We start from the raw sequence: 57,671 nt of genomic DNA, 5'->3' as shown, positions 1-57,671 counted from the left end.
TACTGCAGCCGGAATGATTTTACTGATAGCCCGTGTTTTTGATGCGTTTGTCGATCCGATCGTGGGCATTTTGTCCGATCGCACCAACACCCGATGGGGCAAGTATCGCCCGTGGATATTATGGACAGCGTTGCCATTTGCCATCTTTTTTGTTCTGGCTTTTACCACTCCCGATCTTTCGGAACGCGGAAAAATTTTATATGCAGGAATCACGTATGTTCTGTTGATGTCGATTTATTCGTTCAATAATACACCGTATTCTTCGTTAGGCGGTGTAATGACCGGCGATATCAAAGAACGCACGAGCATTTCCACTTATCGTTTTGTTACTGCTACTATAGCTACTTTTATTGTTCAGGGATTGACTTTGCCTCTTGTGACAAAATTCGGTCAGGGCGATCCCCAAAAAGGCTGGCTATTAACCGTTTCTCTTTTTGCAGTCATTGTGGTTGTTCTGTTTGTAATCACGTTTTTTACCACAAAAGAACGGATTGAGCCGCCGGTAAATCAGAAAACTTCCATCAAGCAGGATTTAAAAGATATTCTTCGTAACAGGCCGTGGAAAGCCATGTTTGTGCTTACCCTCTTTTTATTTATCACCTTAGCCATGTGGGGAAGCAGCATGTCCTATTATTTTAATTATGTGGTGGATAAAGATGCTCTTTTTGTGTTCCTTAGCAAGGTGGGTTTAATCAGTGAAGCAGGAGAAAGCTATGGTGCAGGACATCAGTTTTTGGATGCTTTCGGATTGATAGCACATGATAACAGCGATGTTTTTGCAGTAGGTTTCAGTTTATTCAATATGATCGGACAAATCATAACGTTACTGGGTGTGATCTTGTTATCCCGTTTTCTTTCCAATATCTTTGGTAAGCGCAACGTGTTTATTGTCTGTTTGGCATTGACGGCATTATTCACCTCTCTTTTCTATGTGGTCTCACCTAAAAATATTGAGTCCATTTTTGTCATCAATATCTTAAAAAGCCTTGCTTACGCACCAACCATTCCGTTGCTTTGGGCGATGATGGGGGATGTGGCCGATCATTCCGAATGGGTGAATCACCGTCGTGCAACGGGTTTTGTTTTTGCGGGTATCGTATTTGCCTTGAAAGCAGGTCTTGGTGTTGGAGGCGCCATTTGCGGTTCCATTATTGATGCATTTGGATTTGTACCCAATCAAATTCAAACTGATTCTGCTGTTTTTGGGATTAAACTTTCAGCTAGTCTTATTCCTGCATTTACGTTTTTTATAGGGGTTTGTGCGCTTTTTTTCTATCCGATTTCAAAAAAATTGAATGAACGTATTCAGGCAGAATTGGAAGAAAGAAGAAAAAATAAATCGTAATCATTTTATATATATTAATAAATTCTAAAGCATATTTTTATGAGGATCAAATCATTTTATTTAGGAGTTGTGTTTTTTTCCTTTGTTTTGTTTTCTAATTGCCAAACAAAAGAGAGTAAACCCAATATGTCTCTTAAAGAGGCTTTGAAAGATAAGTTTTTAATAGGTGTCGCTCTTAATGCCGATCAAATAACAGGAAGGGATACTGCCGGAATCAGGGTTGTCGAGCAGCACTTTAATTCGATTACACCTGAAAATTGTATGAAAAGCGAATCTCTTCAGCCGCAGGAAGGAAAATTTGATTTTGCCTTAGCCGATCAATTTGTCGATTTTGGTGAAAAGAACAACATGTTTATCGTTGGACATACGCTTATTTGGCATTCTCAGGCCCCGGCGTGGTTTTTTGTGGATGAAAACGGTAAGGATGTTTCACGGGAAGTGTTGATTGAACGAATGAAAAACCATATTACTACCGTTGTTGGTCGATACAAGGGTCGAGTACACGGTTGGGATGTGGTAAACGAAGCTATAGAGGATGACGGCTCTTTCAGAAAAAGTAAATTCTATCAGATTATCGGGGAAGATTTTATCCGGTTGGCTTTTGAGTTTGCTCATGAAGCCGATCCCGATGCCGAATTGTATTACAACGATTATTCGATGGCTAAAAAAGAAAAACGCGAAGGCGTTATAAAAATGGTAAGGAATCTTCAGTCACAGGGAGTTAAAATTGATGGTATCGGTATGCAGGGACACATGACCATGGATTTTCCGGCGATTGAGGATTTTGAAGAAAGTTTGTTGGCTTTTGCCGATTTGGGGGTCAAAGTGATGATTACCGAATTCGATCTTTCGGCATTGCCTTCACCAAAAAGAGATGCCGGAGCCGATCTTTCCTTGGATTATACGTACAATAAAAGTTTGAATCCTTATCCGGACGGTTTACCGGCTGATGTGTATGAGAAGTGGCATAACCGTTGTCTCGATTTTTTCCGTCTTTTTCTCAACCATCACGATAAAATAGACAGGGTAACGGTTTGGGGGGTTAACGATGGACAATCGTGGAGAAATTATTGGCCGGTCAGAGGCAGAACCGATTATCCCTTATTGTTTGACCGGAATCATCAACCTAAACCTATTGTTGAAGCAATTATAAAAGAAGCTATGACAATCAATTGATTATAGCGATAAATAAACCAACATAAAAAGAACAAAAATGGCAAAAATGAGATATTTGGTAAACGATTTATATACGGCTGACCCTTCGGCACACGTATTCAACGGTAAGATTTATATTTACCCTTCACACGATATTGACGCAGGAATTCCGGAAAATGATAATGGTGATCATTTCGCTATGCGCGACTATCATGTTTTTTCCATGGATGATATTGACGGAGAGGTTATTGATCATGGAGTAGTACTCGATATTAAGGATATTCCATGGGCGGGTCGACAATTATGGGCGCCTGATGTTGCGTATAAAAACGGAAAATACTACCTTTACTTCCCGCTGAAAGACAAAACGGATATTTTCAGGATTGGGGTGGCGGTAAGCGATAAACCTGAAGGTCCGTTTGTTCCTCAAAGCGATCCCATAAAAGGAAGTTACAGCATCGATCCTGCCGTTTTGGATGACGGTGACGGCAACTTTTACATGTATTTCGGCGGATTGTGGGGTGGACAACTCCAGCGTTATCGCAACAACAAAGCCATTGAATGCGGCCATGAACCTGCCGATGATGAACCTGCTTTGTGTGCCCGAGTGGTAAAACTCACCGACGATATGCCGGAATTTGCCGAAGAACCTCGTGATGTTCTTATACTTGATGAGAAGGGCGAACCGTTGAAAGCTGGCGATCATAAGCGCCGATTTTTCGAAGCATCCTGGATGCATAAATACAACGGGAAGTATTATTTTTCGTATTCCACAGGCAACACGCATTTGCTATGTTATGCCATAGGTGATAATCCGTACGGACCGTTTACTTATCAAGGTGTGATTTTGACGCCTGTGGTGGGATGGACTACCCATCATTCTATAGTAGAATTTCGGGGGAAATGGTACCTTTTCCATCACGACAGTGTGCCTTCCGGAGGGAAAACATGGCTTAGGAGTATGAAAGTGGTAGAATTGGAATACAATGAAGACGGCACCATTAAAACCATTAATGGGGGAAGGGATGATTTTTAGTCCCCGGTTGATTGTGTTACAATGCGTTATTTTAGAGTGCTCCAAACAAATTCCTGATTTTAATGCATAATTTTAAATATTTTGGTTGTGAAAAGGACGAATTATAGGACATATTTTATTATTATTATTTTTTCGCTTGCTTTTTTTCGATGCAGCAAGCCTGTAGAGCCTTATTTGAACACGAAGTTGTCGTTTGAAGAACGAGCAGCGGATCTGTTGTCGCGACTCACCCTGGAAGAAAAAGTGAGTTTGATGCGCTACGATTCGCCGGCCATAGAGCGGCTGGGGATACCGGCCTACAACTGGTGGAATGAGTGCCTGCACGGCGTTGCCCGTTCGGGTTTGGCCACCGTTTTTCCTCAGGCGATAGGGATGGCGGCCATGTGGGATACGGACGAGATGTTCGCTATTGCCACAGCCATCTCCGACGAAGCACGTGCCAAACATCACGATTACGCGTCGAAAGGCAAGCGGGGAATTTATCAGGGGTTGACGTTCTGGACACCCAACATCAACATTTTTCGCGATCCGCGCTGGGGAAGGGGAATGGAGACCTACGGGGAAGATCCGTTTTTAACGGCCGAGATGGCTATTCCTTTTATTAAAGGGGTGCAGGGTGACGATCCGAAATACCTGAAGCTGGTGGCTACGGCGAAACATTTTGCCGTTCACAGCGGGCCTGAAGCCGTGAGGCATTCGTTCGATGTTTATCCGAACGATTACGATCTGGCCGAGACTTATTTCCCTCATTTCAAGCGCAGTATTCGTGAAGCGGATGTCTATTCCGTGATGTGTGCCTATCAGCGTTTCAGGGGGGAGCCCTGTTGCGGAGACAAGTATTTGGAAGATCTGTTGCGCAATAAATGGGGACTGAAGGGTTACATCGTTTCGGACTGTGGTGCCATCAGCGATTTTTACCGCGAAAATGCCCATCATATAGTGGATACGCCCGAAGAGGCGGCAGCCAAAGCAGTGAAGGCCGGGACGGATTTGAATTGCGGCGATACCTATTATCCGCATCTGATTGAAGCCGTTAATAAAGGACTGATCACCGAAGAAGAGATCGACACGTCGGTAAAGCGGTTGTTGTTGGCAAGAATGAAACTGGGCATGTTCGATCCCGAAAAAGAAGTGAAGTATGCACAAATCCCCATTGACGTGGTGGATTGCGAAAAACACCGGCTATTGGCTTTGGAATCCGCCCGTAAATCGATGGTGTTGCTCAAGAACGAAAACGATGTTTTGCCGTTTTCAAAAGACGTTAAGAAGATTGCCGTCATCGGGCCCAATGCCGATAACGATGAAATATTGCTGGGAAATTACAACGGATATCCTTCTGTCCGCATTACGCCGTTAAAAGGGATAAGGGAAAAATTGCCCGATGCCGAAGTGAAATATGCTCAAGGGTGCCGGTTAGCCGAAGGGCTGCCTTATTTGGAGGTGATTCCGGCAGACTGTTTTTATACCGACGAGACACGGAAAACGAAAGGATTGACGGCCGAATATTTCGACAATGCCAACTTGGAGGGAACGCCCAAACATACCCGCATCGACGATCGTATCGATTTCGAATGGTGGACTACCCCTCCTTTTTCCGATATGTCATACGAACGGTTTTCCGTACGTTGGAAAGGTGTTCTTGTGCCATCGGTAAGTGGGGAATATGCCTTGGGTGGAGAAGCTTTCAGCGGTTTTAAACTCACGCTGGACGGAAAAATAGTAGCTTCCGGGGAAAGCGGGCATCACGCCAAAAAAGGATACGAACGGGTCACCCTCGATAAAGGCAAGTCTTATACGATCGAAGTGGAATATATTCAAAACGATACCGAATATCCGCATGTGCGTATTTTGTGGGAAGTACCCGGCAAGAATCTCAAACAGGAAGCCGTCGATCTGGCAAAGGCTTCCGATGTGGTTGTGCTGTGTATGGGATTAAGTCCGTCGCTCGAAGGAGAGGAAATGAACATTGCAATCGACGGTTTTTACAAGGGCGACCGCACCGACATCAAATTACCGCCGGTTCAAACCGAATTGATGCAGGAAATCGTGAAACTCGGTAAGCCGACCGTTTTGGTTTTGCTCAACGGCAGTGCGTTGGCAGTGAATTGGGAGAGCAAAAATATTCCCGCCATTCTTGAGGCTTGGTATCCCGGACAGGCGGGTGGAACAGCCATAGCCGACGTGATTTTCGGCGATTACAATCCGGCAGGGCGATTGCCCGTGACGTTTTACAAAAGCATCGATCAACTTCCGCCTTTCGAGGATTATGACATGAAAGGCAAAACGTATCGTTATTTTGAAGGCGATCCGTTGTATGAATTTGGTTACGGATTGAGTTATACCACTTTCAAGTACAATTTCGAGCGTATTCCGTCCTCTGTTGAAGCAGGTGAAAATATTCCCCTGACAGTAACTGTGACCAATACGGGAGACAAAGATGGAGACGAGGTCGTTCAGCTGTATGTTTCCTTGCCCGACAGTAAATTGAAAAAGCCCATTCGCTCGTTGGAGGGTTTTAAGCGTATTCATTTAAAGGCAGGCGAAACGCGGAAGGTTGAATTTGTGTTGCAACCCCATCAGTTTGCAGCACGCAACGAGGAAAACATTCCGCTGGTGGAGGCCGGAAGGGTTTCTATTTCGGTCGGAGGTAAACAGCCTGACGAAAAATCGCTTGCTTCGGGTGCGGTCGTTCAAACAAGTGTGGAGGTTAATGGCGAAAGATTTTACATAAACGATTGATATTTTCATTCTTCTTGATAATGAAAAAGTGTTGGAGATGGTTTGGCAAGAAAGATCCGATTACGTTGGACATGCTCAGGCAGATTGGTGTGGAAGGTATCGTTACTGCGCTGCATGATGTACCCAATGGGCAAGTATGGCCGACGGACATAATTCGGGAGGTTAAACGATATATCGCATCTTATGGATTGCATTGGTCTGTTGTTGAAAGTTTGCCAGTAGTGGAATCCATTAAATACAGAGGAAAAGATCGGGATAGGTGGATCGACAATTACAATGCGAGTTTGAAACATCTCGGACAGGCAGGTATAACCACGGTTTGCTACAATTTTATGCCCGTGATCGACTGGGTACGTACCGATTTGCATAAAATATTGCCTGATGGCACCCAAACGCTCTATTTCGATAAAATCAAGTTTGCCTATTTCGATTGTAAGATTTTAAAGAGAAAAGATGCGGAAAAGGAGTATACTCCGGAAGAGATGGATAAGGTGAACGCATTGGACAGGGTGATTACCGAAAAAGAGAAAAACGAACTTATCGATACCATTATCGTAAAAACCCAGGGATTTATCAACCGAAGTATCGTTAACGGCGATGAGGATCCGGTTGAAGCTTTCAGGAAACTGCTGGATTTGTATGAAAACGTTGACGAAACAAAGCTTCGCGAAAATTTGAAGTATTTCCTGCAAGCGGTGATTCCCGTGGCAGAAAAATACGGGGTACGAATGTGCATTCATCCCGATGATCCGCCATTTCCCGTATTCGGTTTGCCGAGAATCGTTAGCGACAAGGATGATATTCGGTGGATTTTGGATGCCGTGGAAAGTCCGTCCAACGGTTTTACGTTTTGTGCCGGATCGTTGAGTGCCGGTATTCAGAATGATGTGGCAGACTTGGCAAGAAATTTTGCGAAGCAGTCTTTTTTTGTACATTTGCGAAGTACGGAAATTGCGGGAAATGGCGATTTTATCGAAGCATCCCATCTTGGAGGAAGGGCCAATTTGATTGAAGTGATCCGGATTTTCGAAAAAGAGAACCCCGCTGTTCCCATGCGGGTTGATCATGGAAAACTCATGCTCAACGATATTGAAAAAGCATATAATCCCGGGTATTCTTTTCTGGGAAGAATGGTCGCTTTGGCGCAGATTGAGGGGATGATGGCCGTTGTACGCAACGAAATCGAGACAGGGATATATTGAAAATAAAATTCATAAATTCATAAATTCATAAAATCATAAGTATGTATTTATTGGGATACGACATAGGGAGCTCTTCGGTGAAGGCTTGTTTGGTGGAAGCCGAAAGCGGAAAGATTGCGGCATCGGATTATTCGCCCAAGACGGAGATGCCGATTTATGCTGAACGGCCGGGGTGGGCAGAGCAGGATCCGGAGATGTGGTGGGAACACCTCAAGCAAGCCCATCATGCGGTGATGAGGAAATCGGGGGTTAGGGCCGAAGAGATCAAGGCCATCGGCATCTCGTGGCAGATGCACGGGTTGGTGTTGGTTGACAAGAACCGGAAGGTGCTTCGTCCGTCCATTATTTGGTGCGACAGTCGGGCGGTTCCTTATGGCGAAAAGGCATTCGAGGCAATAGGCCGCGAGAGGGCATTGTCGCATCTGCTGAATTCGCCGGGCAACTTCACGGCATCTAAACTTGCCTGGGTAAAGGAGAACGAGCCGGAGATCTACCGTCGGATCTACAAAATCATGCTTCCCGGAGATTATATCGCGATGAAGCTTACCGGCACCATCGGCATGACGATTGAAGGCTTGTCGGAAGGGATCTTCTGGGATTTCAAGGAAAACCGGATCTCGGAAGATGTGATGAACTATTTCGGTTTCGATTACGCGCTGCTGCCCGATATCGTTCCGATATTCGGAACGCAAGGCACCGTTTCTGCCGTGGCTGCGGCGGAGCTGGGACTGAAAGCGGGTACGCCCGTAAGTTACCGTGCCGGTGATCAGCCCAACAACGCCGTTTCGCTCAATGTATTTAATCCGGGAGAAATTGCCTCAACGGCAGGAACTTCCGGGGTAGTTTATGGCGTGTTGGGAGAAGTTAATTACGACCCGCTTTCGCGCGTAAACACGTTTGCGCATGTGAACCATACCCCCGAAGAGCCGCGACTCGGCGTCTTGTTGTGCATCAACGGTACGGGGATTCTCAATTCGTGGCTCAAACGGAACATGATGCGCGAGGGTTTTTCTTACAACGACATGAACGCCTTGGCTGCGCAATCCGCCATCGGGGCAAAAGGACTTACGGTGATTCCTTTCGGAAACGGAGCGGAACGCATTCTGCAAAACAAAGATATCGGCTGCTCTTTTCACGGTATCAATTTCAATATCCATTCCGTTGCCGACCTTTTGAGAGCTTCGCAGGAAGGTATCGTTTTTTCGTTCAAGTACGGCACGGAAATCATGGAATCCATGGGCATGGACATCACGATGATACGGGCAGGCAACGCCAACATGTTCCTCAGTCCGGTTTTCCGGGAGACGCTGGCAGGTGTCACCGAGGCTGTCATCGAGCTGTACGATACCGACGGTGCGGCAGGTGCGGCCAAAGCGGCAGGCATAGGTGCGGGGATATATGCATCGCACGAAGAGGCGTTTGCATCGTTGCAGAAAATCATGACGGTAGAGCCCAACACAAAAAACCGGTTGCAATACCAATCGGCCTATGAACAGTGGAAGAGCCGTCTGACTTCGGAAATCGGATAAAAACAACATAATATACACCATACATTCACTTACTTAAAACAATAAAAACATGGAAGAAAAAAAAGAATTTTTTCCCGGTATAGGGAAAATCAAGTTTGAAGGAAAAGAAAGCAAAAACCCTTTCTCTTTTCGTTATTATGATGCGGAAAAAGAAGTTTACGGTCGCAAGATGAAAGATTGGTTCAAATTTTCGATGGCCTACTGGCATACATTGTGTGCCGAAGGTACCGATCCGTTTGGTGGACCGACAAAAAATTTTCCGTGGAACGAAGGGGCAGATCCGATAGAGCGGGCAAAAAACAAAATGGATGCTGCTTTCGAGTTCATGCAAAAAATCGGGATCGAATATTTTTGCTTTCACGATATCGACCTGGTAGACGAAGGGGATTCGCTCGGGGAATACGAATCGAACCTAAAACAAATGGTATCCTACGCCAAGGAGAAGATGGCTCAAACAGGAATCAAGTTGTTGTGGGGAACGGCCAACGTTTTCGGCCACAAACGTTACATGAACGGCGCCGCCACCAATCCCAATTTTGAGAGTGTGGCTTATGCCGCCACGCAAATCAAAAATGCGTTGGATGCCACCATCGCGCTGGGAGGCGAAAATTACGTGTTCTGGGGAGGCAGAGAAGGCTACATGAGTCTGCTGAATACCGACATGAAACGCGAAAAGGAACATCTGGCCATGATGTTGACCCTGGCGCGCGATTATGCCCGCTCGAAGGGTTTCAAAGGAACTTTCCTCATCGAGCCGAAACCCATGGAGCCGACCAAACACCAGTACGATGTGGATGCCGAAACGGTCATCGGTTTTCTTCGTGCACATAATCTCGATAAGGATTTCAAACTGAACATCGAGGTCAATCACGCCACGTTGGCCGGCCATACGTTTGAACATGAATTGCAGTGTGCTGCGGATGCCGGTATGTTGGGTTCGATAGATGCCAACCGGGGCGATTATCAGAACGGATGGGATACCGACCAGTTCCCGATAGACGTGTACGAGTTGACGCAGGCGATGCTGGTCATCTTGCGTAATGGCGGTTTGCAGGGCGGCGGTACGAATTTCGACGCCAAAACCCGGCGCAATTCCACCGATTTGGATGACATCTTCATTGCGCACATAGCGGGGATGGATGTTTTCGCACGGGCGTTGGAAGCTGCCGCCGCCATACTCGAAAAGTCGCCTTATCTCGAGATGCTCAAGGATCGGTATGCTTCTTTCGACAGCGGAAAAGGGAAAGCGTTCGAAGAAGGGAAACTTTCGTTGGAAGATTTGCGCGCTTATGCACTTTCGATGGGCAGGGAGCCGGCACAGATCAGCGGAAAACAGGAGCTTTACGAAGCCATTGTAAACATGTACATATAAAAGGGTGAAACATAACGGATGCTCGGTCGGTTGCTTGAAAAACCGGCCGGGTTTCCTTTATTTATTACGGGTAAAAAATGACAAAACAATACAACGCATCATACATTTTCGCGATAACGCTGGTAGCCACGTTGGGCGGATTGCTTTTCGGATATGACACAGCCGTTATTTCGGGAGCCGAAAAATCGCTTCAGGCCTATCTTGTCGAGCCGTTGGGATTAAGCGCACTGGTACATGGGGCGACAGTGTCGAGCGCCTTGATCGGATGTATCATTGGAGGGATATTGTCCGGTTTTTTTTCCAACCGATTGGGACGTCGCAAGACCCTACTTCTGGCATCCGCCCTGTTTTTTATATCGGCTTTGGGATCGGGATATCCCGAAACCCTGTTTTTTCCCAAAGGCGAACCTTCGGTCGGTTTGCTGATCACTTTCAATATCTACCGCATTTTGGGCGGTATCGGCGTAGGGTTGGCATCGGCCGTTTCGCCCATGTATATCAGCGAGATTTCTCCTGCTGCAATTCGCGGTCGGTTGGTATCGTTCAACCAGTTTGCCATCATTTTCGGCATGCTGGTTGTCTATTTCGTAAACTGGGAAATAGCCCGAGGTCAGTCGATAGAGTGGATCAATGCCATTGGTTGGCGCAGGATGTTTGCCTCTGAGGCCATTCCTGCATCACTGTTCGGAATATTGTTGTTGTTTGTTCCTGAAACACCTCGCTATCTGGCGCTGATGCATCAGGACGAAAAAGCCCTGTCGGTACTTACGAAAATCAACAGGAGTGAAGAAACCGCCCGTCGTATACTGAACGAGATTAAACAGACGGTCGACCATTCGATCAAGTCAAGTGTATTCTCTTACGGCAAGAAGATCATTATCATCGGAATCCTGCTGTCGGTATTCCAGCAGTTTGTCGGCATCAACGTGGCCTTGTATTACGCCCCGCGTATTTTCGAGAGCATGGGAGCGGCCAAGGACGCATCGATGCTTCAAACGGTTATTATGGGTTTCGTGAATGTCGTTTTCACTGTAGTAGCTATCCTCACGGTGGATAAATGGGGTAGAAAGCCCCTTCTGATAACCGGATCGATAGGGATGGCCGTAGGTATGTTTGCAATCTCTGCCTTGGCGTTCAACAACATCATCGGCATCAGCACGCTGGTCTTCATCATCATCTATACGGCATCGTTCATGATGTCGTGGGGACCGATCTGTTGGGTGTTGATTTCCGAAATCTTTCCCAATAAAATAAGGGGACAAGCGGTAGCCATTGCCGTCGCCTTTCAATGGTTTGCCAACTACCTGATTTCATCGACCTATCCGGCCATGATGGAATTCAGTCCGGGCTTTACGTATGCCTTCTACGGCGTGATGTCCGTTTTGTCGGCCCTGTTTGTTTGGAAAATGGTGCCCGAAACGAAAGGGAAATCGCTGGAAGAGATGGAGCTTTTGTGGGTTAAGGACAAGAAAGTACAATGAAAGTCGCAAACCCGCTAAAAAAAGTAATAACGAATTGCAACTGTCGCATCTCGAAACCGGGAAGTTCGCGAATTCGCTAAAAAAGAAAAGGAATCGAATTATTCATTTGAACATCCTTTTTTTGATCCAATCGAATATACCGGATAGGTAAAATTTGGGTGATACCCTATGAATGATAAAGGCAAATAGTTTATTTTTAACTATTTGCCTTTATAGATTGTTGTCCTACCAGGATTCGAACCTGGACTGGCTGAACCAAAATCAGATGTGCTACCGTTACACCATAGGACAATCCTTATGTGCTTCGTGAAAAGCAGTGCAAAAGTAGGATAACCTTTGCTAATTTGCAAATTTCTTTGCCATTTTTTTATTTTGTAGAATCAACCTGCAAGTGCAAAACAAACACCTTCTCCGTACCAAGGCTGCACCAACTCCGCACCAAGGCTGCACCTTCCTCGCTCCATGCTTGCATCAGGCTTGCGTCATCCTCGCACAAAGTCCGTTCCGCCTCCGCATGAGAATCCCGCTCTACATGCGGCATACGCGCAGGTTTGCTTTACACAAATACCACGAAATCCGATGTTGTCTTCCCTGCCTTGAAGCGAAGAAAGAGCGAACAAGGAGCGAAGGAAGAGCGAAGAAACTGCAATAAGCAGCATGCAGTATAATACCATAGGGAAGTGGATATTTAAGGCCATTCAGCTTCGCTTTATCGGGTTTAACTCCTTTACTTCGATATCGAAATAGTAGCGTTTGATTTTAGCATGAAATTCACGTATCAGTTTCAGTCCGAAATGCGCAGTCAAGAAGAAGAGTTATTCGGTTTTCTTGCTCAACAGGTAACGAATGAGGACTTCGCTTTTTTCTTTTTCGAGCTTCAGGCGTTCGATTTCGAGCAGAAGAGATGAGAGTTCGTACGATTGAGCGATGGCTTCTTTTTCGTTGGTCGACATGCGTTTCGATAGCGTTCGTTTGCCAATGAAATGCACCGTAATGGGGTGGTCTTTGAAGGTATAAACAAATTGGGCCACGCCGTTTTCATTCTTTCCGCTGTAGCGCACAATCTCGTAACTTGCGGTAAGGGTGCTGAAACGGTAATTCAGTCCTTCAGCCGTGACGGGAAGGGTTTCGGCATATTCGCCTTCGGGGAGGCTGACTCTGATGTGGTTGTGATGGATATTGCCGCCAACAACAACACTTTCGAGGTAAAGGTTGCCTTTTTCCTGCACACCCGATCGTACGGTGTTTTGCCGCAGGGTTTGGCTTAGCGGATAGATTTTGGGAATGTAATCGCCAAACTCCTGATATTCTTTATCGCGAACGTAATCGAATTTCAGCAGCAAGACTTTCAACGAATCGTAGTTGACCTGAAGCATGGAATCGCAGAAGGCAATGTTGCGCCGGTTTTCGGCCAACCGCACATCCTGCATCAACGCCAAGCCGGCTTTGATCTCTTTAAAAGCTTTCGGATATTTTATTTTTATGCTGTCAATCTGTATTTTAGCCAAATCATAATTGCCTTCTTCATAAGCCTGTTGAGCGGCAGTAAGATAGTCTTTGGCCGTTTTTTCTTTATGTTGCGAACAGGAAACGATCAAAAAAAATCCGAGAAAGACGGGACAAAAAACGGCTGCAATTCGAAATTTGATGCTCGGATTGGACGATGTTCTCTTTTTCTCTGTCATATTTCGTATCGTATAGTGAACAAATTTACGAATATATCGGCATTGAAAAAGGGTATTTAAGTTGCATTTATCTAATTTCACAAATAACAACAAAGAAATCGGCGAAGCACAGTATTTCTTAAAAACCCAAAAAATGAGAGGCAAGCGAAAAATAGATCACGATGCCGAGGATATCGGCAATGGAGGTAATCAGCGGAGCGCTGGCCGTTGCAGGGTCGAGTTTCAGTTTTGTGAAAATAAACGGCAACAGCAAGCCGATCAAACTGCCAATCATCACAACCGAAACCATGGTAAGGGCAACGATATAAATAATTTCGGGTGATCGGAATTTAGCTATCGCCGCGACACCGATGGCCATTGTGATTCCCAGTAGAAAGGAAACGATAAATTCTTTTCCTACCAACTTGTACCCATCTTTCAAGTGGACATCGCCTGTGGCAAGCGAACGAATCATGAGCGATGCCGTTTGCGATCCAGCATTTCCTGCACTGTCGATGATGAGGGGAAGAAAAAATACGAGCGAAACCACCGATTGAATCACACTCTCGAAACTCGAAAGAACTGCTCCGGAAAAGAGGTTTACGAAAAGGAGCGCCGCCAGCCAAAAAATGCGTTCACGGAACAAATGAAAGGTTGAAGCTTTGAGTGGATTGATGATGGGCTCTTGCAACGAACCGAATTTGTGGAAATCTTCGGTAGATTCTTCTTCAACAACGTCCATAATGTCGTCAAACGTAACAATGCCAAGCAGAATTCCATCGGCGTTTACGACAGGCAACGAGACCCGGTCGTAATCTTTGAAAACACGTATGGCCATTTCCTGATCGTCCATCGCGTTGAGTGCCACAAAACGATGATCCATGAGTTCGGAAACGGTTTGCTCGGGCGAAGCCAGAATGATATCTTTGATGTGAATGTCGTCCAGCAATTTCCAGTTTTTGTCTACAACATAAATGCTGTCGATGGTTTCGCAATCCTTGCCATATTGCCGGATGTGTGCAAAAACTTGTTCGATGGTGAAATCGGGTTTAACCGCAACGTATTCGGGCGTCATCAATCGTCCGATGCTGTTCTCGGGATAACCAAGCAGCTGCATGGCAATTTTTCTTTCCTCGTCAGACAAGAGTTGGATGAGGTGCTGCGTAACTTTACCCGGCAATTCTTCAAAGAAGGCTGTCCTGTCGTCCGGTTCGAGATCGTTAAGCAAATCGGAGAGTTTATGGATATGTTGGGCCAACCCTTCAATGATGTGTTCTTGGTTTTCGTGCGACAGGTGCCGAAAGGTTTCTTTGGCCTGTTCTCTGTTGAGAAGACGAAACAAAATAACATCTTCGCCTTCGGGAAGGTCGTTGATGAATTGGGCTATTTCGTGCGGATTGAATTGATTTAACGATTGTTTCAGAGCCTTCCAATCTTTGTTTTTTATTAAATCGCGGAAGGAGCGTTTGAAGTTCACCATAATGTATGCCTCCTTACTTTTTTTGCTGTAAAGAGGCATTGATACCCTCCTTACAGAAGTGTGAATACGTAAAAACTGCCGGGATGAGGGTCGTCGTCCATTGTATATTTGTTTTTTCTATATTTTTTCCTGTGCAAATATAGCCATTATTTTTACGGAAATAAAATTGCCGCAATTATGGCACCTCTAAGATTTATTGTAATTTTGCAAGCGGTTACAAATTACAATCCGTCATTTTTATGGATATCCCTTACGAAGAAATCGAGAGACATCTGAACCGGCCTGTTTTCAAACTTGTTTCGCAAGCTGCCGACGAAATCAATATGGAGTGTTATGTGATAGGAGGATATGTTCGCGATATTTTTCTTCACAGACCGTCGAAAGATATCGATTTTGTGGCTGTCGGGAACGGAATAGCGTTGGCTAAAGCCGTAGCAAAAAAAATGGGTAGACAATCGAAAGTGAATATTTACCGAAATTTTGGCACGGCACAAGTGAAATACAAGGGATATGATCTGGAGTTTGTGGGAGCGCGAAAAGAATCGTACAACCACGATTCGCGCAAGCCCATTGTGGAAGACGGCACCCTGGAAGATGACCTGAAACGGCGGGATTTTACGATTAATGCGTTGGCTTTGTGTCTCAACAGCAACCGATATGGAGAATTGGTAGATTATTTCGACGGGTTGCAAGACTTGGAAAACGGCATTATCCGTTCGCCTCTCGATCCGAATATCACGTTTAGCGACGATCCGTTGCGTATGATGCGTGCCATCAGGTTTGCTTCGCAGTTGGGTTTCGATATCTACCCCGAAACATTCGATGCCATTACGGCCAATAAAGAGCGCATTACCATTGTTTCTGCCGAACGTATTACCGATGAGCTGAACAAGATTCTTCTTTCGCCGAAGCCGTCGGTAGGATTTGTGTTGCAGGAAAAGACAGGTTTGTTGGATCTTATTTTTCCCGAGCTGGCAGCCTTGAAAGGGGTGGAAAATCGCGACGGCATACAGCATAAAGATAATTTTTATCACACGCTTGCCGTGTTGGATAATATTGCGCGCAAAAGCGATAATTTATGGTTGCGGTGGGCTGCTTTGCTGCATGATATCGGCAAACCGGCTACCAAACGGTGGGATTATCATGTGGGGTGGACATTTCATAACCACAATCATGTGGGCGGAAAAATGGTGCCAAAAATTTTTCGGCGCATGCGTTTGCCGTTGAACGAAAAAATGAAATATGTGCAAAAGATGGTGATTTTGCACATGCGGCCGATGCAGTTGGTAGACGATCAGGTAACCGATTCGGCATTGCGCCGACTGCTTTTTGATGCCGGTGACGATATCGACGATCTGATGATGCTGTGCGAGGCTGATGTCACCACGAAAAATCCCGAAAAGGCGCGTCTTTACCTTCGGAATTTTGCAATGGTAAGAAATAAGCTCAAAGAGATTGAAGAAAAGGACCGGATACGGAATTTTCAACCTCCTGTGAATGGAAACGAAATCATGGAGACGTTCGGATTGAGTCCCGGAAAAGAGGTGGGAATATTGAAGTCGGCCATCAAGGAAGCCATCCTTGACGGAAAAATACCTAACGAACACGATGCGGCTTATCGCTTTATGCTGGAGAAAGCAAAAGAAATGGGATTGAAACCTCGTCAATAAGCAAGCATATTCAGATTATTTAGGGAATACATTCGTTTTATTGCCAATATTTTTTTGTTACTTTGCAAAATATTCGGGTAAATGGCTAATTTGCCCTGTATACACTTATCAACCCGTTTTTTGCCGCCGGATAATTATGACGAAAAAATACCGAGTAAACAAAGCAAGATTTTTTAATGCAAAGCTCACCTCCATCATCAGCATTACGTTGGTTTTGGTGTTGTTGGGGCTTACCATACTTACGTTGTTTGCCGGAAAACGGTTATCGGAATTCGTGAAAGAAAATGTGAGTTTCAGCGTTATGCTGGATTACGATGTCACGGATGCACAAATAGCGGAAACCAAAAAACGATTGGATAACATGCCTTTTGTGAAATCGTCACGCTTTATCAGTAAAGAAGAAGCAAAAGAGCTGTTGATTAAAGATTTGGGTGAAGATCCCGAAGAGTTGCTGGGCTATAACCCGGCGCAGGATTGTATCGAGATTTTTTTGAAATCGGAATATGCCAACACGGATAGTCTGGCCAAGGTGAGCAAAATCATCAAGGCGGAAAGCACCATCGACGATTTGTTGTATCAGCAGGAAGCCATTGATTTGATAAATAATAATTTATCTAAAGTCACGGCATTGTTGCTGATTTTGTCGGCTGTGTTGCTTTTTATCTCTTTTACGCTGATTCGCAACACCATACGTTTAAGTATTTATGCCAAACGGTTTCTGATTCACACCATGAAACTGGTGGGAGCAGTGGACGGGTTCATCCGAAAACCGTTTATTAAAGATCATATGATAATGGGTTTTTTTGCCGGCTTGTTGGCCGACGGTATCATTTTTGGAATTTTGTCTTATTTTGGCACGGAATATGCTGATTTGAAAACAATCATAACAACAAACGATATGATGCTGCTCTTTGGAGCCGTCCTCGTGTTGGGATTAGTTATCACAGGGTTGGCAGCCTTTTTTTCGGTAAACCATTATTTGAAAATGGATACCGACAGTTTGTATTACGTTTAAACGATATATAGCAATATCTTGCTCTGATTAAAAAAATATGGCACAAAAAAATTTTGCATTAAGTAAAACCAATCTCCTCATCTGCGGAATAGCCGTAGCAATCATTGTTCTTGGATTTTTGTTGATGGTGGGGCCGGGAACGACGGCAGAAACCGGTTTCAATCCGGATATTTTCAGTGCGCGACGCATTAAAATAGCGCCGATGGTTTGCCTGGCCGGTTTCCTTTTGATGATTGTGGGGATTCTCTATCCTTCCAAAACAAAAAAAGAGGAAGAAAAAAAAGTAAAATAATTTATCCCTTTTATCGGTTATAATGAGTGTTATAGAGGCAATTATTATCGCTGTGGTGGAAGGTCTCACCGAGTTTCTTCCGGTTTCGTCCACAGGACATATGATTATCACCCAGGCATTGCTGGGTATAGAAAGCACCCCTTTCGTGAAGGCTTTCACGGTCGTGATTCAATTTGGCGCCATTTTGTCGGTAGTGGTTCTTTACCGGCAACGTTTTTTCAGGCTGAACCCTGTTCCGTCGGAAATCATCGATGTAAAAGAGGACCACAGGGTTGCGGAAAAGGCAGAAAAGCAAAAGGTAAGTTCTACCGCAATCGCAGGTGTGCAACGGTTGTTTTATAAATTCGATTTTTACCTGAAACTGCTCATAGCACTTGTTCCCGCCGGGATATTGGGGCTGTTGTTGGGCGATCAGATCGATTTGTTGCTGGAAAATGTGCTGGTGGTTGCGACGATGCTCGTTGCGGGAGGTATTGTGATGCTTTTCGTCGATAAATGGTTTAACAGACCCTCTCCCGATCAGACGATGACGTGGCAGCGGGCACTGAAAATCGGGTGTTTTCAGTGTATTGCCATGATACCGGGGGTTTCCCGTTCGTTTGCTACTATCGTGGGCGGGATGAGTGTGAAATTGGACCGAAAAAATGCAGCCGAATTTTCTTTTTTCCTTGCGGTTCCAACAATGGCTGCAGCAGCCGGTTACAAGCTTTATCGATTGATGAAAGATCCGGCGAGTATGGCCATGCTGCACGATCATTTGATATTGTTGTTGATCGGAAATGTGGTTGCTTTTCTTGTTGCCTTGATTGCCATTAAATTTTTTATCGATTTCATTACCCGACATGGATTTAAAGCATTCGGGTATTATAGGATCATCATTGGAGGATTAATGCTGATTCTGTTGGGTACAGGTACAATTTCAAATGTGATTTGATGGATTTTATTGAGGGAGAAATTTTATACATCGATAAACCGTTGCATTGGACATCGTTTAAAGTAGTGAGCGTTGTTCGTGCCAAAATTTGCAGCAGGTTAAAAATCAAAAAGTTGAAAGTCGGGCATACCGGCACGTTGGATCCGTTGGCAAGTGGGGTGATAGTGGTTTGCACAGGAAAAAAAACGAAGGAAATAGAACGGCTTCAGGCGCAAACAAAAGAATATGTGGCCACCATTCGATTGGGTGCCACAACGCCATCGTTCGATTTGGAAACGCCGGTCGATACAATGTATCCTACTCACCATATCACAGAGGAGATGGTGAACGATGTGCTGAAAAAATTTGTCGGCCAAATCGAACAGGTTCCGCCTGCCTATTCGGCATGTAAAATCGAAGGGGAAAGGGCATATAAATTGGCCCGAAAAAACGAAGATATTGAACTAAAACCCAAGTTATTGGTTATAGATAAAGTGGAATTGCTGGCTTGCGAATTACCGACAATAACCATACGAGTGGTTTGCAGCAAAGGCACCTATATAAGGGCACTGGCCAGAGATATCGGTAGAGAATTGGGTTCGGGCGCACACCTTACCGCGTTGGTTCGCACAAGGGTGGGGGGGGCGACGCTTGACGAATGTTTGCAGGTTAGCGAGCTGGATCGCTTTTTTGATGAACACATACGTGATAAATTTTGTTAATTATAATTGTTAGTGTAATATGAAACTTTCTCAATTCAAATTTAATCTTCCTGAGGAGCTTATAGCTAAATATCCTGTTGCTCATCGCGATGAATCGCGGCTGATGGTTGTGCACCGAAAATCGGATGAAATCGAACATACGACTTTCAAAAACATATTGGATTATTTTGGAGAGAAGGATTTTTTTATTTTTAACGATACAAAAGTTTTCCCGGCAAGATTGTTCGGGAACAAGGAAAAAACAGGAGCGCAGATCGAGGTGTTTCTGTTGAGAGAACTTAACCCCGAACAACACTTGTGGGATGTGTTGGTAAATCCGGCACGAAAAATACGCATCGGAAACAAATTATATTTTGGCGAAAATGAAGAACTCGTTGCAGAAGTAATCGATAATACGACGTCACGTGGACGTACCCTTCGGTTTTTGTATGACGGGCCGCATGACGAATTCAAGAAATTGCTTTATTCTGTTGGGGAGATGCCGATTCCCGAATACATGGGGCGGCGTGCGGAACCGGAAGATGAAGAGCGTTTTCAGACCGTCTTTGCCGAAAAAGAAGGGGCCGTTGTGGCTCCTGCTGCCGGACTGCATTTCAGTCGCGAATTGCTGAAACGGATGGAGATCAAAGGGATCGATTACGGATTCCTTACCCTGCATTGCGGATTGGGTATTTATCGGGATATTGAAGTGGAAGATCTTACCAAGCATAAAATCGATTCCGAATTCATGATCATTCCCGAAGAATTGTGCGAAAGGGTAAATGAAGCATACGACGAAGGTCATCGGATATGTGCGGTAGGTACTTCTGTGATGAGGGCTATTGAAACGGGTGTGAGCACCGACGGACACTTGAAGCCGAGAGAGGGATGGACCAATAAATTTATTTTTCCTCCATATGAATTTACCTTTCCTTCGGCATTTATTACGAATTTTCATTTGCCTTATTCTACGTTATTGATGACAGCTTGTGCTTTTGGTGGTTACGAAAAGGTGATGGATGCATATGATGTGGCTGTTAAAGAAAAATATCGTTTTGGCGCTTACGGCGATGCCATGTTGATTATCGACTAATGACAAGGGTGAAAAAATGGCGTATCGTATTTTTTTGGGTTTAGGATCGAATTTGGGCGATAAAGAAAAAAATATAGAAGAGGCGTATAGAAGGATAGAAGAGCGGATTGGGAAAATCGTTTCCAAATCCGCTTTTTATGTAACCCGGCCTGAAGGGTTTCTATCGGAAAATTGGTTTGTGAATACTGTATGCGAAGTGGTATCGGATATGCCGGTTGATGAGGTATTCGCAATAACGCAAACCATTGAGAAACAGTTGGGTAGAACAAAAAAAAGCGAGAACGGTAATTATGCCGACAGGGTGATCGATATCGATATGCTGATGGTGGATGACAGTATAATAGATACACCGGAATTAACAGTACCGCATCCGCGGATGCATTTGCGCAGGTTCGTTCTTGTTCCTTTTGCCGAAATTGCTCCCGATGTTGTTCATCCGGTCTTTAAGCAATCCATTCGTGATTTGCTTGAGCAATTGCCTCAATAAAATCATTCATGCTTTGTCGATAAATTCAGGCCTTAAATCATGGGTATAAGGAAAAAAATCACCACTTTTGTAATGAAGAATTCCATTTTTTGTGTGTGCTATTAAAAACTTTTTTTTAAATCTTTTATATAATGACACTTTTTGGACCCCGTTACCCCTATAATTTAGGATATGCATTAAGCGGAGGTGGCGCTAAGGGATTTGCCCATCTCGGAGCGCTGAAAATGTTGGATGAATCCGGACTTAAGCCCGATGTGATTGTAGGAACCAGTGCCGGTTCGTTGGCGGGCGTTCTCTATGCCGACGGCTACACCCCGGATGAAATATGCGAACTTTTTAAGGGTAAAGAATTCCGACAGTTTATTGAATTTACTAAACCTACAGCAGGTTTTTTCAAGACAACAGGGCTGCAATCGTTTTTAAAAAATAATTTGCGCGCAAAATCGTTCGAAGAACTCAAAATTCCGTTTATTGCTGTGGCTACCGACTGGAATCGGGCACGCGCGGTGACTTTCTCGCAGGGTGATTTTTTGATTGATGCAGTGGTTGCTTCGTGTTCCATCCCCATCGTTTTTTACCCTCAACTGATTGATGGTGTTCCGTATGTGGATGGAGGTCTGCTGAAAAACTTTCCGGTGTCGGTTATCCGAAAAAAATGTAAGTATGTGGTGGGAGTAAATGTTTCTTTGATCATTCCTCCACCGGAAAAAATCAATCTGAAAAACATGATCGAACGAACCTTTAATTTGATGGCGAATTCAAATACGCTTAGAGACAGAAAGTTATGCGATATTCTTATTGAAACCGAAGGAATCGAAAAATTTTCCATGTTCGATTTGAATCATTCGAATGACATGATGGAACTTGGCGCGAGGTGTGCTTCGCAAAAAATAATGGATAAGGAAGGGCAAGAGATCGTGAAAAGATGCCTGTCAATGAAGAAAAAAAAACATGCAAAAAAATAAGATAACTGTATATCAGATTTTTAAGCGGTTGTTCGGCAACAAAAATTTGCCGAAAAGACCTAATGGAACGCTTGAAGAGAATGGATCGGGTAAATTTAATGACATTACCGACAACGTGCTCGAAGTGCTGAAGGAATCGGGCTACACGCATGTTTGGTATATCGGAGTGCTTGCTCATGCTTCTGCTACCGATTATACCCGATACGGCATTCCACAACAATTCCCGGAGATTGTGAAAGGGAAAGCAGGTTCACCCTATGCCATAAGGGATTATTACGATGTGGATCCGGATTTGGCTGTAAACGTGAAGGAGCGGATGTCGGAATTTGAAGCATTGATAACCCGAACGCATAAGGCGGGATTGAAAGTACTCATCGACTTTGTACCTAATCATTTGGCTAGAAATTATCGATCGGTTACTAAGCCGCCTCATGTGAACGAGTTTGGTGAAAAAGACGATACATCGCTTGCTTTTGCGCCAAACAACAACTTTTATTATTTGCCCGGTCAGCCACTGGATTTGCAATTTCTGCAAGACAAGGGTATCGAGGTCAACTACGTCGAAAATCCGGCAAAGGCTACGGGAAACGATTGTTTTACCAACAGACCGAGCGAATATGACTGGTACGATACGGTGAAACTCAATTACGGAATGGATTATTTGAATGGGCGCAGAAAATTTTTCGATCCAATCCCCCATACCTGGAAAATGATGAGAAACATCCTGTTTTATTGGGCAGCAAAGGATATCGACGGTTTTCGGTGCGACATGGCCGAAATGGTGCCGTTGGAGTTTTGGAAATGGGTAATCCCTCAGGTTAAAGCACAATTTCCGGGTATTATTTTCTTTGCGGAGATTTATAACCCTTCGGTGTATCGCGATTTTTTGGCCGATAATACTTTCGATTATTTGTATGACAAAGTTGGGCTTTATGATGTCTTGCGAGATGTGGCCTGCGGTTATCGCCCTTCTTCCGACATCACGTTCATTTTGAATACGGTGGGCGATATACAACATCACATGATCAATTTCATGGAAAATCACGATGAACAGCGCATTGCGTCCGATTTTTTTCTCAAAAGCGGAGAGAAGGGAAAAGCCGCAATGATTGTGACGGCGTGCATCAATGTGAATCCCGTGATGGTGTATTTCGGACAAGAATTGGGCGAACGGGGGATGGATGAAGAAGGTTTCAGCGGAAGAGACGGCCGCACTTCGATATTCGATTATTGGTCGGTGGACACGGTGAGAAGGTGGAACAACAACGGCCGATGGAACGAAGACTTGCTTACCGAAGAGGAGAAGAGCCTACGAAGATTTTATCATAAGCTTATCCGACTGTGTAACCTTGAAAAAGCATTGCGCGAAGGACTTTTTTATGATTTGATGTATGCAAATTACGAAAATATGGAGTTCAATTCCATGAAACAATATGCTTTTATTCGCGGCGATTACACGGATTTTCTTTTAGTTATTGCCAATTTTTCGAATGAAGAGGAAGAAGTGACGGTTTGGATTCCCGATCATGCGTACGATTTTTTCAAGGTGATGCAACACGAAAGGGCAATTGCGGTGCCACTTCTTTCGGATGAAAAATTTCCGATCGATTTTTCGCCTACCAATCCATTGAAAGTAAAAATAAAGGCGAACGACGGAGAGATTTATAAAATTTCTTTTTTGTAAAAATCTTTTATTGGAGTTAGTTTTTGTACTTTTGTAGCAGAAATCGTCATGGGTGATGATAATAATTGCCGGATAAGTTTAACTAATTACAGATCAATAGAATAACAAACATGCAAGAGAAACCTTTTAAAATTTTTTCCGGAACAAAATCACGTTATTTTGCCGAAAAAGTATGCAACAGCCTAAATTGCCCGCTCGGTAATATGATTATCGAACATTTTGCCGATGGAGAATTTGCCGTATCGTACGAAGAATCCATTCGGGGAAGACAGGTCTTTCTGATTCAATCGACGTTTCCGAATTCGGATAATTTAATGGAATTGTTGCTGATGATCGATGCAGCCAAACGTGCGTCGGCTAAATCCATCATAGCTGTTATTCCCTATTTCGGGTGGGCACGTCAAGACCGAAAAGATAAACCGCGGATTAGCATCGGTGCCAAATTGATTGCCGATTTGCTCAGCGTTGCGGGTATTAACCGACTGATAACAATGGATTTGCATGCCGATCAGATTCAAGGTTTTTTTGATGTTCCGGTGGATCACTTATATGCGTCGGGAGTTTTTATTGAATACATTAAAGAGTTAAATCTCAAAAACCTGGTCATTGCTGCCCCGGATGTGGGGGGTACGAAAAGAGCGAGTGCCTATGCCAAATTTTTTGGCTGCCCTATGGTTATTTGCTATAAAGCACGGAGAAAAGCCAACGAAATATCGAATATGGAGGTGGTTGGAGATGTAAAAGATATGGATGTTGTGCTGATCGACGATATTGTGGATACGGCCGGAACCATTACCCGCGCAGCCGATATCATGTTTCAAAAAGGAGCGAAATCGGTACGTGCCATTGCCAGCCATGCCGTGATGTCCGATCCTGCTTCGGAAAGAGTGGATCGATCGGCTTTGACCGAAATTGTGTTTACCGATAGCATTCCTTACTCAAATAAATCGGAAAAAGTAAAAATACTTTCTGTTGCCGATATGTTTGCCAATGCAATTCAACGCGTTTGCAACAACGAGTCTATCAGTTCATTGTATCTCATTTAAAATCAAATGATTATCAATCTTTTATAAAGGAGTCGTTAATCCGGCAGAGAAGGTCGGATGCTGTAAGCAATTATCAATCACACAAAAAAAGTAATCACATAATAAGAACATAGATTATGTAAATGTGTATCAATCCATTAAATGAAGTGCTAAATCATAAAAAGAATACTGATTCCGCAACGGATTCTTAATCTCGTAAATAGGCAAAGTAATATTTGCCTATTTTTTTTGACAATAATTCGGGATTCAGCATATCGGAAGCGAGCGAAATATCTTTGATGGAGCCGTCGTTGTACAAAATATCGATGCTTTCTTCTTCTTCGCTATACATGTTGGTGGTAATTACATCGTGCGAAATAAGGTAACGGGCTTCGTGCTCCGAAAGGTTGTATTTGCTTTCGTATTTTTTTACAAATTCTTCGACTTTTGAAGCACGTTGTTTTTTTGCCGTGATTTCTATCTTAAACAATTTGCGGTTGACCATGCCGTTGCTCAGCAACGAGAGCACTTTATCGGGGTGAGACGCCCACACTTTTAAAGCAGACCATATATCGTTATCGTCAAGATCGACAAAATGATGCAAGGCTTCACCCTTGTTTTCGAAATCGGCATGAGTAATATTTTTTTCCAGAAAATAGGAGAGGGAAGGAGAGGCAAAAAGTTTTTCTCCCTGTGTGGCAAGCTCTTTTGCACGAGTAAGGGTATTGATGAGCATTTTTTCGGCTGCAACTGCCGTTTTGTGCAGATAGACCTGCCAGTACATCAATCGGCGCGACAAGAGAAAATTCTCGATCGAATAAATGCCTTTTGAGTCGATAACCAAATGATCGTTGCGCACATCCATCATTTTTATGATGCGCGCCGACCCGATATTGCCTTCGTTTACGCCGGTAAAAAAACTGTCGCGACGCAGATAATCCAATCGATCTACATCCAGTTGTCCGCTAACCAATTGGTGGAGAAAATGTTTGGGATAGGTGTCGGTGAATATCGCGATGGCGGTCTGTAGTTTGCCATTCCATTCTTCGTTTAATTGGTGCATCAAGAGCAGGGAAATCTCTTCATGACGGATATTTTTCACGAGGGTGTGTTCCAATATATGGGAAAACGGACCGTGACCAACATCGTGTAAAAGAATGGCAGCCAGTGCGCCATTGTATTCTTCGTTCGATATGTCGTGACCTTTTTCTTTGAGGTTTTTCAATGCTTCGTTCATCAGATACATAGCTCCGATGGAATGGTGAAAACGCGTGTGTTGTGCTCCGGGATAGACAAAAGAGGTGACTCCCAATTGCCTGATGCGATTTAGGCGTTGCAGGTAGGGATGTTGAATGATATCGTAGATAAATTCGTTAGGGATGTTGATGAATCCGAAAACCGGATCATTGATAACTCTTCGTTTAGAAGGCATAATACCGATTTTAGAACCGAAAGGTTATTTATTCAAATATTTAGTCAGCATATCAGCCATTTGTAGCTGCAACTTTTTTGCTTCGTCGTGAGCGGCATCTGCAAAATCTTCGGAAGAATCGGCATACAGGATGGCACGTGATGAATTTACGAGCAATCCGCACAGGCTGTTCATGCCATATTTGCACACCTCTTCCAGCGATCCTCCTTGAGCGCCGATACCCGGAACAAGCAGAAAATGATGGGGTACAATCTTGCGAACATCTTCAAACAAATGGCCTTGGGTGGCGCCCACCACATACATCATTTGTTCGTCTGACGCCCAGGTTTGGGAAATACGGAGCACTTTTTCAAACAACCGTTCGCCGTTGCAATCTTCTGTGAGTTGAAAATCCTGTGCTCCTTTGTTGGAGGTCAATGCCAACAGAACGACATGATGTTGCGGATAAAGGAGAAAAGGTTTTACACTGTCTTCGCCCATATAGGGAGAAACAGTCACGGCATCCACTTTCATATCGTTGAAATAGAAACGGGCATACATTTCGCCGGTGTTTCCGATGTCGCCACGTTTGGCATCGGCAATGATAAATTGATCGGGATAGCGCTGCCTGATATAAGCTACCGTTTTTTCGAATGTCATCCAGCCTTTGTCGCCCAATGCTTCATAAAATGCCACATTGGGTTTGTATGCCACACAGTAGGGTGCCGTTGCATCGATTATGGCTTTGTTGAAAGCATATAAGGGATCATCGTTCTCCAACAGATGATCGGGAATTTTTTTTAAATCGGAATCCAATCCGACACACAGAAAGGATTGTTTTTTTTGAATGTGTTGAAATAATTGTTGTTTATTCATTTCTCAATTTTTTAAATCGGTTACCTCGATAAGCCAATTATTATGTTCTTTAATTTCGAACCCTTCTTTGGTATATATGTTTTTTACGAGGTACATTTTTTCTCCCCGACTAGTTGTGAATATATAGTGAGGCAGGGTGGCATACTCGTTTGTTTTTCCGTCATACGTGGTATCGTAATACGATGGTTCGATATCTCTTTTCATTTCAAGGGTATTCAAGTCCCATTCGATTATTTTGTATTCACCAAAAACAAGCGGCTTGGGCCCAACCTGTTGAATATCGAAATAACCTGAACCCCAGATGCTCTTTGTTTGCGCATTGACATCAAATCCTAAAAATAAGCGATAATTTGTGATCTGATTCGAATTTTTCGGCAGGTTGTCCAATCGGGTTTTATCGGACAATTCTTCATTCGTGAAGGTATATAGATCCCCTAAACGGGTAAATAACCTGTTTTCTGCAAACCACAACTTGTTATGGGTGTCCTCAAGCCGATAAAACAGGAGTTTGGGTTCCCCTTCCGAAATATCGATGCAATAAATTTTTCCCGGCGTAACAGCGGAACGGGTAGTGAAAAGATAGGGTTTACCCTTCACTTTCACTATTCTGTCACCTTCAACAAAGTCGGTAGAATAATGGGAAAGAGTCATTGTTCCCGTTGAAATCTCATAGGAATAAAAATCACCGTTTAGGTTATTGCCTTTGTAACTCGATATATAATAAAATCCGTTAGCGCCATCTGCCACATCCGCAACATCGATGTCCAACGGAATCCTTTTCTCCGAAAAGTCAGATAAATTAATTACGCTCAACTGTTTATCCTGACCGACCAACAAGCATTGGCCGTTTTCCGATAAGGTAAGGCAACGGATGTTGCCTGCAATAGTGTAGTTATTTACTTTCATATCGTTATCGGTATCGTACACAAGAATTTTATCGGGTTGAGCGGTGGCAATATACAGGATGTTGCGATCTTTATCGAATTCGCAATCTTTTACCGTGCCTTCGATCGCATACATGTTTTTGGAATCGCTCACGCGAACTTTCACCTCTATTTGAGAAAGAGGATGTGCTTTATCATTGCTTACAATACTGATCTTCCCCGAATATTCACCCGGTGCCAATCCGTGGGTATTGACGTGCATATGATAGTCGCTGCTGGTTGTACCTCCCGGCAATATCGCATAACCCTCCCCATCAATTGCATTTTCGCTTGTAATCGTTATCCAGTCGGGATATTCCTCAATTTTGTATACCAAATAACTGTTGTCGTTGGTGTTGGATATGCTGAAATTTTTTTCTTCCCGGTTGAATCCCCACGTAAAAGTTGCCTCATCGAACACTAAATTCGGATTCCCAAGGTTGACAAAAAACAAATTTATTGCCATGTATCCCACATCTTTGACATTCAAAACAATGTTGCCGCCATTGTAAGGTGTATCGCTAACCGGCAGGTAGAAAGAATTATCCGCCTTTATTTTCATTTTAAGTAGTCCGGTTTCATCTGTTTGGTAATCAAAAGAATCGAAATGAATCATTTTGGGATATTGAAATACATGGAGCGATTTGTTTTTAAGTTCAGGTAGAGTAATGGATACTTCAATAAAATCGGCTGTCTGTTCAATATACAGTGGCACATTCAACGTATAGAGGTCAATCTCCTCTTTATTTTCGTCAAGGAAATCGTTGCTGCATGCCAAGATAAACAACATAATGACAAGTGCTATATACGGTATTCTCTTTTTCATGGTTTATTAGTTTATATAATAGCGAATTCCCATTCCTAAATTAATGTTGGAAGAATTGAGCCGGGTATCCGAATCCAATTCCATCTTCTTTGTTTCAAAACCATCGTTCACTTTGATAGTGTAGAAATTGCCCGAAAATAAGCTCGCCGTTACTCCCAAAGAAATGTTGGAATTAAGGCTATAATCCAACCCAAACTCGTAATTTGCAGCAAACGAACCGCCGGTGTACAGGTAATTGATCATTACTATTTTGCTTTCATCCCTCAAATGGGCGTAACCGCAGGAAACGGTAAAAAGCAACATCATTTTTCGATCGATTCCCAACGGCCAATAACTGCAGGCGGAAAGGCCTATATAATTAATATAAAGCGATTCCGAGATGTTCCCAACAAGATAGTGGATGTTGTCGTCGGCGGCCATGATCACATCTTTTCCCTTGGCCGAAGAGGTATTGAGAAGATATTCCAACCCTAGTCCCCAATTGGATTTAAAAAGATAGTATCCATCGGCATTGAGGGTTTTTGTCCATCGAAGATCGTTGGTAAACTTGTCTATCTTCTCTTGATTGACAAACGCAGTGTTGTTCGAATTTCCTGATGCTGTTTGATATCCCAAGCAGCCGGATGTGCTAAAACGCAGACGGGGTGTCGGTTTTTCGATTTGTGCCGATAGAATGAAAAAGCTACCCATCACAGAACACAACAGAAGTAAGATTTTTTGTTTCACAGGATAAAATATTAAATAATGGTGAATCGTTTTATATTTCGGTTTCTTTCATACGTTCTGCATTTTCGCTGATGGTCAATTGATCGATCAGGGGTTGGATATTGCCATCCATAAAGGCTGATAAATTGTATAGCGTGAAATTGATTCGGTGATCGGTAACGCGTCCTTGCGGATAATTGTAGGTGCGAATTTTTGCAGAGCGATCGCCTGTAGAAACCATGGTTTTGCGTCGGGTTGCAATTTCTTCGCGCCGTTTTGTGAGTTCTATATCGTATAGTTTGGTTCGAAGCATTTGCATGGCTATTTCCCTATTTTGCAATTGGGAACGCGCTTGTTGCGATACCACAACGATTCCTGTGGGTTTGTGCGTAAGCTGCACTTTTGTTTCCACTTTATTTACATTCTGACCGCCTGCGCCGCTCGACCTGGCAGTATGGAACTCAATATCGGCCGGATTGATTTCAACATCAAATTCTTCGGCCTCGGGAAGAACGGCAACCGTGGCTGCGGAAGTATGTACACGCCCTTGTGTTTCGGTGGCCGGTACGCGTTGTACACGATGTACACCCGATTCGTATTTCAATGTTCCATATACATTTTCACCTGTAACCGTAAAAATAATTTCCTTAAACCCTCCGGCGGTTCCTTCCGTAAAACTAGTCACTTCTGTCTTCCATCCTTTGCTTTCGCAAAAACGGGTGTACATTTTATATAAATCGCCCGCAAAAATAGCAGCTTCATCTCCACCTGTACCTGCACGAATTTCCATGATCACGTTTTTTGCATCGTCGGGATCGCTCGGAAGCAGCAGAATTTTTATTTTCTCTTCCAATTGGGGGAGTTTTTCGGTATTTATCGCCAGTTCGTCGTTTGCCAACTGCCGAAGGTCGGGGTCTGTTTCATGATCCAAAATATTTTTGGCTTCCTGAATGGCGTCAAGTGTTTTCTTCAATTCGTTTCGTGCCTCTACAATTTTCTCCAAATCACTGTATTCTTTGTTGAGTTTCACAAAACGTTTCATGTCCGATATCACATCGGGGTCGGTAATTAATGTCGAAACCTCCTCAAAACGAGCAACTAAATGTTCTAATTTATCTAATAATGAATTCTCTGCCATATATACGACTCAAAAATATATAAATCTTCCAAATTCGCTTTCTATGATCAACTCTTTTTTCTCCGATTTTTCCACATATCCTACAACTTGTGCGTCCACGTTAAACGACCGCGAAATTTCGATAATACGCTGAGCATAAGTCTCCGGGAGGTAAATTTCCATTCGATGTCCCATATTGAAAACCCGGTACATTTCTTCCCAATCTGTACCCGATTGTTGTTGGATAAGAGAAAAGAGAGGAGGAATAGGGAAAAGGTTGTTTTTCACAACCCTGAGCCCATCATCCAAGAAGTGTAGGATTTTTGTCTGTCCACCACCGGTGCAGTGAACCATTCCGTGAATATTTTTTCGCAATTCTTTGAAAATCAATAACATGATAGGTGAATAGGTGCGGGTGGGGGACAGCAACAGTTTACCGGCATTAATACCCGGAATTCCGGTTTCATCCGTCAATTTCAATTTGCCTCCATAGACCAACGAAGAGGGGATAGCGGGATCGTAACTTTCCGGATATTTTTGGGCGAGATAGTTGGCAAACACATCATGTCGGGCCGAAGTAAGTCCGTTGCTGCCCATACCGCCGTTGTATTCTTTTTCGTAAGTCGCTTGTCCATACGATGATAAGCCCACAATGACATCGCCGGCCCGAATAGTTGCATTATTGATGACATCGCAACGCTTCATACGGCAGGTAACGGTGCTGTCAACAATAATTGTTCGGACCAGATCGCCGACGTCGGCCGTTTCGCCACCTGTAGAATAAATATGGACACCCAGTGCCGATAATTCTTCGCACAATTCGTTTGTGCCGTTTATGATAGCCGATATCACTTCGCCGGGAATGAGGTTTTTGTTTCTCCCGATAGTGGACGAGAGTAAAATATCATCGACGGCACCTACGCACACTAAATCGTCGATATTCATAATCATGGCATCTTGGGCTATTCCTTTCCATACCGAAAGATCGCCTGTTTCGCGCCAATAAACGTAAGCAAGTGATGATTTTGTTCCGGCGCCGTCTGCATGCATGATATTGCAATAAGCCGGATCTCCACCTAAAATATCGGGAATGATTTTGCAAAAAGCTTTTGGAAAAATTCCTTTATCCAAATTTTTTATCGCATTATGTACATCTTCTTTTGAAGCAGAAACACCGCGTAAATCATAACGTTGTTCGGACATGTGAAAAGTTTTTTATTTTTATATTCAGTTACAACGATTTCGTTCAACCATATGAAATATTCAGAGGTACAAAGATACTATTTTTAAATTATCCACGGGTGATTTCGTCCATAATGCTTGTGATTTTAATTCGGTTGCCTTTATCTGCCCGATGTTGCTTTTATGAGCGTTTGGTAATTTTTAAACGATTACGAGTTTTTATAGGTGGGGGCTATGTTCTGTATTATGATTAAACATAATGGTAATTATAATCAATATTCTATATATCGAAATGTGCAGCAAAAACGATAAACACGTAAAACAGCATGGGTTTTTTTACCTTATAAAAAATAAGCCGCCGGGAATTGGATTTTGAAATTATCCTCTGATAAGTTGTACGAATGCAAAGAGGGTGAAAACACAATGTGATTCACCCTCTTTTGATGTCATGATTTTTTTTGTTCAGTAAACCCAATTACTGTTTAATATTCAATTGAGCTTCAACCTCTTGCAGTTCTTTGGATTTGTCGACTCCAAGAAGGCTTAAATTGTAATATGCGTTTCTTAATTTTAATAATGCGGAATTTATTTCGGATTCATCGGCGTTACGCGCTCTCAACAATTCTGTATATTTTTCCAATAATGGCAACGCTTTCTGATAAAATTCCAGCGTTTTTTTATCGTTTTCAATCTGCTGTTGCCGGTCTGTCATGGTTGCCGTTTTCTCTTTCAAATCCTGTGCCTGAAGAATGTAATTTACAGCCAGCCCTTCCAATGCCCTTTCACAATTCGGATCTTGAGCTAATGCTTTATTGTATTCGGCTTCAGCATCGGCATAATTTTTCCTTTCCACCAGCAAAGCTGCTTTCACACTGTTCAGATCGCAGGCATTCGCCGGATCATTGGCAATGGCTTTGTCCAAATATTCCATTGCTTTTTCGTGATCGCCCTGGCGAATGTATATATTGATCAGATTAGGAATAAAATATTTGCTTTCCGGAAATTTTTCGGCGCCTTCATAAAGCACTTCCATATAGTTGGTGCTGTCTCCAACCTGGAGGTATTCGCTTGCCATTAATTCGTATAAATCGCTCAATTTATACGCACTGTTTTCAATAAAAGGTTCGTTGATGGCCCGTTGAATCAGTCTTAGCGCCCTATCGTGGTCATTTGCCTGAATGGACGTGATAATGGCATAATACTTAATGATTTGATAGGTGCTGTCTAAATTGAAGGCATCTTTTTCTTCTGCAAACATCGGCAAGGTAGGTATCTCCCAATATATTTCGAAAAAGTCGGCTGCCTTGCCGTAATCTTTTTGGTCGTTATAGTAAACTCCTCCATTGATATAATACGGGTGATTGGCTTTCAAAATAGCAGCAATATCTTTTCGTACCTTGTTTCTCACTTTGCCTTTTTCGTCAGGCAGCTGAGCTAAAGAATCTGCTTTAACATAAGGTTTGTAACACTCCAATAAGCCATTGTACATCACTTTTTCATTTGCCGGTTTGCCCAACATCTGATTCATTCTTTCGTTGTCGAAAGCCTTATTCCCGATATCGCCGTATAGTTTCCATGTTTCCGGATCATTGGCGGTTTCAGGATGAGTTATGGCCTGTTTAATCAACGTTCGTGCTTCTTCCAGATTATTACTGCCGAGAGCGCGCTTTGCATCTTTCAATACTTTTTTTTGGGCAAACACTGTGCCTGCTGAAAAGACTGCTATCAAGGTAAAAAAAAGAAATTTTTTCATTTTACTTATTTTTAATCGATTAATTAATTTCATAGAATTTCTATATCACGTGTTATTCTTTCGATTCATTTATATTTTCGGTATCCTCATCATCATTTAATTCGTTAATTTCGTTATCTTCCAGATCTTCTGAATTAACTTTACATACAGAGGCAATATCATCGTTTCGTTTATCCAAATTGATGAGGCGCACCCCTTGCGTAGCTCTTCCCATGATGCGAATATCGGAAATTTTTACGCGTATTGCAATTCCTGATTTGTTAATTATCATTAAATCGTTCTTATCCGTAACGCTTTTAATAGCAACCAGTTTGCCTGTTTTATTTGTAACATTCAGCGTTTTAATTCCCTTTCCACCTCGTTGCGTGATCCGATAAACCGGTTCTCCATCTTCATCGTTCAAGTGTGTTCGTTTTCCGTAGCCTTGTTCAGAAACGACCAATATGGTAGTTTCGGAATCCGGATCCATACAAATCATTCCGATAATGCAGTCTTCGCCATCATTGTCCAGCGTCATTCCCTTTACTCCGGCAGCCGTACGTCCCATCGGTCGTACCCCCGATTCGTGAAACCGGATGGCGCGCCCGTTTCTGTTTGCCAATATAACATCTTTATTTCCGTCGGTTAAACGTACAGATATCACCTCATCGCCCTCATTGAGGGTGATGGCATTCACGCCATTTTGGCGCGGACGCGAATAGGCCTCCAGCAAGGTTTTTTTCACGATTCCCCGTTTGGTGCAGAAAAGGAGGTAATGCGAATTGATATACGCTTCATCATCCAATGCAGGCACACGGACAAAAGCCGTCACGGCATCATCGGGATCGATATTCAACAAATTTTGTATGGCTCTTCCTTTAGAGGTTCTGGTGCCTTCGGGAATTTCGTAAACCCGCAACCAATAACATTTCCCTTTTTGTGTAAAGAAAAGCATATAATTGTGGTTGGTAGCGGGATAAATGAATTCCACAAAATCTTCGTCACGAGTCTCGGAGCCTTTAGACCCCACCCCACCCCTGTTTTGCGTGCGAAACTCCGTTAGAGGCGTACGTTTGATATACCCCATGTGCGAAATGGTAATGATCATTTGGTCATCGGCATAAAAGTCTTCGGGGTTCAACTCTTCCGACGAATAAATAATTTCCGAACGGCGCTCGTCGCCATATTTTTCTCTAATCTCGATCAGTTCGTCTTTGATGACTTTCATGCAGAGGTCTTCGTTACTCAAAATCTCTTTCAAGTATTCGATTTGTTTTTTAACCTCTTCATATTCGGCATGGAGCTTATCCTGTTCCAGTCCCGTCAACTGGCGCAACCGCATTTCCACTATTGCACGTGCCTGAATGTCAGATAGTTGAAAGCGATCAACCAGTCGTTGTATAGCCTCTTGCGGATTGCCTGAGCTTCGAATAATGGCAATTACCTCGTCGATGTTGTCGGAGGCAATGATCAAGCCTTCCAGAATATGGGCCCTTTCTTCCGCTTTTTTAAGGTCGAATTTTGTTCTTCTGATCACCACTTCATGTCGATGTTCCACAAACTGCTCAATCATATCTTTCAGGTTGAGCATTTGGGGACGTCCTTTTACCAATGCAATATTGTTTACATTGAACGACGATTGCAAAGCGGTGAGTTTAAATAGTTTATTTAACACGACGTTGGCATTGGCATCGCGTTTTATATCGATCACGATGCGCATACCCTGCCGGTCGCTCTCGTCGTTGATATTCGAAATCCCCTCGATCTTTTTTTCCGTAACCAAATCGGCAATATGCTTTATCAGTTCGGCTTTGTTTACCATATAAGGGATTTCCGTAATAATGATTTGATCGTGGGTTTTTCCGGTTTCTATTTCGGCTTTTCCGCGGATAACGATTCGTCCTCTTCCCGTTTCAAAAGCCTCTTCTACTCCCTGATATCCATAGATGTATCCTCCTGTGGGAAAATCGGGTGCTTTGATATATTGCATAAGGCCTTTGACGTCGATATCGCGGTTGTCGATATAAGCGATGATGCCGTTGATGCATTCCGTCAAATTATGAGGAGCAATATTGGTAGCCATTCCTACCGCAATCCCGGCCGAGCCGTTGATCAGCAGGTTGGGTATCCGTGTGGGGAGTACGGTTGGTTCATTGAGCGTATCATCGAAATTCAGTTGAAAGTCCACGGTGTCTTTATCGATATCGCGCAGCATTTCTTCGGCAAGTTTGTTGAGCCTTGCTTCGGTGTATCGCATGGCTGCCGGACTATCGCCGTCGATACTTCCCATATTACCTTGCCCGTCAACCAACGGATAACGCATGCTCCAGTCTTGAGCCAGGCGCACCATGGCATTATAGACCGATGAATCGCCGTGTGGATGGTATTTTCCCAATACTTCACCTACAATTCTGGCCGATTTTTTATGGGGTTTATCCGGCGTATTGCCCAATTCGTACATACCGAAAAGGATGCGTCTGTGAACGGGTTTGAAACCATCTCTTACATCGGGTAGTGCTCTGGAAACAATGACAGACATCGAATAATCGATGTATGCCGATTTCATCTCATCTTCAATGTTAATCTGAATGACTCTTTCTTCCTGATCTATCATACTGTTTGTTTTACTATTTCTTTCTTTTGATATGATGTATTCGCTTTATTTACAGTCATCTATCAAATCTTGTCAGCGTGTTTAAATATTTTACTAAGATACTGCTTTCTATCGAATTTAACAAAAAAACCGGCGTAAAAATGAGCGTTGCAGCGTCAACCGGCAAGTGCAAAACGAACCCCACCTTCTCCGCACCAAGTCCGTACCAAGGCTGCACCATCCTCGCTCCCGGTATTTGCCGTTTTTGCGGCAAATACGCAGGTAGTTTTTACTCCCGGTCCACAAAACCCGGCGTTCTTCTCCCCGCCTTGATGCAAGCATGAAGCGAGCGTGAAGCGTCGATTGTTTGAATATATGCCGTGAAAACAGTAAAAAACCCGAAAGATGGTGAAAACTTCTTCCGGGTTTTTCTCCGTGTAAATTAATTCAAATTATGCATTTTGTCCGTGACAATGTTTGTATTTTTTGCCGCTTCCGCAAGGACACGGATCGTTGCGTCCGATCTTTTTTTCCACACGTACGGGTTCCATTTTTCGTTCCTGTTGTTTGGGTGCTCCTCCACCGTCCCTTCCTTTATTGAGTATTCCCCCCATCTCATCTTTTCGGGTACGGTATTTACTGTAATCGGTTTTTTTTTCGGGAGCTGCACGTCTCACATTGTCGGGAGCCTGAACCGGTATTTGTCCGCGCATCAGTATAGAAACAGCTTCGGTATCGATTTCTTCAACCATTTTTTTGAAAAGATCGAAGGATTCCAATTTGTAAATCAACAACGGGTCTTTTTGTTCGTACGTAACATTTTGAACCGATTGGCGCAGGTCGTCCATTTCGCGCAGATGTTCTTTCCAGTGTTCGTCAATCGTATGCAGCAAGATGGCTTTCTCAAACGATTTCACCAACGCTTTCGACCCTGTTTCGTAGGCTTCTTTCAAGTTGGTGGCGATGTTATAAACCTTCTTTCCGTCGGTGATGGGGATAAGAATGTTTTCATACATGGCACCCTGACTTTCATAGACCTGTTTGATTACGGGTTGGGCAATCTCGGCCATTTTATCGGTTTTCCGTTTGAAACTGCTCAGCGCTTTTTCGAAAATCTTTTCAGCCTGTTGTTCCGGTTTCAACGCTTTCATCTCCTCTTGGGTGAACGGAATTTCGATAGCCATAATGCGATACAATTCCATTTTCATGTTTTCGTAATCGTCCTCGTTTTCTTCAACGATCCGATTAACGGTATTTTGTATCATATTAATGACATCCATCTCGATACGTTCGCCAATAAGGGCATGTCTTCTGCGTTTGTAGATGACTTCACGTTGGGCATTCATCACATCGTCATATTCGAGCAAACGTTTACGGATACCGAAGTTGTTTTCTTCCACCTTCTTTTGTGCCCGTTCAACCGATTTGCTCAACATATCGTGCTCCAGCACGTCGCCCTCTTTAAATCCCATGCGATCCATCAGTCCGGCTATTCTTTCGGTTGCAAACAAGCGCATCAGATCGTCTTCCAGCGACACGAAGAATACTGACGATCCCGGATCGCCCTGACGACCGGCACGTCCGCGCAACTGACGATCGACGCGCCGAGATTCGTGGCGTTCGGTACCGATAATTGCCAACCCGCCTGCTTCGCGAACTTCCGGTGAGAGTTTGATATCCGTACCACGTCCGGCCATGTTGGTTGCGATGGTAACCACACCTTTCTGCCCCGCGTTGGCCACAATCTCGGCTTCACGTTGATGCAGCTTGGCATTCAGTACATTGTGTTTAATTTTGCGAAGGGTGAGCATTCTGCTCAACAATTCCGATATCTCAACCGATGTTGTACCCACCAGAACCGGCCTTCCCCGGTTGATCATTTCTTCGATTTCTTCGATAACAGCCGTATATTTTTCGCGTTTCGTTTTGTAAATCCGGTCGTTCATGTCGTTACGGATCACCGGTTTGTTAGTGGGAATCACCACCACATCCAGTTTATAGATATCCCAAAATTCGCCGGCTTCGGTTTCGGCGGTACCGGTCATGCCCGCCAATTTGTGATACATCCGGAAATAATTTTGCAACGTGATGGTTGCATACGTCTGGGTAGCAGCTTCCACCTTCACCCGTTCTTTGGCTTCGATAGCCTGATGCAAACCGTCGGAATAACGGCGGCCTTCCATAATACGCCCTGTTTGTTCATCCACAATTTTCACCTTATTGTCGATCACCACATATTCGTCGTCTTTATCAAACAACGTATAGGCTTTCAGCAGTTGATTGATGGTATGAACACGTTCCGATTTTATGGCATAATTTTGGAGCAGCTCGTCTTTTTTTGCTGCTTTTTCTTCTTCGGTAAGGTTTTCGTTCTCCAGTTCGGCCAATTGGGAGGCGATATCCGGCAAAACAAAAAACAAGGGATCGTCCGATTTTCCGGTGAGCAAATCAATCCCTTTTTCCGTAAGTTCTACCGTATTGTTTTTTTCGTCGATGACAAAATACAGCGGATCGGTCACAATGTGCATATTGCGCATCTGATCCTGCATATAAAATTCTTCGGTTTTAAGCATGGCAGCCTTTACGCCGGGTTCGCTCAAAAATTTAATCAGCGGCTTATATTTAGGCATACCTTTGAAGGAACGATACAACAGTAATGCGCCTTCTTCTTGTTCTTTTTTGTCCTCCGATGCCATTTTTGCTTTCGCTTCGGTGAGCAGTCGCGTTGTCAGATCGCGTTGCGCTTTGACCAACAATTCCACTCGTGGGCGAAAAGATTCGAAAAGCTGGTCTTCGCCTTTGGGAACAGGTCCCGATATAATCAGCGGGGTACGTGCATCATCAATCAATACCGAATCGACCTCGTCCACAATGGCATAATTGAGTTTGCGTTGCACGAGGTCTTTGGGCGAAAGCGCCATGTTGTCGCGAAGATAGTCGAAACCGAATTCGTTGTTTGTACCGAAGGTAATATCGGCCTCATAGGCTCTGCGTCGTGCTTCGGAATTGGGTTCGTGTTTATCGATGCAATCCACCGACAGACCGTGAAACATATACAGTGGGCCCATCCACTCCGCATCGCGTTTCGACAAGTAATCGTTAACGGTAACTAAATGCACGCCGTTGTGGGTAAGTGCATTCAAAAAAACAGGAAGTGTGGCTACCAGCGTTTTCCCTTCACCTGTAGCCATCTCGGCAATTTTTCCTTTGTGCAAAACAACGCCGCCGAACAGCTGTACATCGTAATGCACCATATCCCAGGTAATTTCGTTGCCACCCGCCAGCCAGTGATTTTGGTAAATGGCCTTATCGCCTTCGATACGCACAAAGTCGTGTGTAGCAGCCAATTCGCGGTCGAAATCGGTAGCTGTTACCACCAGTTCTTCGTTTTCTTTGAAACGACGGGCGGTATCTTTCATTATTGCAAAAGCTTCCGGAAGAATTTCGTCTAATATTTTTTCGTATTTCTCAACAATTTCGTCTTCTATCTTATCGATTTGTTGCCAAATTATTTCCCGTTCTTCCAGGTCCACATTTTCGATATTCGATTTTAACTCTTCAATGCGGGCTTTTTCTTCGATGACGTAATCCTGAACTCTTTTTTCGAGTTCTCGGGTTTTGGCACGAAGCTCGTCATTCGACAGTTTGCCCATTTCAGGATAAACTGCTTTTATTTTTTCTACAACGGGATTGATTTCTCTCAAATCGCGTTGAGCCTTGTTGCCAAATATTTTTGATATTAATTCGTTGAATCCCATAAATTGTATAGATGTAAACGATTGATAGTATATTATTTATAAATGATATTTAAAGAAACGATAAAGAAATGGTCTCGGCAACCGTGTTTTTAAAACAATTCTTTCAACACGGTTTCTTGTGCGGCATTGGGAGCGCGAATGCGCAACCGGTGCGCAACCGATGGAGCAATTTCGGTAGCTTCGATGGTTCGGTATATTTTTTGTGGTTTAATGTGGTTTCCGAAAAAGACTACGGGTGCCGATACAGCGTTGTTTCTGACCTTTTGGTTGTTATTTGACGATTGGTCGTCGGTCACGATCTGCCATCCGGGTTGAAGTTCCACGAACAAATCGCCCGATATGCCTTTGTGATACCCGTTCCGATAGAAATGGACCATTTGGTTGTAGGCCCCGTGAAGCATTTGATGCGATGTGATCACATCTTGCACACCGGCAAACTGCACCATAAATTCGGCTGCACGTCTTTGAAAATCGATGACATCGATTTTTTTGTCATCCAGCTGTTTCCGGTCGAAAAACAATTGACCGTCATAATATTTTTTTATCCATTGTACATTCCCATAGATAGCCATCAAATACATATTGAGCAATGACCGGGTGCGCTCGGGATAAAAATTGCCACCCGCAAGCGTCAAATCCGGCGGATAGATTTCTTCTTCGTTATAATAACCGGTAGGAACCACAAAAATCAGCGTATTATCCAGTCCTACTGTTTTTTCTACGGTTTCCAACAGTTGGGCAATTTCCCGATCGAGACGATAATAGGTATCTTGTATTTCGAGAGAATAGTTTTTATCCAAGGCGTTTTCATAATTTCCGGCATAAAACGTCAACGCCAAAAAATCGGGATACGTATGTTTGCCGATGGTCCCGGCATTCAATATTTTTTCGGCCATCTGCCGCACTTCGGTATTAACCAAAGGCGATTGTTTAAACAGTTTGAACTGATTTGTTTTATCTTTTCCGAAATAGTGCTGAAAATTATACACGTTCTGTGTATAAGGGAAAGCCTTGTAATTGGCGATATCGATAGCCGGTCGCCACATCAACGTACCAATGGTGAGGCTGAGCGACCGGCTGCTTCTGTTGTGCTGATCTACGATATATTGGTTGGTTTTATAGAAAGACGAACTTACCCATTTGCCGTTGTAATCGTCAATCCAGTACACGCCGCTTGCCGCATGTCCTCCACTTGCCAGTGCGGCCGACGCATCCGGCGCAAAAGCAACGATATCCGATTTCCCTCCCGACGCAATTTGCAATTCATCCGTCAAGGTAGGTACTTTTATCGCTGTTGGCGATAATTGGTCGGTAGTCGAAACCCCGTTAAACTTGCTGTCGAAAAAGGAAGAGATTTCCCGGTCGGTATCCTTTGCGTATTTTTTTTCGCCCACAATGCCGTGATAAAACGGATAGGCACCCGTATAAACGGTTGTAATGGCCGAGGCTGCATCGGGATGAGGAAAATCGTATTTAATGTCGCTATAAACCAATCCCTCGTTCAGTAAACGTTTAAATCCGTCTTCTCCGAAAGTTTGTTTAAACAGCCGGAGATAATCTCCGCGCAATTGATCGATGGTAATGCCGATTACCAATTTGGGTGGTTCTTCCGAAACATTTTGCGCGCATAACGAAGCTATTGAAAAAAAAGCTACAAGTGAAGAAACTATCCGAATCATTCTATATGTACTATCAAATCTTACGATTAAAATTAATATGCAAAAACCATGCTGAAAATCATTCTCCCCATCCGGCTTTCATATACTTGAACGATGCATACCGTTTATTTTTCGAGCGTCTTTTTATGGATATCCACACGTTTGTTCCCGACCTTAGCCACAAACTCATTGAAAACGGGATGGTTGCCAGCGGCAACTGCTGGGGTATCAGCCACCACAGCAGAAGAAATGCCGTTAGGGCTACAAAGTTAATAAAATGATAAACATAAACCATTTTTTTTGCCGGTCTAACCCAAAATAAAATGGCAAAAACGAACGCAAAAATATTTAACCATGCAAAATTCCAATTCGGATTAGTGGCCGGATGTTCCGAAAAAAACAGCAGAAAGAAAATAACAGCGCCTCCTATTCCGGCAATTCCGAAGAGAAAGGTATCGTAAATTGTTGAAAATTTAGGGTTGTTGAGTTTTACGAGCTGAACAACCGAAATAAGGAAGGTTACAAGAAGCAACAGCAGTGCTGCGGGTAAAGGAGTAAACCCGGCTTTATCGTTTTGTTGCTGCAAAACAGCCGTGTTGCCCGACAAAACAAGCTGTGTATTTTTCAGCAGCGGATAACGCAGGGTATCGTTTTTTACAACCATTGCATCTTTAAAGGCTTTCATCAAATACATCGGCAAAAACATTTTTTCCCTTACATCGGCACGTCTGTCCGCTTCATTACCCACCAACAGGTCGATACCGAATTCCAACCACGGATACGGATGCACGCACTCGTGTATCAAATCCCTGAAAGTTTGTTCGTTGTTGTCTTGCGGATAAATGATTTTTCCCTGAACATATTTCTCCACCATGTCGCGCGGACGCGTAGCACAATTGTCGTACAAATAATTATACCGATACTTTCTGTTTTCCGGTAACGAATTTATATACAGAGCCTGCCACAGATTCTGCAACTCTTCCCGCGTGAGATTCAGCTCTTGCTCATACACGTTGACCCCTTTTTGCCGATACTCCGAAATGAAATCCTCATAGGAAGTCACTCCAAGAATATAGTCGGTCTCACCTCTTAAAAAGTGATAGATAAAATAGGGTTGGGAAGGATCAAAATAGCCGTAGTTGAATGCCGCGTCCACACCCGTTGAATCGTCGTGTACCCATAAAGCTGTATGTCCGAATAAGGCATAAACCGCACCCGGCCATGGTTCGCTGGTCATCAGACTAATTTTTGCACTGTCGCCCAATTGTATTTGAGCCTTTGACGGGATAAGTGATATAAGTAACCATAGAACCGCAAAAAAACTTCTTTTCATTCTCTGCTTTCACTTCATAAATTGATAAAACGAATCCACTTCAAAAAATCTGTTTAATGATTTGACGATTTGTAATATATTGAATATCAATATCTCTTTAGATGAAATTACGGTAATCGACTTTTGAAATGCACGCTAAAATACAAAACAAAAGTAGATAAAAAAACGCAGGATACGGATTTTACGCGATTTTTTTTATTTTTGTATTCTTGTTTCCCATATTCATAATCGATTAAATAACCGGAAAAATGAAAAAATTAGGTTCTTTATTAGTGTCAACTATGATGATGACAAGTGTATTTCTTTCGGCGCAGGATATTCAGCTTCCTGCTCCCGACAAAACCGGCGGAAAACCGCTCATGCAGGCATTGAGCGAAAGAAGATCAACGCGTGAATTCAGGCAAGACAAAGACCTGCCTCTCACCACCTTGTCGAACCTCCTTTGGGCAGCAAACGGTTTTAACCGCCCCGACAAGCGCACGGCACCAACGGCAAACAATCGCCAGGAATTGGAGTTGTACATCTCCGTCAGAGAAGGTCTGTATTATTACGATGCACAAAACCATAAGCTGAAGCTTGTAAGAAAAGGCGATTACCGAAAAAATACAGGCATGCAGGACTATGTGGGCGATGCCTCGTTAAATGTAATTTTTGTGAGCGATTTATCCAAGGCTTCAAGCAGGCACTATGCATATACCGATTGCGGTTTTGTGTCGCAAAACATTTATCTTTTCTGTGCTTCCGAAGGGTTGAATACGGTTGTCCGTGGTTCGTTCAACAAGGAAGAATTGGGTAAACTGCTGAATCTTCCCCCCAATCAGGAAGTATTGTTGACGCAATCGGTGGGATATCCCAAATAAAACAAAAAAAGCGACGGTTTTGCATCGTCGCTTTTTATCTTTTCTGCCGAAGCAGTAGTTATTTCTTCTTGTTGCGATTTCCGTAACGGCTCATGAATTTGTCGACACGACCTGCCGTATCCACCAGCTTCTGTTTACCGGTATAAAACGGGTGCGATGCGCTGGTAATTTCGAGTTTCACCAACGGATAAGTAACACCGTCAATTTCAATAGTTTCTTTTGCATTGATCGTAGAGCGACAAATAAACGTCTCGTCGTTCGACATATCTTTAAAAACCACAGGGCGATAATTTTGCGGATGAATATCTTTCTTCATTATAATTTTAGTTTTGATGTTTCGGATTGCAAAGATAAAATATTCCGTTCGAATAAAAAAATAAATGGAATCTATTTTTCTTTTTGAGAAAGATTCTATGTTATTTTGCATGATTATATAGGAAGGAAATAGCAATGAAGATTGAAATTATTACCATTGGCGATGAATTGCTCATCGGACAAATTGTGGACACTAATTCGGCGTGGATGGCGCGCGAACTCGCCGCGCACGGATTTGAAGTCGTTGCCATCACCTCGGTGGGCGACAATGCTCAAATGATAGAACGCGCATTGGATATCGCTTTTGGCAGAGCCGATGTGTTGTTGCTTACGGGTGGCGTGGGTCCAACCAAGGACGATATTACCAAAAACACCCTTTGCCGCTATTTTCATACCCGACTTGTATTTGACGAAAGTGTGTTGGACACTATCCGCACCGTTTTTTCGCAGAAAAATCTCGAGATAAACGAACTGACCCGAAGTCAGGCATTTGTGCCCGAAGGATGCACCGTCATTCCGAATAAAGCAGGCACCGCCCCTATCCTATGGTTTGAGCGCAACAACCAAATTCTTGTTTCCATGCCGGGCGTACCCGTCGAAATGAAAACGGCCATGACGGATGAAATCATTCCCCGATTGCAACAGCATTTCCATACAGAACCCTATCTTAAACGCTCTTTTTTGGTTTCCGATATTTCGGAATCGGCTTTAGCCGTTAAACTGAGCGATTTCGAAAAAGAGCTGCCCGAAGGCTTGTCGCTTGCCTATCTTCCGTCGTTCGGGATGGTGCGGCTGCGATTATGGGCACGCGGAACAAAGCATGAGGAGGAGATGGATGCACAGGCCGAAAAATTGATCGGCATTTTGGGCGATTTATTGGTTTCCGAAAGCGATGCTTCACTCGAAGAGTTGTTGGGCAATGCATTACGCCAAAAGCACCTTACGGTTTCTACGGCCGAAAGTTGCACCGGCGGTTACATTGCACACCGCATCACTACGATTCCCGGAGCGTCGGATTATTTCAACGGAAGCATCATTGCCTACTCCAACGAGGTAAAACGTGCTCTGCTGCATGTGCCTGCCGATGTGCTCGAGAAACACGGGGCGGTAAGCCGGCCTGTGGTGGAACAGATGGCCGCTAACGTTGCTTCACTGTTGAAAACCGACTGTAGCATAGCCGTTTCGGGAATTGCCGGACCTTCGGGAGGAAGCGATGAAAAACCGGTGGGAACGGTATGGGTTTGTACCTTTTACCATGGCAAAACACACGCCCGGCTCTATCATACGGGAATGCTTCGCGAAGAGAATATTTCACGTGCTGCCAACATGGCAATGTTGCAACTAGTGAGGATGCTGAAGTAAAAATAAATAGAAAGATAAAGAATTTTAGAGTTTTTGACATGAATAATTTTATTCAAATAAAAAGAATATCTATTTTTGTAATCGAATAAAAGAGTGTATTTAGGTGTAATTTTAATTAAATAAATTTTAGCATTATGATTAAAGTAGGTATTAACGGATTCGGACGTATCGGACGTTTGGTTTTCCGTGCAGCTCAAACAAGAAACGATATTGAAGTAGTAGGTATCAACGATTTGCTCGATGTAGATTACATCGCATATATGTTGAAATACGACACCGTTCACGGTCAGTTTAAGGGTTCAATCGACATCAAAGACGGTAACTTGGTAGTAAACGGGAAAACGATTCGCGTTACCTCCGAAACCGATCCTGCTAACCTGAAATGGGGCGAAATCGGTGCCGATTACGTAGTGGAATCTACCGGTTTATTCCTTACCAAGGAGAAAGCCAAAGGCCATATCGCTGCAGGTGCCAAATATGTGGTAATGTCGGCTCCTTCGAAAGACGATACCCGGATGTATGTATGTGGCGTTAACGAAAAAACGTACACCAAAGGCGAACAGTTTGTATCCAACGCTTCATGTACCACCAACTGTCTTGCACCGATTACCAAAGTGCTTCACGACAAGTTTGGTGTTCTCGAAGGCTTGATGACCACCGTTCACTCCACCACAGCCACTCAGAAAACCGTTGACGGTCCTTCAAAGAAAGATTGGAGAGGCGGCCGTGCTGCTTCAGCCAACATCATTCCTTCGTCCACAGGTGCTGCCAAAGCAGTAGGTAAAGTAATTCCCGAATTGAACGGAAAACTTACCGGCATGTCGATGCGTGTTCCCACCCTCGATGTTTCTGTGGTTGACTTAACGGTACGTTTGGCAAAAGAAACCACTTACGAAGAAATTTGCAAAGCAATGAAAGAGGCTTCGGAAGGCGAATTGAAAGGTATTCTCGGCTACACCAATGAAGACGTAGTATCGAGCGACTTCATTGGAGATCCCCGTACTTCCATCTTCGACGAAAAAGCAGGTATCCAACTGAGCCCGACATTCGTGAAAGTGATCAGCTGGTACGACAACGAATGGGGTTATTCCAACAAAGTGCTCGACCTGATTGCTCACATGGCAAAAGTTAACGGCGACTATTAATCGAATTTTCTCGATATGCATTAAAAAAAGCGCCCTTCAAATGTGGCGCTTTTTTAATCGTTTTTTCACGTTGGGATGAGCCTTAATGATTGCTGATCACTCTCCTATTATAAATGTTTAATTCTAATTCACCTTCTAAAAAAAATACCAAATGGCCCTTCAGGAAGAATTCGAACGCCAAGGAATATGGCTTTTCAAACACAGAAGTTACCTCCCCTTAATTGCTTTATTGATTGGTTTGATCCTTTATTTGCGAACAGAAATGTATCCCCAAACTTTTATTTTGGAGGATGAGCCTTGGGAAATTTATTATGAAATGTTTTGTTTGTTTGTCAGTTTAATTGGCTTAAGTATACGGATATATACGATAGGATACACACCAAAAAATACCTCCGGAAGAAACACTAAAGAAGTCCAAATTGCCGACACACTTAATACGACAGGTATGTATTCCGTTGTACGACATCCCCTTTATTTGGGGAATTTTCTGATATGGTTGGGAATTGCCATGCTGACCGGAAACTTTTGGTTTATTATCGCCTTTTGTCTGGCTTATGGGTTATATTACGAAAGAATCATGTTTGCCGAAGAACAGTTTTTACGCCGAAAATTCGGAGACTTCTATCTGGAATGGGCAAAGAATGTTCCCGCATTTTTTCCAAAATTTAAAAATTACCAAAAGTCTGCCTTACCATTTAGTTGGAAAAAAGTGCTTCGGCAAGAAAAAAATGGGATTTGCGCTCTTTTTGGTATCTTTTGCATTTTTGATCTCTCAGGTGAATTGATTGAAAGAGAAACTGATTACAATTATTTTTTACTTGTCATGTGTCTCATTACCGGAACAGGTTATCTTGTCCTGAAATACTTAAAAAAGAAAACTCATGTTCTGGAAGAAGAAAACAGATAAATGGAATCATTAAAAGAAACGGGGAATGCCCTTCCCCGCCTCTATAAAGAAACGGCCGCCGGCGGATTGGCAAAACATTACAGGAAAAAACGCTAATCTTATTTCACGGGAAAAATCCTCTGCATGGTGTCGGCAAAAATAGCCCCCATGCGTCGTTGGATGTAAGTTTCTTTTCCATTTTCGGGATGCCACCCATAAGTAACACCGTCGATTTCCTGCTTGTCGCCCGAGAAAAGCAAACTCATTTGCTCACCCGTTACGGGATGAAGGGCATTTTTGGAAAAACCGATATACTTGTCGAATTCCACTAATGGAAAACCCCATTTCGCAGCCAATTTTCGAACCGAAGTATTGTAAGTTACGCGCGCATCGTGCCAGTCGGTACACAACACAATCACTGCCGGTTTGCCGTATTTAGTATTATAATAGCGCGACTGTTTGTCGAATTTCAGGTTATAACATTCGGCAAGGTATCGTTTGATTACATAATCGAAAGCTGCAGCATAGTTGCTCCGATCGAATGGCGTTTCGTAATCGGTGTAATTGGGTTTGAGCTGCGACTCATCGAAAACGTCTTGATTGTGCACCTGCATAATCACAAAGGCATCGATATTTTCGAACTCTTCTTCGGTGTACAGTGTGCCGTTGATCATCCGGTTGGCCGTATTTGCAATGGCTTCTCCGCCTATTGCGCGGTTAAGGGGGATTGCGCCCACCAAATCGCAACCTACTTCAAACCACCCGTTATTGGGCGAAGCAAACGAGGCGCCCGTAAGCAGAAAAGTATATTGAGCAGAGTCTTTTCTACATTGAGCCGAAAGAATCGTTCCAAAAGCAACCCATAAAATCAACAGTATACGAAATTGTTTCATCGGTAAAATTCGTTTTTGTTATTGCAGCAAATTTAGATAAAAAATGCTTGAATTGCAGATACACGACATTGAAAAACCAAAAAATCCTGCCTATGGCTATTCAGTTGGGCACAAGGTGGAATAAAATACATAAAGGTATCCATCTCCCGGTTTGAGCGTGAATACTCCCACTTTTTTATCGGGAGAATATAAATATTTATCCCAGGGGAGATAACGTTCAGCCAAAAAATCGTCTATTATTTCGGCTGTGGGTGATTGAAGCGGAAAGGAAAGACACGACGAGGAAAGTTTTCCGTCCTTGAATAAATAAACATATCGGAAAACGGTATTCTCAATTACTCGGGTTTGTATCATATTCCCGTTTTCTTCGGTGATTTCAGCATCATTTTTTATTTTATTTTTCACCGTTTCATAATCGCGGCCAAAATCGACACAAGGCTCTATGATATGGTTTATCGAGGTGGTTACCGAAACCTTGCACATTGCTGTTTCTGCTCCCGATTCAACACGTATAGTTGCTTCCCCTTTTACTCCGGCAGTTACTATGCCGTAGGGCGACACGGTGGCAACATCATCGTTGGTACTTTTATAGGTAGTAAAACCTTTTGCGTTTTCAACAATCAATTTTTCGGTATTTCCATGAGTCATTGTCAACTCGCTATTTTTTACTGTCATGGGAGAATCAACCTCATTTACACTATTAATACAGGATTGATGTATAACCCATACAACAAGCAATAAAATGTAATATACTTTTTTCATATGATCGTGTTAATTAATTAAGTTGAAGGAATTGTATGTCGGCTCTTATCCAAAAACCAAAAAAAACGTGGCGTCAATTAAAGATGCCACGTTGTTTGGTCATTTATGATTTATGCCGGATGGATTGCTTCGGTGGGACAGACTTCGGCACATGTACCGCAATCTGTACAAATGTCGGGATCGATCACATAAATTTCACCTTCCGAAATAGCACCTACAGGACATTCGTCAATACAAGTGCCGCAAGCAATACAATCTTCTGTAATTACGTAAGCCATAATCGTTCTTTAATTTTAATTAGATGTTAGTGTTTTAGATTGAATTATTTATTTTTATAATTGCGCAAATATACACAGATTTTTTTAGAAACAAAATCAAATTCGGTACCAATTTTTTTAATGTGTTTCGAACAGTTGCCCGAAGGTCCTCTTTTTTTTGACGTAATAATTCCACAGGATGCTGCCTTTAAAGCGTGAAGGAATAGTTGTTATTACGGTTTTTTCGAGATTTTCTTTACGGATATTTTTGTATCGGCTTCGCATTTTCAGGAAATCGGCATAAGCTGTTGCAACGGCACCCGCATTTTGAAATTTTCCTTTCAAGCACAGGTGTGCAAAGGCCAGCAAATCGAGGAAAAAACGCACAACCATCGTTTGAGGTAATTGCGATGGTGCAATATTCTTGTAAATCATCAAGAGGTTGTTTCTGAAATTGAGGTAGGTCTTTTGCGGATTTTCCTTATTCAACGATGCACCTCCCATGTGATAGACTACCGATTCCGGAACGCATTCGATTTTTCGACCACGGGCGTTGAGCCGCCAGCACAAATCGATTTCTTCCATGTGAGCAAAAAAGTCGGCATCGAGCCCTCCGGCACCGAGGTAATCGCTGCGGCGGATGCACAGGCAGGCTCCGGTAGCCCAGAAAACGGGGATGATGGAGTCGTACTGTCCATAGTCGGTTTCCACATTTTCGAGAATGCGTCCGCGGCAAAAAGGATAGGCATACTTGTCGATGAAGCCCCCTGCCGCACCGGCATATTCAAATTTTTTACGATCGAAGAAGGCACGTATTTTGGGTTGAACGGCCGCTGTTTCGGGATGAACGTCCATATAGCGGACAAGGGTATCGAGCCAACCTTCTGTGGTTTCCACATCGGAATTCAACAATACGACGTATTCCGAATCGACCTGACGGATGGCTTTGTTGTATCCTTCGGCAAAGCCATAGTTTTTGTCGAAAACGATTAACGGCAAGGCCGGATACCGTGTTTCGAGAAATGATACCGAATCGTCTGTCGAGCCGTTATCGGCAACAATCACCTCACAATCGTCCGACAGCGAATGTTGCAATACGGCAGGAAGAAATTGCTCCAACAATTTCCGACCGTTCCAGTTGAGTATGATTACCGAAGTTTTTTTCATGCTGATGTGTTCGTATTTTTTGCAAATTTCCAGCGGTTGTGCGACCATAGCCAGTAGGCCGGATCGCGCAAAATGGTTTTTTCCAGTTCCCGCATATATTTTTCGGTTACGGCATAGGGTTCTTCTTTGGAAGCATCGAGGGTTATCACGGAAAAGGTTCCCCGGTAATAGCCGCGTTTCACACGCTGCATGTCCAAATATACCACAGCAAAGCCAAATTTTGCGGCAATGCGCTCCATGCCGGTGAGTACCAGTGTATCCTGATTGAGAAAAGTGGTCCAATATTGATCGTAATATCGCGGCGGACGCTGGTCGTTTATAAAACCGATCAGCATGGAGCGTCCTTCGTTTCGGTTTTTCACAATTGTACGAAAAGCTTCGCCCATTTCGATGCATTTGGGGGAAAAGCGCGAACGGATTTTCAGAAAAAAACGATCGAAGACACTGTTGTGTAATTGTTTGTAGATTTGACCCTGTACGATTTCGGGAGAAAGATAAAAACCGACGGAAGGCACATACTCCCAATTGCCGTAATGCCCGAGACTCATGAAGCACGAATTACCGTTTTTAGCCAATTCGTTGAGCAATTCCGGATTGTCAAACCTCATGCGTTGCTTCACTTCTTCATCCGAAATATGCAGTAACTTAATGGTTTCAACATAATAATCGCACAAGAAACGATAAAAGTCTTTTTCGATTTTCTCGATTTCGACTTTCCCTTTAAAAGGAAAGGCATTCGTGAGGTTTTTTCTGACCACTTTTCGCCGATAGCGGGCAATGTAGTAAAGAAAAAAATAAAGAGCATCCGACAAAACATACAGTACGGAAAGCGGCAAAAGGGCATGGAGATAAGAAATGCCGTACAATAAATAATAGCCTGCTACCGATTGTTTGTTTGTCTTTTTTTGCATGAAGGGTTATACTTTTTTAGTCGATGAAAACGGCTTCCATTGCCGAATGCTCGTTGTCCGGTTTCCCTACTTCTATTTCAACAAGCCGGTTTACCAACGAGGCATCGTAATCCGAAACCATGCGTACATAATTTTCGGTAAAGCCTATCATTTTCCGCCCGTGGCGGGTATGTTCGAAAAGCACTTTACGACGGGTTCCTTGTTGGCTGCCATAGAAGTGGAGCAGTTTTTTCTCCGAAATGTCGAGCAACGTCTTGCTGCGTTCGTGCTTTACCGTCGGCTTCACCACATACGGAATTTTCAGCGCCTGCGTACCCGGGCGTTCCGAATAGGTGAAAACGTGTAGTTGCGAAACGGGCAACGAATCGATGAATGCTGCACTTTCGGCAAAATAGGCATCCGTTTCGCCCCGAACGCCCACGATGACATCCACGCCAATAAAAGCATCGGGCATCGCCTCTTTGATCATTTCGATTTTGTGACGGAACAGTGCCGTATCGTATTTTCGTTTCATGAGTTTGAGCACGGCATCGCTGCCTGACTGAAGGGGAATATGAAAATGAGGCGCAAACCGTTTTGAATCGGCAACAAAACGAATGATGTCGTCGGTCAGCAGATCGGGCTCGATCGACGAAATGCGAAATCGCTCAATCCCTTCTACTTCGTCGAGTGCACAGAGCAAATCGAAAAAACTTTCGTTCGTACTGCGTCCGAAATCGCCGATATTCACGCCGGTGAGTACAATTTCCTTTCCACCCTCTCCTACCGCTTCCCGAGCTTGCTGCACAAGCAGGGAAACGGGTGCATTGCGACTGCGGCCACGGGCAAAAGGGATGGTGCAATAGGTGCAAAAATAATCGCAACCGTCTTGTACCTTCAGGAAGTAGCGGGTGCGGTCGTCGGCCGACAGCGAAGGAACAAAGGTTTTTATCCGCTTGGTTTCGGAGACAACAATTTCGCTTCCGGTTTTTTTATCCAACGTATTGAGGTATTTCAGCACATCGTGTTTTTGTTCCGATCCCAATATCAGATCTACTCCTTCAATGTGGGCAATCTCGTCGGGTTTCAACTGAGCATAACATCCGGTAACCACCACAAAGGCTCCGGGATGTTGACGAATGATTTTGCGGATGGCTTGACGACCTTTTTTATCGGCCAGTTCCGTTACAGAACAGGTATTTATGACACAAATATCGGCTTTTTGTCCTTTTTGTGCGCGGCGGATTCCTGCCTGCGAGAGCTGTCGGCCAAGTGCCGAGGTTTCCGCAAAATTCAGTTTGCATCCCAACGTATAATAAACGGCGGTTTTATTTTCGAAAACGGAACGATCAATCATATAGGTATCACTGTATCAATAAATAAGAGGAATCTGGCTCCTCTTTGTATCTCATTTGTTGATGAATAGCAACAAGGTATCCTTGTAAAGGATGTACAAAAATACAACAAATTGGCGCATTTGCCATGAGATTCTTTTTGTTATTCTCAAAGAACATCTTATTTTTGTGTATACTTGCTAATATAAAAAATGTGATTCGCCAAAATTTTATCAAACTTTACGAAAACAGCCTGAAAGAACACTGGGAATTGCCTGCGTTGAGCGATTATGCAGGAGGAACAACGCTCACTTACGGCGATCTTGCACAAAAGATTGCCCGGTTGCATGTGTTGTTTGATAAAATAGGTATTGAAAAAGGCGATAAAATAGCTTTGTCGGGCAAAAACCATTCGGCATGGTGCACGGTTTTTTTGGCCACCATTACTTATGGGGCTGTTATTGTCCCCGTTTTGTCTTATTTCCATCCGGAAAACATCGAGCATATCATTGAACATTCCGAATCGAAACTCGTTTTTATGGACGAATCGGTTTGGAGTCAGATTACCAAAGGAAAAATAACCGTCCCCGTTTTCGAAATCCCTTCTTTCAAATTGTTTCAGTGTGACGATGAAAGCCTTTGGAAAATGGTAAACCGATGGGACGAGTTATGCGAAGAAAAATACCCCGACGGTTTCCGAAAAGAACAGGTGATTTATCCCGAAATCGACAATAGTGAAGTCATCTGTTTGAATTATACTTCGGGCACGCCGGGTTTTTGCAGAGGAGTGATGCTCACGGCAAATAATTTTGCAGGAAACGTTACGTTTGCCGACAAGGTGAATCTGCTATTTGAGGGCGAGCGCAATCTGGCTTTTTTACCCTTAGCCCATGCCTACGGTTGCACGTTCGATTTTCTTTACCCCCTTTCCGAAGGAGTACATATCACCTTGTTGGATACTATACCTTCCTTTCGAAATTTGGTTCAGGCGCTCCAAAAGGTCAAGTCTCACATCATTATTACTGTTCCGCTCACTTTTGAAAATATATACCACCGGAAGATTCTGCCTTTGATAAACAAACCGCTGATGAAGCTTTTGTTGCGTACGCCCTTGATAAACCGCCTGGTTTTGTGCAAAATGAGATGTTACCTGATGAACCTCTTCGGAGGAAATTTCAGGGAAGTCATTATAGGAGGGGCGGCATTGAACCGCGAAGTGGAGGCGTTTTTCTATCAATTGAAATTTCCTTTCACCGTGGGTTACGGCATGACGGAGTGTGCACCCCTCATTTCGTACGAGTCGCACCGAAATTTTGTTCCTACCTCTTGCGGGAAAGTTTTGGAAGGCATAATGGAAGCACGGATCGATTCTGCCGACCCGGAAAGGATTCCGGGAGAAATACAGGTGCGCGGGGAAAACGTAATGAAAGGATATTTCAAAAATCCGCAAGCTACTGCTGCCGCTTTCACAAAAGACGGATGGTTGAAAACGGGCGATTTAGGGGTGATGGATAAAGAGAAACGACTGTATATTAAAGGTATAATTAAATCGATGTTGTTAGGACCAAACGGGCAGAATATCTATCCCGAAGAAATCGAAGCGCGCTTAAACAGTTTGCCTTATGTTGCCGAGAGTCTGGTTGTTGAACGAAATGGAAAATTGGTTGCCTTGGTTTATCCCGATCATGAAGCCTTGAATGCCGACAACATACCGCAAGAAAAATTGCCACAAATCATGGAAAGAAACCGAATGGCACTGAACCGGCAGCTTGCGCGTTACGAAAAAATAAGTAAAATAGAGATTTACAACGCCGAATTTGAGAAAACCCCTTCAAAAAACATCCGTCGTTACTTGTACCAATGAAATCTGCAGGGTTAAAAAATACTAAATTGCCGGTTTCTCAATAAAAAAATTGCCCAAAAATATGCTATATAACATATAAATGATATATCTTTGCACCGAAATTTTAGAGAGAAAAATTGTTTATCGTTTTAAAATTATTGAAAAATGAAAAAAGTATTATTATTCGTTGCTGTTGCAGCTACCCTTTCTTTTGCTGCTTGCTCAAATCAAAAATCTAACCAGAGCGAAGCTTCTGCTGACTCTGTAGCTCAAGCAGTTGAGGAAGTTGCTCCGGCTGCAGTTGATACTGCTGCTGCTGTTGTGGATACCACTGTTCAGGTAGCACAATAAAACTACCCCTACGTTAAAGGTATAGCCATCCCTACAAAGGGTGGCTTTTTTTATTTGTTTTTAAATCAAAAGCAAATTAACTTTGTCGTCGAACGAATAATATTTTCAGAAAGAAAAAGAGGATGAGGCGGATTTTCTTCCCCGGTTTGTTGCTGATATTGATGTTGTCGGGATGCTCCAAAAAGAAGTATTTCTTCGAAAAGGAACTTGCATTCCCGAAAATAATCACCAACGACCAAAAAATAAAGTTGGCTGCTTATTTGGTGCCTACTTCCCGGCAATATGAATGGCAGAAAACAGAAATGAATGCTTTTATTCATTTCGGAATGAATACGTTTACCAATCGTGAATGGGGAAACGGTTTTGAAGATCCTGCGTTGTTTAATCCTACCGCTTTTGACGCCGAACAATGGGTAAAAACATTGAAAAATGCCGGCTTCGGCATACTTATTCTTACGGCAAAGCATCACGACGGATTTTGCCTGTGGCCTACGGAAACCACAACTCATTCTGTGGCATCTTCACCTTGGCGCAACGGCGAGGGCGATGTGGTAAGGGAGGTAAAAGATGCTTGCGACAAATACAAGATGAAATTCGGCATCTACCTTTCTCCATGGGATAGAAATGCCAAAAGTTACGGCGATTCTCCACAATATAATGCCTTATTCATTAAACAATTAACCGAATTGCTCTCGAATTACGGCGAAATCGACGAGGTGTGGCTCGACGGAGCAAAAGGTGAAGAACCTCTCGAACGAGTGCAGGAATACGATTGGGAGGCTTTTTATAAGGTAATAGACCAATTGCAACCACGGGCTGTAAAAGCCGTGATGGGTAACGATGTTCGTTGGGTGGGAAACGAAAAAGGTTTTGCCCGCGAAACCGAATGGAGCGTGACGCCGCTTCAGCCGAATATCGATGTGGCTACCATAAAAGAAAACGAACGGTTGGGCATATCGCCTGCTGCCGAAGATCTTGGCAGCCGGGAATTGATTGTCAGGGCAAAAAAATTATACTGGTATCCTGCCGAAGTGAATGTTTCGCTGCGGCCGGGTTGGTTTTATCATCCCGAAGAAGACCAACAGATAAAAACGCTGAACCGGCTGGTTGACATTTACTACAAATCGGTGGGTAGAAATGCGGTGCTTTTGTTGAATGTATCGCCCGACACACGAGGACTTTTGCCCGAAACAGATGTGAAAAGGCTGGAGCAGTTCGGCAATTACATCGCTTCTACGTTTGACGAAAACAAACTTGTGGACGGAAAAGTGGCTTGGACGACAAAACAGGGGGGCTTCAGAGAGTATGATCTGCTTGAGAACGACACCATCAATACAATTATGCTTCAGGAAGATATTAAACAGGGGCAACGCGTTGAAAGTTTCAGAGTGGACGCCCAAATGGGTAACGGGTGGAAAAAACTGGGCGAAGGCACTACCATCGGGTATAAACGGTTGCTGAAATTTAACGATGTGGCAACTTCGAAAATCAGGATCACTATTCTTGAAACACGCGATGAGGCCAATATCCTGAATGTGGGTGCTTTTTATGCTCCTCCTACCGAAGAATATAGTGCGAACAAATAAGAAAAATTCATGTCAATTTAAATAAGAAACAATGAAACCATTTTTCATTCTGATTTTTTCATGCGTATCGTTGTTCGGTTTCGGACAACGGGTTGCCGATGTGTTTAAGACCATGCCCGGCGATATTTTACCCGGATTCACCGAAGCCGACAAAACCCTGATTTTGGTAGATACCGGTTTAAAAATTATCCCCTACCCGCTTGGAAATATTGAAAGAATGAAGTATTCCGATTCGTATCTTCAATTGAAAACATCCGATATCGGGACGTTTCAGTTGAAACTGTTGCCGCTGGTGAACAATACCAAAATTATTTGCGTGATCAAGACGGTTTGCGGAAAAGCATGCGACAGCGACATCCGGTTTTATTCTACCCAATGGGAGAAAATAGATGAAAATACGTTGCTGCCGCCGGTGTCGGCCGAATCTTTTTTCGATAGGCAGAAACAAGGATCGAACGAATATGAATATGCTTTATCGCTGCTGGATGTTGAGCCGCTTTCTGCCGTTTTTAGTGATGACAGCGACGACCTGATACTCTCGCTGAATTATGAGGCGTATCTTTCGGAAGAAAATATTGCGAAAATAAAACCTTTCATTAAACAAGATTTTATAACTTTGCACTGGACAAAGACGTCGTTCCGACCTTAAAAGCATTTATGCACCCGTAGTTCAATGGATAGAATATCGGATTCCGGTTCCGACGATGCGAGTTCGATTCTCGCCGGGTGTACATGTTTTCTTTATTTTTTACCTAAAAAGGAAAAGTATCATGAAAGAGAATAACAACGCAAACCAATATAAAATTGCTTTATATCAGGAAAAGAAAGAAGGGGGAAAAGTGCGCTGCCGCCTTTGTCCGCATAATTGCCTTATTAGCGAGGGCAAATCGGGAGTGTGTCATGCCCGGAGAAATATCGGCGGAACGCTCTACACGCTTGCCTACAATAATCCCTGTTCCGTAAGCATCGACCCTATCGAAAAGAAACCGTTGTTCCATTTTTATCCCGGTGAAAATATTTTGTCGCTGGCCACAGCCGGATGCAATTTTCATTGCCTG

The 57,671-nt window shown here is 43.5% G+C and carries 47 protein-coding genes and 2 tRNA genes (2 of these 49 cut by a window edge); 28 read left to right on the top strand and 21 right to left on the bottom strand.

Going from position 1 to position 57,671, the window contains the following annotated elements:
• From OLM34_RS04395 to xylE, 8 genes are all read left to right on the top strand, one after another.
• Positions 1-1,345, top strand: partial view of an MFS transporter gene (locus OLM34_RS04395; RefSeq protein ID WP_264405500.1) — the 3' portion only. The gene continues 137 nt to the left of window position 1, outside the view; only the last 1,345 of its 1,482 coding nucleotides appear in the window; its start codon lies off the left edge, out of view; it ends in the stop codon at positions 1,343-1,345.
• Positions 1,346-1,471: 126 nt separating this feature from the next.
• Entirely contained in the window at positions 1,472-2,521 is a 1,050-nt protein-coding gene (locus OLM34_RS04390) for an endo-1,4-beta-xylanase (protein WP_264405498.1), read from the top strand.
• Positions 2,522-2,558: 37 nt separating this feature from the next.
• Complete coding sequence (locus OLM34_RS04385) at positions 2,559-3,536, top strand: glycoside hydrolase family 43 protein (RefSeq protein WP_264405497.1); 978 nt, start codon at positions 2,559-2,561, stop codon at positions 3,534-3,536.
• Between the two features lie 87 nt (positions 3,537-3,623).
• The gene (locus OLM34_RS04380) at positions 3,624-6,275 is read left to right on the top strand and encodes a glycoside hydrolase family 3 C-terminal domain-containing protein (RefSeq protein WP_264405495.1); all 2,652 of its coding nucleotides are present in this window, start codon (positions 3,624-3,626) and stop codon (positions 6,273-6,275) included.
• Between the two features lie 20 nt (positions 6,276-6,295).
• A complete protein-coding gene (uxuA, locus tag OLM34_RS04375; protein ID WP_264405493.1) occupies positions 6,296-7,477 on the top strand; it encodes a mannonate dehydratase in 1,182 nt (393 codons plus the stop codon).
• A gap of 41 nt (positions 7,478-7,518) precedes the next feature.
• On the top strand, positions 7,519-9,006 hold the full coding sequence (locus OLM34_RS04370) for a xylulokinase (RefSeq protein WP_264405492.1): 1,488 nt from the start codon (positions 7,519-7,521) through the stop codon (positions 9,004-9,006).
• A 49-nt stretch (positions 9,007-9,055) separates the two neighbouring features.
• The gene (xylA, locus tag OLM34_RS04365; protein ID WP_264405490.1) at positions 9,056-10,378 is read left to right on the top strand and encodes a xylose isomerase; all 1,323 of its coding nucleotides are present in this window, start codon (positions 9,056-9,058) and stop codon (positions 10,376-10,378) included.
• Positions 10,379-10,455: 77 nt separating this feature from the next.
• Positions 10,456-11,859, top strand: a complete 1,404-nt coding sequence (gene xylE / locus OLM34_RS04360) for a D-xylose transporter XylE (RefSeq protein WP_264405488.1) — start codon at positions 10,456-10,458, stop codon at positions 11,857-11,859.
• A gap of 220 nt (positions 11,860-12,079) precedes the next feature.
• Here xylE and OLM34_RS04355 read toward each other — a convergent pair.
• The 3 genes from OLM34_RS04355 to mgtE all read right to left on the bottom strand — a co-directional run bounded on the left by OLM34_RS04355 (position 12,080) and on the right by mgtE (position 15,042).
• Positions 12,080-12,150, bottom strand: a tRNA-Gln gene (locus OLM34_RS04355).
• A 524-nt stretch (positions 12,151-12,674) separates the two neighbouring features.
• Positions 12,675-13,544 (bottom strand): outer membrane protein assembly factor BamD, encoded by an 870-nt coding sequence (locus tag OLM34_RS04350; RefSeq protein ID WP_264405487.1) that lies wholly within the window; start codon positions 13,542-13,544, stop codon positions 12,675-12,677.
• A 118-nt stretch (positions 13,545-13,662) separates the two neighbouring features.
• Entirely contained in the window at positions 13,663-15,042 is a 1,380-nt protein-coding gene (gene mgtE / locus OLM34_RS04345) for a magnesium transporter (protein ID WP_264405486.1), read from the bottom strand.
• Between the two features lie 200 nt (positions 15,043-15,242).
• Here mgtE and OLM34_RS04340 point away from each other — a divergent pair, with 200 nt between their 5' ends.
• The 10 genes from OLM34_RS04340 to OLM34_RS04295 all read left to right on the top strand — a co-directional run bounded on the left by OLM34_RS04340 (position 15,243) and on the right by OLM34_RS04295 (position 24,869).
• On the top strand, positions 15,243-16,673 hold the full coding sequence (locus OLM34_RS04340; protein WP_264405484.1) for a CCA tRNA nucleotidyltransferase: 1,431 nt from the start codon (positions 15,243-15,245) through the stop codon (positions 16,671-16,673).
• Positions 16,674-16,809: 136 nt separating this feature from the next.
• Complete coding sequence (locus OLM34_RS04335; RefSeq protein ID WP_264405483.1) at positions 16,810-17,688, top strand: cell division protein FtsX; 879 nt, start codon at positions 16,810-16,812, stop codon at positions 17,686-17,688.
• 37 nt (positions 17,689-17,725) lie between these two features.
• Positions 17,726-17,980: a DUF3098 domain-containing protein gene (locus OLM34_RS04330; protein ID WP_264405481.1), complete on the top strand. Its 255-nt coding sequence runs from the start codon at positions 17,726-17,728 to the stop codon at positions 17,978-17,980.
• A 22-nt stretch (positions 17,981-18,002) separates the two neighbouring features.
• A complete protein-coding gene (locus OLM34_RS04325; RefSeq protein ID WP_264405479.1) occupies positions 18,003-18,914 on the top strand; it encodes an undecaprenyl-diphosphate phosphatase in 912 nt (303 codons plus the stop codon).
• On the top strand, positions 18,914-19,615 hold the full coding sequence (gene truB, locus OLM34_RS04320; protein WP_264405478.1) for a tRNA pseudouridine(55) synthase TruB: 702 nt from the start codon (positions 18,914-18,916) through the stop codon (positions 19,613-19,615). Before OLM34_RS04325 ends, truB begins: the two co-directional genes overlap by 1 nt.
• 19 nt (positions 19,616-19,634) lie before the next feature.
• Complete coding sequence (gene queA / locus OLM34_RS04315) at positions 19,635-20,687, top strand: tRNA preQ1(34) S-adenosylmethionine ribosyltransferase-isomerase QueA (RefSeq protein ID WP_264405477.1); 1,053 nt, start codon at positions 19,635-19,637, stop codon at positions 20,685-20,687.
• 16 nt (positions 20,688-20,703) lie between these two features.
• Complete coding sequence (gene folK, locus OLM34_RS04310) at positions 20,704-21,174, top strand: 2-amino-4-hydroxy-6-hydroxymethyldihydropteridine diphosphokinase (protein ID WP_264405476.1); 471 nt, start codon at positions 20,704-20,706, stop codon at positions 21,172-21,174.
• A 131-nt stretch (positions 21,175-21,305) separates the two neighbouring features.
• Positions 21,306-22,139, top strand: coding sequence for a patatin-like phospholipase family protein (locus tag OLM34_RS04305; RefSeq protein WP_264405474.1), 834 nt, complete (start codon positions 21,306-21,308; stop codon positions 22,137-22,139).
• On the top strand, positions 22,126-23,823 hold the full coding sequence (locus OLM34_RS04300) for an alpha-amylase family protein (RefSeq protein ID WP_264405473.1): 1,698 nt from the start codon (positions 22,126-22,128) through the stop codon (positions 23,821-23,823). The genes OLM34_RS04305 and OLM34_RS04300 overlap by 14 nt, the downstream gene beginning before the upstream one ends.
• A 110-nt stretch (positions 23,824-23,933) precedes the next feature.
• Complete coding sequence (locus OLM34_RS04295; RefSeq protein WP_264405472.1) at positions 23,934-24,869, top strand: ribose-phosphate pyrophosphokinase; 936 nt, start codon at positions 23,934-23,936, stop codon at positions 24,867-24,869.
• 187 nt (positions 24,870-25,056) lie between these two features.
• Here the strand turns inward: OLM34_RS04295 and OLM34_RS04290 are convergent, their stop codons facing one another.
• From OLM34_RS04290 to OLM34_RS04240, 11 genes are all read right to left on the bottom strand, one after another.
• Positions 25,057-26,280, bottom strand: coding sequence for an HD domain-containing protein (locus tag OLM34_RS04290; RefSeq protein WP_264405471.1), 1,224 nt, complete (start codon positions 26,278-26,280; stop codon positions 25,057-25,059).
• Positions 26,281-26,304: 24 nt separating this feature from the next.
• A complete protein-coding gene (gene pyrF, locus OLM34_RS04285) occupies positions 26,305-27,135 on the bottom strand; it encodes an orotidine-5'-phosphate decarboxylase (protein WP_264405470.1) in 831 nt (276 codons plus the stop codon).
• A gap of 3 nt (positions 27,136-27,138) precedes the next feature.
• On the bottom strand, positions 27,139-28,884 hold the full coding sequence (locus OLM34_RS04280) for a YncE family protein (RefSeq protein WP_264405469.1): 1,746 nt from the start codon (positions 28,882-28,884) through the stop codon (positions 27,139-27,141).
• A gap of 6 nt (positions 28,885-28,890) precedes the next feature.
• Positions 28,891-29,610, bottom strand: a complete 720-nt coding sequence (locus OLM34_RS04275; protein ID WP_264405467.1) for an outer membrane beta-barrel protein — start codon at positions 29,608-29,610, stop codon at positions 28,891-28,893.
• Positions 29,611-29,641: 31 nt separating this feature from the next.
• Positions 29,642-30,727, bottom strand: a complete 1,086-nt coding sequence (gene prfA, locus OLM34_RS04270) for a peptide chain release factor 1 (RefSeq protein WP_264405465.1) — start codon at positions 30,725-30,727, stop codon at positions 29,642-29,644.
• A gap of 9 nt (positions 30,728-30,736) precedes the next feature.
• Positions 30,737-31,909 carry an AIR synthase related protein gene (locus tag OLM34_RS04265; RefSeq protein ID WP_264405464.1) on the bottom strand — a complete coding sequence of 391 codons (1,173 nt, stop codon included), beginning with the start codon at positions 31,907-31,909 and terminating at the stop codon, positions 30,737-30,739.
• 454 nt (positions 31,910-32,363) lie between these two features.
• The gene (locus OLM34_RS04260; RefSeq protein ID WP_264405463.1) at positions 32,364-33,641 is read right to left on the bottom strand and encodes a tetratricopeptide repeat protein; all 1,278 of its coding nucleotides are present in this window, start codon (positions 33,639-33,641) and stop codon (positions 32,364-32,366) included.
• A gap of 52 nt (positions 33,642-33,693) precedes the next feature.
• Complete coding sequence (gyrA, locus tag OLM34_RS04255) at positions 33,694-36,234, bottom strand: DNA gyrase subunit A (RefSeq protein ID WP_264405462.1); 2,541 nt, start codon at positions 36,232-36,234, stop codon at positions 33,694-33,696.
• Between the two features lie 431 nt (positions 36,235-36,665).
• Positions 36,666-39,971, bottom strand: coding sequence for a preprotein translocase subunit SecA (gene secA / locus OLM34_RS04250; protein ID WP_264405460.1), 3,306 nt, complete (start codon positions 39,969-39,971; stop codon positions 36,666-36,668).
• 89 nt (positions 39,972-40,060) lie between these two features.
• Positions 40,061-41,650 (bottom strand): alkaline phosphatase family protein, encoded by a 1,590-nt coding sequence (locus tag OLM34_RS04245; RefSeq protein WP_264405459.1) that lies wholly within the window; start codon positions 41,648-41,650, stop codon positions 40,061-40,063.
• A 58-nt stretch (positions 41,651-41,708) separates the two neighbouring features.
• Complete coding sequence (locus OLM34_RS04240) at positions 41,709-42,962, bottom strand: DUF4105 domain-containing protein (RefSeq protein ID WP_264405457.1); 1,254 nt, start codon at positions 42,960-42,962, stop codon at positions 41,709-41,711.
• A 248-nt stretch (positions 42,963-43,210) separates the two neighbouring features.
• On the opposite strand from OLM34_RS04240, the gene OLM34_RS04235 reads away from it, so the two are divergent.
• The gene (locus OLM34_RS04235; RefSeq protein WP_264405456.1) at positions 43,211-43,822 is read left to right on the top strand and encodes a SagB/ThcOx family dehydrogenase; all 612 of its coding nucleotides are present in this window, start codon (positions 43,211-43,213) and stop codon (positions 43,820-43,822) included.
• 58 nt (positions 43,823-43,880) lie between these two features.
• Here the strand turns inward: OLM34_RS04235 and OLM34_RS04230 are convergent, their stop codons facing one another.
• The gene (locus OLM34_RS04230; protein ID WP_264405455.1) at positions 43,881-44,138 is read right to left on the bottom strand and encodes a type B 50S ribosomal protein L31; all 258 of its coding nucleotides are present in this window, start codon (positions 44,136-44,138) and stop codon (positions 43,881-43,883) included.
• A gap of 134 nt (positions 44,139-44,272) precedes the next feature.
• Here OLM34_RS04230 and OLM34_RS04225 point away from each other — a divergent pair, with 134 nt between their 5' ends.
• The 3 genes from OLM34_RS04225 to OLM34_RS11465 all read left to right on the top strand — a co-directional run bounded on the left by OLM34_RS04225 (position 44,273) and on the right by OLM34_RS11465 (position 47,551).
• Positions 44,273-45,499: a competence/damage-inducible protein A gene (locus tag OLM34_RS04225; RefSeq protein WP_264405453.1), complete on the top strand. Its 1,227-nt coding sequence runs from the start codon at positions 44,273-44,275 to the stop codon at positions 45,497-45,499.
• A gap of 134 nt (positions 45,500-45,633) precedes the next feature.
• The gene (gene gap / locus OLM34_RS04220) at positions 45,634-46,644 is read left to right on the top strand and encodes a type I glyceraldehyde-3-phosphate dehydrogenase (RefSeq protein ID WP_264405452.1); all 1,011 of its coding nucleotides are present in this window, start codon (positions 45,634-45,636) and stop codon (positions 46,642-46,644) included.
• A gap of 151 nt (positions 46,645-46,795) precedes the next feature.
• Positions 46,796-47,551 (top strand): methyltransferase family protein, encoded by a 756-nt coding sequence (locus tag OLM34_RS11465; protein WP_264405451.1) that lies wholly within the window; start codon positions 46,796-46,798, stop codon positions 47,549-47,551.
• Positions 47,552-47,649: 98 nt separating this feature from the next.
• On the opposite strand, the gene OLM34_RS04210 is transcribed toward OLM34_RS11465, so the two are convergent.
• From OLM34_RS04210 to mtaB, 6 genes are all read right to left on the bottom strand, one after another.
• A complete protein-coding gene (locus OLM34_RS04210; RefSeq protein WP_264405450.1) occupies positions 47,650-48,423 on the bottom strand; it encodes a DUF5040 domain-containing protein in 774 nt (257 codons plus the stop codon).
• A gap of 96 nt (positions 48,424-48,519) precedes the next feature.
• Positions 48,520-49,185 (bottom strand): Ig-like domain-containing protein, encoded by a 666-nt coding sequence (locus OLM34_RS04205; protein WP_264405449.1) that lies wholly within the window; start codon positions 49,183-49,185, stop codon positions 48,520-48,522.
• 110 nt (positions 49,186-49,295) lie between these two features.
• Positions 49,296-49,463: a DUF362 domain-containing protein gene (locus OLM34_RS04200; RefSeq protein WP_264405448.1), complete on the bottom strand. Its 168-nt coding sequence runs from the start codon at positions 49,461-49,463 to the stop codon at positions 49,296-49,298.
• 117 nt (positions 49,464-49,580) lie between these two features.
• Positions 49,581-50,609 carry a glycosyltransferase family 2 protein gene (locus OLM34_RS04195; protein ID WP_264405446.1) on the bottom strand — a complete coding sequence of 343 codons (1,029 nt, stop codon included), beginning with the start codon at positions 50,607-50,609 and terminating at the stop codon, positions 49,581-49,583.
• Entirely contained in the window at positions 50,606-51,520 is a 915-nt protein-coding gene (locus OLM34_RS04190; protein ID WP_264405445.1) for a lysophospholipid acyltransferase family protein, read from the bottom strand. The genes OLM34_RS04195 and OLM34_RS04190 overlap by 4 nt, the downstream gene beginning before the upstream one ends.
• 16 nt (positions 51,521-51,536) lie before the next feature.
• Complete coding sequence (gene mtaB, locus OLM34_RS04185; RefSeq protein ID WP_264405444.1) at positions 51,537-52,856, bottom strand: tRNA (N(6)-L-threonylcarbamoyladenosine(37)-C(2))-methylthiotransferase MtaB; 1,320 nt, start codon at positions 52,854-52,856, stop codon at positions 51,537-51,539.
• Positions 52,857-53,047: 191 nt separating this feature from the next.
• Between mtaB and OLM34_RS04180 the strand changes: the two genes are divergently transcribed.
• The 6 genes from OLM34_RS04180 to amrS form a co-directional block, all read left to right on the top strand.
• Positions 53,048-54,697 carry an AMP-binding protein gene (locus tag OLM34_RS04180; protein WP_264405443.1) on the top strand — a complete coding sequence of 550 codons (1,650 nt, stop codon included), beginning with the start codon at positions 53,048-53,050 and terminating at the stop codon, positions 54,695-54,697.
• A gap of 144 nt (positions 54,698-54,841) precedes the next feature.
• Entirely contained in the window at positions 54,842-55,027 is a 186-nt protein-coding gene (locus OLM34_RS04175) for a PG1828 family lipoprotein (RefSeq protein ID WP_264405442.1), read from the top strand.
• 122 nt (positions 55,028-55,149) lie between these two features.
• Entirely contained in the window at positions 55,150-56,613 is a 1,464-nt protein-coding gene (locus OLM34_RS04170; RefSeq protein WP_264405440.1) for an alpha-L-fucosidase, read from the top strand.
• 31 nt (positions 56,614-56,644) lie between these two features.
• The gene (locus OLM34_RS04165) at positions 56,645-57,262 is read left to right on the top strand and encodes a DUF3256 family protein (protein ID WP_264405439.1); all 618 of its coding nucleotides are present in this window, start codon (positions 56,645-56,647) and stop codon (positions 57,260-57,262) included.
• A gap of 10 nt (positions 57,263-57,272) precedes the next feature.
• Positions 57,273-57,344: transfer RNA gene (locus tag OLM34_RS04160), tRNA-Arg, on the top strand.
• A gap of 39 nt (positions 57,345-57,383) precedes the next feature.
• Positions 57,384-57,671: the 5' portion of an AmmeMemoRadiSam system radical SAM enzyme gene (gene amrS / locus OLM34_RS04155; protein WP_264405438.1), read on the top strand. Its footprint extends 747 nt past the window's final position; the window shows 288 of its 1,035 coding nt (coding positions 1-288); it begins with the start codon at positions 57,384-57,386; its stop codon lies off the right edge, out of view.

The sequence above is a fragment of the Anaerorudis cellulosivorans genome (genome assembly GCF_025943985.1).
GTDB lineage: Bacteria > Bacteroidota > Bacteroidia > Bacteroidales > Dysgonomonadaceae > Anaerorudis > Anaerorudis cellulosivorans.
This window is presented reverse-complemented; position numbering and strand designations above follow the sequence as displayed.

Bases quoted from the DNA above. Each gene is read 5' to 3' on its own strand.
- OLM34_RS04390 (WP_264405498.1), top strand. From the start codon at position 1,472: ATGTCTCTTAAAGAGGCTTTGAAAGATAAGTTTTTAATAGGTGTCGCT.
- OLM34_RS04385 (WP_264405497.1), top strand. From the start codon at position 2,559: ATGGCAAAAATGAGATATTTGGTAAACGATTTATATACGGCTGACCCT.
- uxuA (WP_264405493.1), top strand. From the start codon at position 6,296: ATGAAAAAGTGTTGGAGATGGTTTGGCAAGAAAGATCCGATTACGTTG.
- OLM34_RS04370 (WP_264405492.1), top strand. From the start codon at position 7,519: ATGTATTTATTGGGATACGACATAGGGAGCTCTTCGGTGAAGGCTTGT.
- xylA (WP_264405490.1), top strand. From the start codon at position 9,056: ATGGAAGAAAAAAAAGAATTTTTTCCCGGTATAGGGAAAATCAAGTTT.
- xylE (WP_264405488.1), top strand. From the start codon at position 10,456: ATGACAAAACAATACAACGCATCATACATTTTCGCGATAACGCTGGTA.
- OLM34_RS04350 (WP_264405487.1), bottom strand. From the start codon at position 13,544: ATGACAGAGAAAAAGAGAACATCGTCCAATCCGAGCATCAAATTTCGA.
- mgtE (WP_264405486.1), bottom strand. From the start codon at position 15,042: ATGCCTCTTTACAGCAAAAAAAGTAAGGAGGCATACATTATGGTGAAC.
- OLM34_RS04340 (WP_264405484.1), top strand. From the start codon at position 15,243: ATGGATATCCCTTACGAAGAAATCGAGAGACATCTGAACCGGCCTGTT.
- OLM34_RS04335 (WP_264405483.1), top strand. From the start codon at position 16,810: ATGACGAAAAAATACCGAGTAAACAAAGCAAGATTTTTTAATGCAAAG.
- OLM34_RS04330 (WP_264405481.1), top strand. From the start codon at position 17,726: ATGGCACAAAAAAATTTTGCATTAAGTAAAACCAATCTCCTCATCTGC.
- OLM34_RS04325 (WP_264405479.1), top strand. From the start codon at position 18,003: ATGAGTGTTATAGAGGCAATTATTATCGCTGTGGTGGAAGGTCTCACC.
- truB (WP_264405478.1), top strand. From the start codon at position 18,914: ATGGATTTTATTGAGGGAGAAATTTTATACATCGATAAACCGTTGCAT.
- queA (WP_264405477.1), top strand. From the start codon at position 19,635: ATGAAACTTTCTCAATTCAAATTTAATCTTCCTGAGGAGCTTATAGCT.
- folK (WP_264405476.1), top strand. From the start codon at position 20,704: ATGGCGTATCGTATTTTTTTGGGTTTAGGATCGAATTTGGGCGATAAA.
- OLM34_RS04305 (WP_264405474.1), top strand. From the start codon at position 21,306: ATGACACTTTTTGGACCCCGTTACCCCTATAATTTAGGATATGCATTA.
- OLM34_RS04300 (WP_264405473.1), top strand. From the start codon at position 22,126: ATGCAAAAAAATAAGATAACTGTATATCAGATTTTTAAGCGGTTGTTC.
- OLM34_RS04295 (WP_264405472.1), top strand. From the start codon at position 23,934: ATGCAAGAGAAACCTTTTAAAATTTTTTCCGGAACAAAATCACGTTAT.
- OLM34_RS04290 (WP_264405471.1), bottom strand. From the start codon at position 26,280: ATGCCTTCTAAACGAAGAGTTATCAATGATCCGGTTTTCGGATTCATC.
- pyrF (WP_264405470.1), bottom strand. From the start codon at position 27,135: ATGAATAAACAACAATTATTTCAACACATTCAAAAAAAACAATCCTTT.
- OLM34_RS04280 (WP_264405469.1), bottom strand. From the start codon at position 28,884: ATGAAAAAGAGAATACCGTATATAGCACTTGTCATTATGTTGTTTATC.
- prfA (WP_264405465.1), bottom strand. From the start codon at position 30,727: ATGGCAGAGAATTCATTATTAGATAAATTAGAACATTTAGTTGCTCGT.
- OLM34_RS04265 (WP_264405464.1), bottom strand. From the start codon at position 31,909: ATGTCCGAACAACGTTATGATTTACGCGGTGTTTCTGCTTCAAAAGAA.
- OLM34_RS04260 (WP_264405463.1), bottom strand. From the start codon at position 33,641: ATGAAAAAATTTCTTTTTTTTACCTTGATAGCAGTCTTTTCAGCAGGC.
- gyrA (WP_264405462.1), bottom strand. From the start codon at position 36,234: ATGATAGATCAGGAAGAAAGAGTCATTCAGATTAACATTGAAGATGAG.
- secA (WP_264405460.1), bottom strand. From the start codon at position 39,971: ATGGGATTCAACGAATTAATATCAAAAATATTTGGCAACAAGGCTCAA.
- OLM34_RS04245 (WP_264405459.1), bottom strand. From the start codon at position 41,650: ATGATTCGGATAGTTTCTTCACTTGTAGCTTTTTTTTCAATAGCTTCG.
- OLM34_RS04240 (WP_264405457.1), bottom strand. From the start codon at position 42,962: ATGAAAAGAAGTTTTTTTGCGGTTCTATGGTTACTTATATCACTTATC.
- OLM34_RS04235 (WP_264405456.1), top strand. From the start codon at position 43,211: ATGAAAAAATTAGGTTCTTTATTAGTGTCAACTATGATGATGACAAGT.
- OLM34_RS04230 (WP_264405455.1), bottom strand. From the start codon at position 44,138: ATGAAGAAAGATATTCATCCGCAAAATTATCGCCCTGTGGTTTTTAAA.
- OLM34_RS04225 (WP_264405453.1), top strand. From the start codon at position 44,273: ATGAAGATTGAAATTATTACCATTGGCGATGAATTGCTCATCGGACAA.
- gap (WP_264405452.1), top strand. From the start codon at position 45,634: ATGATTAAAGTAGGTATTAACGGATTCGGACGTATCGGACGTTTGGTT.
- OLM34_RS11465 (WP_264405451.1), top strand. From the start codon at position 46,796: ATGGCCCTTCAGGAAGAATTCGAACGCCAAGGAATATGGCTTTTCAAA.
- OLM34_RS04210 (WP_264405450.1), bottom strand. From the start codon at position 48,423: ATGAAACAATTTCGTATACTGTTGATTTTATGGGTTGCTTTTGGAACG.
- OLM34_RS04205 (WP_264405449.1), bottom strand. From the start codon at position 49,185: ATGAAAAAAGTATATTACATTTTATTGCTTGTTGTATGGGTTATACAT.
- OLM34_RS04200 (WP_264405448.1), bottom strand. From the start codon at position 49,463: ATGGCTTACGTAATTACAGAAGATTGTATTGCTTGCGGCACTTGTATT.
- OLM34_RS04195 (WP_264405446.1), bottom strand. From the start codon at position 50,609: ATGAAAAAAACTTCGGTAATCATACTCAACTGGAACGGTCGGAAATTG.
- OLM34_RS04190 (WP_264405445.1), bottom strand. From the start codon at position 51,520: ATGCAAAAAAAGACAAACAAACAATCGGTAGCAGGCTATTATTTATTG.
- mtaB (WP_264405444.1), bottom strand. From the start codon at position 52,856: ATGATTGATCGTTCCGTTTTCGAAAATAAAACCGCCGTTTATTATACG.
- OLM34_RS04175 (WP_264405442.1), top strand. From the start codon at position 54,842: ATGAAAAAAGTATTATTATTCGTTGCTGTTGCAGCTACCCTTTCTTTT.
- OLM34_RS04170 (WP_264405440.1), top strand. From the start codon at position 55,150: ATGAGGCGGATTTTCTTCCCCGGTTTGTTGCTGATATTGATGTTGTCG.
- OLM34_RS04165 (WP_264405439.1), top strand. From the start codon at position 56,645: ATGAAACCATTTTTCATTCTGATTTTTTCATGCGTATCGTTGTTCGGT.